We start from the raw sequence: 56897 nt of genomic DNA, 5'->3' as shown, positions 1-56897 counted from the left end.
TGCTTCTTCACGCCGACCTCGCCGTCGATCTTCAGAACGCCTTCGACGTTCTGCATCATCCAGGCGGCAACGGGACGGGTGAATGCGTACTGCGTGTCGGTGTCGACGTTCATCTTGATGACGCCGTTTTCGACAGCGGTGGCGATTTCCTCAGCGGTCGAACCGGATCCGCCGTGCATCACCAGGTCGAAGGGTCGGTCGCCAGCATCGAACTTCTTGCCCACAGCTTCCTGGATCTCTCCGAGGATCTCCGGGCGCAGCTTGACGAAACCAGGCTTGTACGCACCGTGGACGTTACCGAAGGTCAGCGCTGTGATGTAACGGCCCTTTTCGCCCAGACCCAGTGCCTCGACGGTCTTGATGCCGTCTTCAGGAGTGGTGTAGAGCTTTTCGTTGATCTCGCCCTTGATGCCGTCTTCTTCGCCGCCGACAACACCGATCTCAACTTCAAGAATGGTGTTGGACTTCTGCGACAGCTCCAGCAGTTCCTGAGCGATCTTCAGGTTCTCGTCCAACGGAACGGATGAGCCGTCCCACATGTGGGACTGGTAGAAGGGCAGACGTCCTGCCTTGACCTCTTCGGCTTCCAGTTCCATGAGCGGACGAATCCAGGAATCAATGTTCTGCTTGGCGCAGTGGTCAGTGTGCAGCGCGACGGTGACTGGGTAGTTCTTGGCAACCTCGCGTGCGTATGCAGCCATAGCGAGTGAGCCGGCAACGCGATCCTTGATCGTCGAGCCGGACCAGTATTCTGCGCCGCCCACAGAAACCTGGATGATGCCATCGGATTCTGCTTCCGCGAAGCCTCGCAGAGCTGCAGTCAGAGTTTGGGATGAGGTCACGTTGATCGCAGGGTAAGCAAACTTGCCCTTCTTGGCGCGATCGAACATTTCGTTGTAGACCTCAGGTGTTGCGATAGGCACAGGAGCCTCCTCTTTGAACGACAGTCGGTCAATCAGTATTATCTCATGTTTTGCTCGGCCGTGGAGGGGAGAAAGTCCCGTCCGACCATTGCACACTTATTGGCAGCAGGCCCAGCGCATGAGTGTTGACAATGGCCTCTAGCTCGTCGCCTTTGTTTGCACAACCCATGCCCACATAGCAATGGCAGCGGCATGACCCACATTCATCGACCGGGTCGACCCATACTGCGTGATGTGCAGGATCTGGGAACAAGCCCGCCGCATAGCTTCGCTCAGCCCGCCGCGTTCGGCACCAAAAACCAGGCATGCCCGCTCGGGAATCACGGCCCCTTCGAGCGGGCGCGAGCCCTCCACATTGTCGATGCCGATAAGCGTGATTCCCTGCTCGACGCACTGGCGAGCGAGTGCCTGACAGTCGTCAACATGCGCTACATCCAGGTAGCGATCAGTGACCATCGCGCCTCGACGATTCCACCGCTTACGCCCCACAATCCACACACGTCTGGCGCCAAGAGCGTTAGCGGTGCGCACAATCGAGCCGATATTGAAATCATGCTCGACGTTTTCAATCGCCACATGCAGCCCGGTGGAGCGCTGTGCCATGTCGGCACGGATGGCATCCATGGTCCAGTAACGGTACTGGTCTTCAACGTTTCGCGTATCGCCGTTCGCCAACAAGTCGGGGTCGAGTCGCTCGTCATCGGGCCATGCATTTGATCCCCCTGGCCACGGCCCTACCCCTGCAGGAGAGTTGGATGCTGTTGAACGATTCGTATCCTCCACGGCGACTAGGGTACACGGATAATGAGCACCTCGGTTTCACAGGTCGCCTTGACACTGCACTCCAGCTTGCCCCTCGCCTCGTCTTGCCACTTCTCGACCTGAATACCGCGCACCGCCATACACGCAGACACATGTCGCGACAGCATCTGCACCTTCTTGCCCCGCATCTGCCCACTAACGGTAGATCCTCGATACATTAGAGCCATGAACGAAAACCTCTACGACACGGTGCCGCTCTCGCAGATGCCACCGGCCACTGCCTGGCTGTCCGACATGGATGGCGTCCTGGTCAAGGAAAACCGCGCCCTTCCCGGCGCGCAGGAGTTCCTCGACGCATTGAAATCGCACAACATGCCATTCCTGGTGCTGACGAATAATTCGACGTTCACGAACCGCGACCTGTCCGCCCGACTGGCTCGTTCCGGCCTGGACGTTCCGGAAGACCGTATCTGGACGTCTGCCAACGCGACCGCTGCGTTCCTGTCGCAGCAGTCCCCGCAATCATCGGCTTACATTATTGGCGAGGCCGGCCTGACCACTGCTCTGCACAATGCGGGCTATATCATGACCGACACGGATCCTGAATTCGTGATTCTGGGCGAAACACGCTCCTACGACTTCAACGCGTTGACTCGCGCGATCCGTTTGATCGAAAAAGGCGCGAAGTTCATCGCCACCAACCCCGATGCGACCGGGCCTTCCGACGAGGGCACCCTTCCGGCAACCGGCTCCATTGCCGCGATGATCGAGCGTGCAACAAACCGCTCGCCCTACTACGTAGGTAAACCGAACCCCATTATGATCCGGGCCGCGCTCAATAAAATCGGCGCACACTCCGAGACCGCGGCGATGGTCGGTGACCGTATGGATACCGATATTCAGGCCGGTGTGGAGGCCGGACTGCGCACACACCTCGTGCTCACTGGCTCAACCGATGAACACGAAATTCAGAATTTCCCGTACCGCCCGTTTGGTGTTCACCAAGGCATTGGCGATCTGGTCGAATTGGTCGAAGCCGGGCGCGGCTAAGCTCCGGCCAATCCGCGCCAGGCTGGGATCAGCGTGCAGGCTACCCTCGTGAATCGACCTTCCGGTCAGCACTCACTGAGATCGAGGTAAAAGCTAGTCGAGGTCGAGGTCAGCCAGTCCCAGGGCACTGAAATACGGCAGTCCTTCTGCTTCGATACGCTCTTTGGCACCCGTGGCGCGATCCACAACAACGGCAACTGCCAGGACTTCTGCCCCGGCTTCACGCAGAGCATGGACAGCTTCGATCGGTGAGCCACCCGTGGTGGATGTATCTTCCAGGACGATCACTCGCCTGCCCTGAACGTCTGGGCCTTCGATGCGGCGCTTCATGCCGTGGTCCTTGGCTGCTTTGCGCACCACGAATGCGTCCAGGTTCAGGCCGCGAGAGGCGGCTGCGTGCATCATGGCGGTGGCCACCGGGTCGGCGCCCATCGTCAGACCGCCCACCGCGTCGTAGTCTTCGGGCCCGAAACCAGCTTCTTCCAGCATGTCCAGCATGACGTGGCCGATCAGGGGGCCTGCCTCGTGATGGAGGGTGGCTCGGCGCATATCGACGTAGAAATCAGATTCTTTGCCCGATGCCAGCGTGACGTGCTCGTGGATCACGGCGAGTTCACGTACCAGTTCGGCCAGGCGCGATTTATGGGAGTCATTAGTCATGGGGCAAGCCTACCGCGTGCAGTGCCGGCGCGGAGAGCTTGCCCCATGACATCACATTGGGCATTTCACCTGGGGAGTATTCGCGTGTAGTGGAGTACCCTGGCGCCTCGGTTGCCCGTTCCGTCTGGCGTTCCGCGGCGCCTGTGCCTCCTTTACTGTTTGACGCCACCTGCTGCCAGGCCGGCAACGATGCGGCGCTGGAAGATCAGTACCATGATGACCAGCGGTACGGTGACCACCACGCCGGCCGCCATCTGGGAGCCGAACGGTGTCTCAAACCCGGATACGCCACCGAACTGGGACACAATGACCGGAGCAGTCTTCATGTCCTGCTTGTTGACCATCGTCACGGCAATGAGGAACTCATTCCACGCATTGATAAAGACGATGATGGCAGTGGTGAAAATGCCAGGAGCGGCGATCGGAATGATGACTTTGCGGAAGGCCTGACCTGGCGTGCAGCCATCGACCATTGCGGCCTGTTCCAGTTCGCGCGGCATCTGCCTGAAGAAGCTGGTCAGGTTCCACACGGCCAGCGGCAGTGCGAATGACAGGTCGGGCACAATCATCGACTGATAGGTGTTGATCCATTCCCACTGTGTAAACAGCTTGAGCAACGGCACCACGATGGCGACCAACGGGAACATCGACGAGGCGATGACAATGGTCAGTACCAACGTCTTGCCCGGGAACTCCAGTCGCGCCAGAGCGTACGCGGTGAACGTCGCGACCAGCAGTGCCAGAATCGTCGTCACGCCGGCAACGATCAGCGAGTTCAACAGTGACTGCGTGAACAGGCGGTCTGGCTTGAAGACCTCAACGTAGTTTTCCATGCTCACTTCGCGCGGCCACAGCGTCGTGTCGAAAATGTCGCGCGTGGGACGCAGTGAGGACACGATCATCCAGTAGAACGGAGCCAGACAGAACACCACGATCGCGATGATGCCGATCCATGAGGACGTGTCGAGCAGAGCCGCCTTGACACCTTTGCTTTTCATCGTGTCACCTCCGCAGTCGATCCGGCCTGGGCAGGCGCGTCAGCTCCCCCGGTGGTGGACGAGGGTGGCCTTTGGACTTCTTTCGCTTCCTTCGAACGCTTGAAGAACGCGCTCAAACGCAGCTTCGAGCTCTTCTGCGACTGGCCGTCATCTTCAAACAGTTCTGCGCCGAGCAACTTGATGAAGGCGAAGGATATGAGGAAGACGTAGAGGAACAGGATCACTGCGTACGCAGCACCTGACCCGTATCTCAGGTTTGTTGCCTCATCCTGAACCAGCATGGACAGCGTTTCGACAGATCCTTTACGCGGTCCAATCAGAATGTAGGGCAGGTCGAACATGCGCAGAGCATCGAGAGCGCGGAACAGGACTGCGACAACGAGTGCTGGTTTGACCAGTGGAAGCGTGATGGACAGGAAACGACGCCATGCGTTTGCACCGTCAATCTTGGCTGCCTCGTAGACTTCCTCGGGAATGATCTGCAGACCGGCCAGGGTCAGCAGTCCGATGAACGGCGCCGTCTTCCACGTGTCGGCGATGATGATGGCGAATTTGGCGGGCCATTCAGATGTCGCCCACAGGATCTGCGTATTGAGCAGGGCGTTCGCAGCTCCGTGCGCATCGAAGATCCACTTCCACAGCACGGCCGAGATGGCAGTGGGAATGGCCCATGGCACGAGGATTGCCGCACGGACGAATCCGCGCGCCTTGATGGCCTGGTGCATGATGAGCGCCATGATCACGCCGAGGACGGTTTCGATACTGACTGTGACAAACGCGAAGAATGTCGTGTTCCAGAACGCGGTCCAGAATCGTGCGCCGGTGTCTCCGGCGAAAATGTTGATGTAATTGTCCAGTCCAACGAATGGCTCGGTATCGTTGACGAATCCTGTTTCAGGATCGATTCCCTTGGCGCCGAACAGCGACTGATACAGAGCCGAAATCGTGGGGAACAAAATGACGATTGAAATAACGATGATGGTGGGCGAAACAAGCAGTGCCGCCAGGCGACTTTGCTGTTTCTGCGACTCAGATTTTCCGCGACGTTGCGTCTTCTGAGCGGGTGCTTTCGCCATGAGTTCTTCCTCCTGGAAAGCGCGCTAAGGCTCCTGGTTGGGTGGCACAAGCCACCCAACCAGGAGCGGTGACAATGTTACTGCTGAGCAGATGTGAGCTCGGTGAGTTTAGCGCTCAGGTCCTTAACCGCCTGTTCGGACGTGGCCTGTCCCTGCAGTACGGGGAAGACGGCATCCTGGATCGCTGCCGACACGTCGCCGTAGTTCACAACCTGCGGGCGCGGTGCAGCGCTCTCGATGGAGCCCTTCAGCGCCGGCAGATACGGGTACTGGTCAATCAGTTCCTGATCGTCGTACAGCGCGGAGTAGATCGGGGCCAGTGTCTGCTCGGTGAGCAGGCGCTTCTCGATATCTTCTGAGGTGAACCACTTGATGAAGTCGTACGCGGTTGCCTTGTTCTTGCAGAAGCTGGAGATGGCGACGTTGTGGCCGCCCAGTGAGGACATGCCTCCTTCAGGCTGATCTGCGGTCAAACCAGGCAGCGGAGCAACTCCGAACTTGTCGCCCAGCTTTTCCTTGGTCAGGGAGTACTGGTATGGCCAGTTGCGGTAGTAGACCAGGCGGTCGCTCTCGAATGCTGCGCGGCCTTCTTCTTCCTTGTAAGTCAGGGCTTCTTCAGGAATGAAGTTATCCTTGAAGGCGTTTTCAAGCGTCTGCAGGCCCTTGAGGGCTTCAGGCGAGTCGACAACCACTTCGCCCTCGGGGCTGACAATCTGTCCGCCGGCGGAGTGAATGGCTTCGTCAACATTGACCGTCAGGCCTTCGTACTTGGCCATCTGTCCGCCATAGCACCCGATGTCTGAATGACCGTCGAGGCCGCGCACAGCTTCGCAGCCTTTCTTCATGTCATCCCACGTCTTGGGCGGATCGGTCACGCCGGCCTGCTCAAGCAGGTCCTTGCGGTAGTACAGAATGCCACCATCAGAAGCGTATGGAACGGCGTAAAGTTGGTCACGGTACAGGCCTGTCTGCCACACAGCCGGCAGAATCTTGTCCTTTTCGAAGTCTGCCTCGTTGAGCGGCTCAACCCAGCGGTGAGCAGCAAATTCGGCGACGTGGATGTTGTCCAGAGAAATAACGCAGTATGCATCTGATTGGGTCTGAGCGTTCTGAACCATCGAGTTGCGCTGCTGATCGGCTTCGGCCGACAGCTCGATCATCTCAACCTTTTCGTCCGGGTGGTCCTTGTTCCAATCCTCCAACATGGGAGCCATCAGACCGGAGTTGTCTTTACCCTGCACATAGGTGATGGGGCCGCGCCCCTCGAATTCACCGGTTGCGCCGCCACCAGAGGCACCTGAGTCCCCTGATGTCTGTCCGCCACCGCCACTGCTACATGCCGTCATCAGCACCATCGCAGCAGCGCCAGCTGCCAAGGCAATTCCTTTTCTGGTTGCCATTTGCGTTCACTCCTTCGTGTCAAAAAACCTGAATTTGGTGGTCTCTCAGATCGAGCCGCCTCTCAGGTGCCGATCAACGATCGACGTCGCTTTCACTCTACAACGTTTTCTCCACAAAATGTATGCGATTGCAGCGCGTTACATTTGTTTACATTTGGTAACAATTTTGGCAAACTTGCCCGCACAACGCCCCGCGATGCTAGCAGCCCCGTCACGCTACATGTGCGGCACGGCGCGCATCACCTTACGCATCAACCACCGCGGAGTCAGCCGAGAGACCACATTCGCGCTCTTATACAGCGCAGTCGGCGTCACCAGCACCCGCCCTCGACGAACGGCCTCAAGAGCTTGCGAGACCACCGTTTCCGCATCCGACCAGATCCATCCCGGTGTGTCGGACACATCAACATCAGCTGCCTTGTGGAAGTTTGTGCGCGTCATGCCCGGTGATACAGCGGTGACAGTCACCCCGGTTCCTTCCAGTTCGAACGCCAATCCTTCGCTGAAGGCTTTCACCCACGCTTTGTGCGCGCTATAGGTACCCATCCCGGTCTCTGCAGCGATGGAGGAGATGTTGCAGATGGCGCCTACTCCTCGTCGGCGCATGGCACGACCAGCGTGGTACGACAGCACCATGACGGCTCGCACCATCACATCCAGGGCCTGCTCTTCCGTCTCCAGTTCGTTGTCGAGGAACTCCTCCCCCAGACCCATCCCTGCGTTATTGACCAGCAGGCCCACCGGTGCACATCCAGATTCATCATCAGGCTGAACGTCGAGACGCTCGGCAACCCGCTGTACGTCCCCGGTTTGCGACAGGTCAGCTGCGATCACCTCGGTCGTGATGTTCGCGATCTGCTCCAGACGATTGGACAGGTCATCGAGTTTTTCCTGCGTGCGGGCAACCAGAACCAGATCATGTCCCGCCTCGGCAAGTTGCCAGCAGAATTCTTCTCCCAGACCTGATGTTGCTCCCGTGACTAAAGCTGTACCCATAACCTCATCGTAAGGTCGCCGGCGCATGCATGCTCGCTCAGTGACCAGCATGCGCCGACGGATCCATGCTCGCTCAACGCTTGGCCTGCGCCGGTAGGGTGGAGACATGAGGATTGGAACCTGGAACATTAACTCAGCCCGTACCCGCGTCGACCGCGTCATCGAGTGCTGCGCGCGGTGGAATCTGGACGTACTGGCAATGCAGGAGATCAAATGCAAGCCGGGTCAGTTCCCGATTGACGCGTTCACCGATGCCGGCTACCGCGTGGAGGTTCACGGACTCAACCAGTGGAATGGCGTGGCGATCGCTTCCAGGCTTCCCATTCTCAGCGTATCCCGCGACTTTCCGGGAGCGCCCACATGGGGAGATCCTGCGCGCGTCGAAGCGCGTGCCCTGCGAGTGCGGATCGACGATGGAACGCCTGAAGGACTGGATGTGTGGAGTCTGTATGTTCCGAACGGCCGCGAGATTGACCACCCGCACTACCAGTACAAACTCCAGTGGCTCGCCGCACTGCGCGCTGCCGTTTCACCTTACGTTGCAGGCGATTCCAGCGGGGTGTCCAAGGGCGATGCCCCGGGTGAGGACACACTGGCCGAGGGCGGCGCTGTCCCACCTGCAACGGCATCGGATGAGGGCGGCTCACCGAGCGCACTGCTGGTGGGCGACTGGAATGTGGCACCGCGCGATGAGGACGTGTGGGATATCGACTTCTTCGACGGCCGCACCCACGTCACACAGCCAGAGCGTTCCGCCTTTGAGGCTTTTGCAGCCGATGGATGGGTGGAAGCGACTCGTCCTCGCGTCACGAACTACACGTACTGGGACTACCAGCAGCTGCGTTTCCCTCGTAACGAAGGAATGCGCATTGACTTCATGTATGCGACGCCTGCACTTGACGCCCGCATCACGCAGGCGTGGATTGATCGCGATGAACGCAAAGGCAAGGGAGCCTCTGACCACGTGCCGGTCATCGTTGAGATCGCACATTAGGGTCCCTCTGCCCGAGGTGGCCGCACAACGCATACTCTCAATGCGTGGAGCGCAGACAAATGGGCCGGCAGCAGAGCATTATCGGAGGCTGTCGCCAACAGGGCACCGTTGCAAGGCGTCGCCAGCAGTGCCCTTATGCGAAGCGCTCAAGAATCTGATCATTGAGCAGGCACCAATTCTTCTTGTGCCAACTGCCAAACTTCTCTGTGCCGACGAATACAGCCGCCAGGTCTCGACCACGATCAACCCAGATGAACGAGCCAGACACTCCGAAGTGCCCAAACGTTGCGGGGTCGGCATGCTGAGATGTCCAATGCGGCGATTTGTGGCCGCGGATCTCCACGCCCAGCCCCCAGGGGCACGGGCGGTGCTTACGGTATCCAGGCACGAAGCCATCCAGATCAGGGAACTGCACTGACACGGATTGTTGATCAAGGTCCTCGCTGATCAGCGTGGGTGCGAGGAGCTCCTGAGCCAGAGCAACCAGATCCGCCGCGCTTCCCACCGCTGAGTAGGCAGGCGATCCGGGCACATCCGCTGTCGTCATTCCCAGCGGCTCCAGGACACTCAGCTCGATCCAGCGACTGAGTTCTTCACCTGTGGCCTCGCTTGTTGCCTCCCCTAAGATGTCGAAGCCTGCGTTGGAATAGATCCGCTCCGTTTCTGGGGGCACCTGCGCCTCGCGCGAGTCGGCTGCAATTCCGGAGGCGTGAGCCAGCAGGTGACGCACGGTAGATCCTGCCGGCCCCAGCGGATCATCAAGGTTCATCAGGTGCTGGTCAATTGCCACAAGGATGGCGCGTGAGGCGATGACTTTCGTGACCGATGCCAGAGGGTAGACCACTGACTCATCGCCTTGCACATACAGCGTGCGGTCGCTGCGCACCACTGCGAGCGCGTGTTCGAACGGGACGGGGTACAGATCCATGTCAGCCACTATGCCTCCAGGTTACGAACTGAGAGTCCCTGCCACTCGCAGGAAACGTGCATAAACGTCACCGACTTCTTCAGGGATCGCCTGGCCCACTTTCAGTGTTGTGTCCGAATCCAGTCCGAGGAGTCGGTGGGTCTGTGCCAGGAAGATAGCCACTGTTTGGAGCCCCGTCTCCTCATCGTCGGAGTAGCGGGCCTGCAGAGACAGGCCGAACCATATCTGCATAAGGGTTTTCGCCAGGAACGCCGGACTGAGATCGGTCTTGACAATGCCCTCAGATGCCAAGCGGGTCACCTCGTCGCGCAGGAAATCGTGGATCGCATAGATCCTCGCGACGAAGTGATCGTGAACAGGGTGCGTCGTTGATGCTGCTTCAACTGCAAGAATGCACTCCAGGTCAATAATCATCGAGACATCCGGGTTGTTCGCCAATCTCATCATGGCGATCGCAAAGTCGAACAGCGTTTCGGGAATGACGCGCGCCTGAACGGTCCGGCCATTTTCGGCGTCTTCCACGAAATCAACCAGCCCCGCTCGTTCCTCCATGCGGTTGATCACAGAACCCAGCAGCGCTTCTTTTGATGGGAAGTGGTAGATGACCGCAGGATGGGATATTCCCACTTCACGACCGATGTCACGCAATGATATGCCGGCGAAGCCACGGCGCGAGATGAGCGACATCGCCACGTTCAGGATAGATTCGCGGGTGGCCAGGCCAGTCGAGTATGAACCGCGATTCTTGCGCCCTGTCGTCACGATTGCCACCTCAACATGTCTTTGAACCGGTGCTTTGAATGCGCCACGGATAGATCCGTCCCCAGTCTATCTGCAACTCGGCATCAAACTGAGCCGCCCTCGCCAAACTAGACGAAGGCGGCACCAGTGATCACCCCACCAATTATTCACTTGCGATTTTACCTGTCAGGATCGGCGGGTGCAGGATTTCCCGACGCTTACTCGGCGCTGTCGTCCGGCGTGTATTCGCTTTGCTCGGCGCTGTGGTCCGGCGAATGATCGCCATACTCGTCGCCATCAGGCTCGGATGGCCTGACGCGCTGCATCGTCAGGGATCTGAGATCCTCGCTGACATCCACGCGCACTTCGTCACCGTCATGCACCTGGCCGGACAGAATCATCGTGGCCAGTCGGTCCCCCACCTCGCGCTGAACAGTGCGACGCAACGGACGAGCACCATAGGCCGGATCGTATCCTGCCCGAGTCAGCCATCCGCGTGCCGGTTCGGTCACCGTCAGCGCGATGCGCCGGTCAGCCAGTCGACGGGCAAGCGCCGCAACCTGAAGGTCCGCGATTTGCGCCAGCTCTTCACTGGTGAGCGGTTCAAACATGAGGACCTCATCAAGACGGTTGAGGAACTCAGGTTTAAATGCCATCCGCACCTGCTGCATGACCGCGTCATGGCGTTCCTGCTGTGACAGCGCGCTGTCGGCGAGGAACTGTGAGCCCAGGTTCGATGTCAGAATAAGGATCGTGTTGCGGAAGTCAACCGTGCGTCCCTGCCCGTCGGTCAGTCGCCCGTCGTCCAGGACCTGCAACAGGATGTTGAAGATCTCAGGATCGGCCTTCTCGACCTCGTCCAACAGAATGACGCAGTACGGGCGGCGGCGAACAGCCTCGGTGAGCTGACCGCCTTCCTCGTATCCGACATATCCGGGCGGAGATCCGACCAGGCGGGCAACCGAATGCTTCTCGGAATACTCGCTCATGTCGATTCGCACCATGGCGCGCTCATCGTCGAAGAGGAAGTCCGCCAGCGAGCGTGCCAGCTCGGTCTTACCGACACCAGTGGGTCCGAGGAACAGGAATGATCCATCGGGACGGTTCGGGTCAGATAGCCCGGCGCGCGAACGACGCACCGCATCGGCTACGGCGCGAACAGCCTTCTTCTGACCGATCAGTCGCTTGCCGATCACGTCTTCCATCTCAAGCAGTTTCTCGGTTTCCCCCTGGAGCAGGCGCCCCACAGGAATTCCGGTCCATGACTCGACGACTTCCGCGATGGTGGTGGCATCGACTTTCTCCGCGATCATCGGCTCAGGCGTGCTGCCGTCTGCCGCGTCACGTTCGGCCTCCGACTCGGCCTGCTCGATCTGGTGTTCGACAGCGGGGATCTCGCCGTTTTGCAAGCGACCGGCTTCCTCCCATTTGTTCTGGCGGATCGCCAGCTCCAGTTGAGTGCGCAGGTCATCGAGCGTGACACGCAGGTCACCGACCTTGTTGTGTCCGGCCTTTTCAGCCTCCCACCGGCTGGTCAGCGCGTTGAGTTCTTCCTGCCGGTCAGCCAGGTCCTTGCGCAGCTTCACCAGGCGTTCCTGCGTGGCAGCATCCCCCTGATCGGGGTCGGACTCGGCAAGGTAGGACTCCTCCATGCGCAGCCTGTCCACCTGGCGACGCAGCTGATCAATTTCCACGGGGCTGGAATCCAGTTCCATACGCAGCCTGGATGCGGCCTCGTCAATCAGGTCAATCGCCTTGTCGGGTAGTTGCCTCCCGGTAATGTAGCGGTCGGACAGTTGCGCAGCAGCGACGAGGGCACCGTCGGAAATCGTGACTTTGTGGTGTGCTTCGTACTTGGGTGCAATGCCGCGCAGAACGGCGATGGTGTCCTCCACTGACGGCTCCCCGATAAAGACCTGCTGGAAACGGCGTTCCAGCGCAGGGTCCTTTTCGATGTTTTCGCGGTACTCGTCCAGCGTGGTGGCACCCACCATCCGCAGCTCGCCGCGCGCCAGCATGGGTTTGAGCATGTTGCCCGCATCCATTGACCCTTCGGCTGCACCGGCGCCAACAACTGTGTGCAGCTCATCAATGAAGGTGATGATCTGCCCGTCCGAACGTGCAATTTCGTTGAGAACGGCTTTGAATCGCTCCTCGAAGTCGCCACGATACTTGGCACCTGCCACCATCGATGAGATGTCCAGTGACACGACTCGTTTGTCTTTGAGCGAGTCGGGCACGTCACCGGCAACAATTCGTTGCGCCAAGCCTTCGACCACAGCGGTCTTGCCGACACCGGGTTCACCGATCAGCACAGGGTTATTCTTCGTGCGTCGTGACAGGACCTGAATGATGCGGCGGATCTCGTTGTCACGGCCGATGACCGGGTCGAGTTTTCCTTCACGTGCCACCTGCGTCAGGTCGCGACCGTATTTCTCGAGTGCTTCAAATGAGCCTTCGGGGTTGGCCGACGTGATCGGGTCAGGGCGCAGCTGCGAAAGTGCACGGGTCAGCGCTTCTTCCGTCGCCCCCTGATCGGTCAGGATCTTTCCTGCATCCGTGCCCGAGGCTGCGAGCGCGATGAGCAGGTGTTCGGTTGACGTGTACTGGTCTCCGCCCTCTTTCGCCCTGCGCTGCGCGTCGGTGATGACGGTGAGCAGCGTGCGGGATGTGGCGGGCTGAGTGGTCGTGGCACCTTGTGTGGAGGGCAGTTTCACCAAAGCGCTGCGGGTGCGTGCGCCCACGACCTTCCGGTCTGCTCCAACGCTTGCCAGCAGGGACAGGGCGATACCCTCGTTTTGTTCGAGCAGTGCGCCCAGCAGATGCAGGGGCTCGACCTGCGGATTGGATGCGGCTGCCGCTGACTGCAGCGCCGATCCGATGGCTTCCTGAGCCTTCGTTGTGAACTCTTCGCTCACGTGTACCTCCTGAAGTGTTGCCCCTCAGCCACCTTCCGGACCGTTAGTTTTCGGTCGACGAGGGAGTCTGACGGGCTTCGTTGTCTGATCTACTCATTACAACGACACACACCTTGAGTCTATTCCACTCAACTTTGTGATTCAGGAGTTCAGTTGCCGACCTCACTGTGCACAGCCTGCAGGCGTTCTTCGCGCAGGCGCTGCACGCCGGGAACAGTCAGTTCAGACAGGTCTGTCATCGCTATTCCCATTGCCTGGCTCAGCAGGTAGTCAGCCAGCTGCGGGTTGCGCGCCAGGACGGGGCCGTGCATATAGGTGGCGATGATAGACCCCTGGTGGACACCGTCGCATGCTCCGTCGCCTGTATTGACGCCGTTGCCCGTTCCGCGGATGACGGTTCCCAGTGGCGTGGCATCCGGTCCGCATGTTGTGGCACCGCCATGATTTTCAAATCCTGTGAGCAGGTCGGTCAGCCCGTCGATTCGGGGCGTGGTGAGAATCTCACCGATAGTTCTGCTGCCCTGAGGTGCGGTGGTGACGTCCAGGAATCCCAAACCGGGCACGCGCACTGCGTTAGCATCCTCGTACCATTGGCCCAGCACCTGCAGGGAGGCGCAGATCGCCAGAATGGGGGCACCCCGCTCAACAGCGCGTTTCAGCCCGGTGCCGTCACTCATTTTTCGAGCGGCGAGAGCCTGGGCGGTGTCCTCTCCCCCACCCAGGGTGTACAGGTCAAGGTCTTCAGGCACGCGTGTGTCCAGGTCGACGCTGATGATGTCAGCATCAATTCCGCGCCTGCGTGCGCGTTCGCACAGCACCACCGCGTTGCCGGTATCGCCGTACGTGCCCAGTACTTCGGGGTAGAGCACACCGATCCGCAAGGTTGATTCACTCATCGCGTCCTCCCTCGGCCGTCGTCTGCGTGCTCTGCGTACCGGCGTGGCGTTCTTTTTCGCGCCGGTCAATTTCACGTTTCGTGTCACGAAATGACGTGTAGTTTGCCAGGAATTCGATGCGTCCTTCAGCACAGCGCGTCAATGCCTCGATCGTGTCGGGCACACATTCACAGTGGATACCTGCATATTCGAGGCGCACAGCCAGATCCGCCGCGCGTTCCCCCGACGCCACGACGCGTTCGGCGCACGGATACTGTTGGAGCACTGAAAAGTCCACGTCCCACAGCCATGACAGGTCTTCGCCATCAGGGATCTGCCCGTTCACCGCGATGACCAGTCCGTTCGCAGTGGCATCCACCATCGTCATGGCTTCCTGCCACCCGGCCGGGTTCTTCGCCAGCATCATACGCACGCGGCGACCATTGACCTCGTGAGTGGAATACCTCCCTGCTACTTCTCTGACCTCACCGATCGCCCGACTCGCGCCGTCAATGTCGACGCCCACTTGATGCGCAGCCACGATCGCGTGCGCCGCGTTGCCGAGGTTCGCTGCTCCAGGCAAATTCAGTTTCACGTCGGTGGCGTGGCCCTCGCGCGAACGAAGTGTCGCCTGGCCGGACGCCTCGACCTTTTCCAGCCACCAGTCAGGTTCGGGACGCCGATAGGGGTGGTCTGCCCCGACTACATGCCAATCATCGCCTTGACGCACGAGCCTGCCGCCGCGGGGAAATCCTGCTGAGTCCGCCCCCCACGTGGTACCGGCTGCCACCCAGATCACCGACTTCGCATCCCATGCGGCTGAAGCGATCAGGGGATCATCACAGTTCGCAACAATGGTTGCATCGGGGTGGGCATTGACTGCCTGACGCAGCCGCCGCTCCACTGTGCCGATTTCACCGACACGATCCAGCTGGTCGCGTGACAAGTTGAGCAGCACCATCACTGCAGGGTTGACCTGTCCGGCAACGATCGGCAGGTGCATTTCATCGACTTCCAGTGCAGCGAATTGTGCGCGAGGCGCCATCATGAACGCACTGACAATGCCGGGCGGCATGTTGTCGCCGTTCACGTTCGAGGCAACCTGCCCGCGTGTGGACAGCGCTGCGCGAATCATTCGCGTCGTCGTGGATTTACCGTTCGTGCCGGTGACTGTGACGCAACGGCACCCTCGGGACACTTCCGAAAGAACGTTTGGAGCCAGTGCGAGGGCGACTCTCCCACCGATCATTCCGCCTGAACCTCGTCCCAGAGCACGAGAGGCGGTGCGAGCCAGCGATCCAATTCCCGTTGCCACGCGGGAGCGAAGGGATCGCGACGAGTTCGACGATGGTCGGGTCGAATCATGAGGCACTGTCATGAGGTCACATTAGCGCGGCAAAGGCCCGCACCTCCACTTTCAGCTGGTGTGGTGCGGACCTTGAAAAAGCACATGCGCTTCCATGTCGATATGGTGGGGCATATCGCTGAGGTCTCGCCTCGTGGGGCGCATCGGTCGGGTCCTGCCCGTCCCGAGAGGCGTAGAGGTTGAGCCTAGCCGTCGCGACGCGCTTGCCAGTCATTCATCCAGAAACTCACCAGGTCCATCAGCTGAGTAGGCGCCCATCTGACCAGTGCTCCACCGTGGAACGTCAGTTCAGTCCCTGTTGATGCGCCTGTGTCCACCGGCGTGTCAGCACCTCGCCGGGCCGAACCCGGACGCTCGCCACGACGCAGTGAAGAGACTTCACCTGTCGGTGAGGCGGCAAAGACACGGTCGCGTCGCCGCCTGACTTCATCGAGCTGATGTTCGAGCGCGTCACGTTCGCCTTCAAGCTGTTCGAGTGCCCGCTCCAGGTCGAGGATTCTGCGAATTCCCGCCAGATTAATGCCCTCTTCCTGGGACATGACCTGGACGGCGCGCAGACGTTGGATGTCACGGTGCGTGTAGCGCCGCCCTCGTCCCTTGGTGCGGGCAGGCGTCACCAGGCCCAGGCGGTCATACTGCCGAAGCGTCTGCGGATGCATGCCTGCCAGTTCTGCCGCCACAGAAATCACGAACGTCGTTTGCGAGTGAGAAGGCAGCATGTCTTACGCCTCCGCCCGCTTTGCAAGGTCAGCGCGTGGATCCCAGTCACCCAGCGACGCGCTGAAGGCGTCGAGCGCCTCGCGCTGCTGTTTCGTGAGCTTCGTGGGGACAGCAACCTGCACCTCGACCATCAGGTCACCACGACGCTTCCCGTTGGGCGCTCCGCGGTGGCGCAGTCTCAATACGGCGCCTGACTGCGTGCCTGCGGGGATCTTCATGGCGACATGTGAGCCGTCAGGAAGAGGCACGCTGACTTTGGCGCCCAATGCTGCCTCCGACATCGTCACCGGCAGCTGCATCCGCAGGTCGTCACCGTCGCGCGAATAAACAGGGTGCCTGGCCACGTTGATCGTGACGATCAGGTCACCGTTCTTCCCGCCATTTGAGCCGGGACGCCCCTTGCCGCGCAGACGGATCTTCTGACCGTCCTTCACGCCGGCAGGGATGCGCACCGTCATCGAATGACCGTCAACGGTCATCCGCACGGTGGTGTCTTCCATGGACTGACGGAACGTCAGTGTAGTGGAGGCACGCAGGTCATTTCCACGTTGGGGTCGAGGACCACCAAAACCTGCTCCGGGCGCTCCCTGACCGAATGAGCCCGACCCGTAGGGGCCAGACTGTCCGCCGGCGCTGCCGCCGAACAGGTTCGAGAACATATCCTCAAAGCCTGCTCCGCCGCCGCCCTGGGTGCTGTAGCGCACTCGGGTCTGACCACCCGGCCCACCAGCACCGCCGCCGAACAGGTTGGAGAACAGGTCTTCAAAGCCTGCTCCGCCTGCCGCACCGCCGGGGCCTGCCTGGAATCGTGCCCCGCCACCTGCCATTGAGCGCAGCGCATCGTATTGTTTGCGCTGTTCAGGATCTGACAGGACGGCGTAGGCTTCACCGATTTCCTTGAAACGCTCTTCGGCTTTCGCATCTCCAGGATTCTGATCGGGGTGCCACTTTCGGGCAAGCTTGCGGTAGGCCTTCTTAATGGCTGCCGCGTCGGCGTCTTTCCCGACTCCCAGAGTCTTGTAGAAATCTTTTTCCAACCAATCTTGTCCGCTCATGTCACCTCATCTCCCGGTTGTCTGCCTGTGAGCAGTTCGTTTTCTCGTGGGCATCGGTTAATGCCCGTCCTTGTACGTGTCACTGTGGGTTGTGAACCATCACTTTCGTGGGGCGCAGAACCTTCTCACCCATGCGGTATCCGGGCTGCAGAACCTGGCCGATCACAGGGTGGTCGACATCCTCACTGGCTTGTGCCATCAGCGCCTCGTGCAGCGAGGGGTCGAAGTCGTCCCCTTCCACGCCGTAGCGTTCCATCGCGAACTGACTCTTGAGAACTTCTTCAAGTTTGTTAGCGATCGCTGCGAAAGGTCCGTCTTCGAGGTCGCCGTGCTGACGCGCTGCGTGAATATCATCGAGGACGGAAATCAGCGCTTCTGCCACTTCCTGCTGACCGCTCACGCGGTGGGCGGATGCAGCTTCCTTGGAACGGCGCACGTAGTTACCGTACTCCTGGTTCAGGTTGTACAGGTCGGCGCGTGCCCGAGCCAGGTCATCATCCAGCTCTCCGATTCGTGCCATTGCCTTGGCCAGCTCGGTATCTTCGACATCATCCTCAAATGCGGACATATCGTCGGTACTTGCTGGCGCAGCATTGGCGCCATCAGCCAATTCGCTGTTTGCATCGTCTGCGCAGACATCGGAGGTGCCGTCAGATTCATTGGACGTGGTGCCATCGCGAGGGGCGGTCGAAGCTGAATCGTCTGCATCTGAGTTTTCGCGTGCTGAGCCTGCTGGTTCACACGCATCACCTGTGTGCGACGCATCGGCCTCACGGGCGGCAGCGCCATGCTGTGAGGCGCTGCCGGTGCCGTTGCCCTCGGCGTGTGCATCTGACTGTTTGCCGGATGCACACGCGTTCTGGTCGGTGGGACCCGATGGCGACACGCGCGGATCAGACTCGGAGGGCCCGGTCTGGCTCTTGTCGTTCATCGGTGTCTCACTCACTTGTCGTCGTCCTCCTCATCAACGATTTCAGCGTCAATGACGTCGTCATCGCTCGATGATGCATCTGCCTGGCCGGCGCCGGCCTGCGGACCGTCTGCCTGAGCCTGGGCCTGGTCACCCTCGGCCTGCTGCGCGGCGTAGATTTCCTGACCGATCTTCAGTGATGATTCGTCGAGCTTGGTCATAGCCGACTTCACTGCTTCGATGTCGTCACCCTCGAGCGCCTTCTTGACCGCGTCGATATCCGTCTGGACCTCGTTGCGCGTACCTTCTGACACCTTGTCGCCGTCATCCTTGAGGAATTTCTCGGTCATGTAGACCTTCTGCTCGGCCGTGTTGCGTGTTTCAGCTTCCTCACGACGCTTCTTGTCATCGGCGGCGTGCGCTTCAGCTTCCTTCACCATGCGGTCGATCTCATCCTTAGGCAGGGCAGATCCACCGGTAATGGTCACCGACTGTTCCTTGCCTGTGCCACGATCCTTTGCGGAGACGTGCACGATGCCGTTGGCGTCGATGTCGAAGGTGACCTCGATCTGCGGCTTGCCGCGAGGTGCCGGGGCGATGCCGCCCAGTTCGAAGGTTCCCAGCAGCTTGTTGTCGCGGGCGAACTCGCGCTCACCCTGGTAGACCTGAACCAGCACGGATGTCTGGCCGTCTTCCGCTGTGGAGAACAGCTCCGAGGACTTCGTCGGGATCGCGGTGTTACGTTCGATCAGCTTGGTCATGAACCCGCCCTTGGTTTCAATGCCGAGGGACAGCGGGGTCACGTCGATGAGCAGAACGTCCTTACGGTCGCCCTGGATGACGCCGGCCTGCAGGGCTGCGCCGATTGCCACAACTTCGTCGGGGTTGACACCCTTGTTCGGTTCGCGACCGTCGGTCAGCTTGCGGACCTCTTCAGCCACTGCCGGCATACGGGTGGAGCCACCGACCAGCACAACGTGGTCAATGTCGGAGACCTGGATACCTGCGTCACGAATCACGTCGTGGAACGGCTGCTTCGTGCGGTCAAGCAGATCAGAGGTCATTTCCTCGAACTTGGCGCGCGAAAGCGATTCGTTCAGGTGGATAGGACCGTCAGCCGTCATCGACAGGTACTGCAGTGAAATGTTCGTGGTCGAGGCCGAGGACAGCTCCTTCTTAGCCTGCTCAGCAGCTTCCTTGAGACGCTGCAGCGCGACGGTGTCCTTCGACAGGTCAGCGCCTGACTTGGACTTGACTTGCTGGATGAGCCAGTCAACGATGCGCTGATCCCAGTCGTCACCACCGAGCTTGTTGTCACCGGCAGTTGCACGCACCTGAATGGTGGAGAATCCGTCATCATCCTTGCCGATTTCCAGCAGGGACACGTCGAACGTGCCACCGCCAAGGTCGAAGACCAGAATCAGTTCATCTTCCTTGCCTTTTTCCAAGCCATACGCCAGAGCTGCTGCGGTTGGCTCGTTGACGATGCGCTGAACGTTCAGTCCGGCGATCTGGCCGGCTTCCTTCGTGGCCTGACGCTGCGCATCAGAGAAGTATGCGGGGACGGTGATGACCGCATCGGTCACCGGTTCACCGAGGTATTCTTCCGCGTCATGCTTGAGTTTGCCGAGGATACGCGCGGAGATTTCCTGCGCGGTGTAATCCTTATCGTCGATGGACACTTTCCAGTCGGTGCCCATGTGGCGCTTGACTGACGAGATGGTGCGGTCAACGTTTGTGACGGCCTGCCGCTTGGCCAGTTCTCCGACGAGGACTTCGCCGGTGCTTGAAAATGCGACGACCGAGGGAGTGGTGCGCGCGCCTTCGGCGTTGGCAATAATGGTGGGCTCGCCACCTTCCAACACCGCAATAGCGGAGTTCGTTGTTCCCAGGTCAATGCCAATTGCTCGTGCCATTGAATCTATCCTTCCAAGTTGAGTCTGTTGCACTCAAGTTTAGAGGGAGGATGACGCCATGGCAAGTCCTACGACCTCAAACTTGAGTCTAATATGCTCAACTTCATCGCGGTGAGGCTTATTCCCTCGTCACATGTGAGCAAGCCGACACAGCCTCCGGACACATCACCTTGCGATCGGGCACCCTCGCAGGCACCGTGACACAATTCCCCTATGCAATGTGGGTATTTCGAGGCCGGGCTGTGCCATTCGTGCGCCCTGCTGCCCACACCGTACGAACGTCAGCTTGCAGACAAGGATGCGAAGGTTCGTCGCGCCCTCACTGAATTCGGCACGCCCGATCTGCAGTGGCTGGCACCTGCTGCATCGCATCAGAGGGATTTTCGCTCCAAGGTGAAGCTCGTGGCGGGAGGGACACCCTCGGACATGCGGCTGGGAATACTGGGGGCGGATTTGAACGTGCAGGACCTGCGAGACTGCCCGATCGTCGTGCCTGCAATCCGCGATCAGCTCCCCCGACTTGCCCGTTTGATCGAGCACATGCGCATCGAACCGTACAGCGTCAAACGGCGTCGAGGCGACCTTAAGTACGTCATTGTGACGGCAGGCGATGACAGACAACTAATGGTGCGCTTCGTGTTGCGCTCGCGCCGCCACATGTCGACTCTGCGCACTCATCTTGATGCAATCAGACAGGCGGTGCCGACCATTCGAGTGGTGACGGCCAACATTCATCCCACGCACGCAGCATTGGTCGAAGGGCCGGATGAGTACGTCCTCACCGACGAGGTAACACTGCCGATGACGGTTGGACGGACGCGACTGCAGGTTGGGCCGCGCTCCTTCACTCAGACCAACACGCGGGTGGCTTCAGCACTGTACATGCAGGTGGCGAGCTGGCTGACGGATGTAGATGCTCGCAGCGTGTGGGATCTGTATTGCGGCGTGGGCGGGTTTGCGTTAAATGCTGCAGCCGCGGGTGTCCAGGATGTGACGGGCGTGGAGATTTCCGGCGATGCTGTCGAGGCTGCGAAGAACGCTGCGCAGCACCTGGAGGTGGCAGCAAGGCGTGTGCGCACGCGTTTCATTGCGGCGGATGCGACCAAGTGGGCGCGAGAGCAGTCCGAACGCACGGTTCCAGATGCTATCGTGGTCAACCCTCCCCGACGCGGGCTGGGTGAGGAGCTTGCGACGTGGCTCAACGGGTGCGGAGCGCACCACATCGTGTACTCGTCATGTAATCCGGCAACACTGGTTGAGGATCTCGCGCACATGCCGTCGTATCAAGTGAGTCAGGGACGCATTTTTGACATGTTCGCGCACACCCGCCATGTCGAGTGTGCGGTTTTGCTTGAAACACAGTAAGGGCGAAGGTTTGCTCAATATACGATAAGGGAGCGGACCTGCTTGAAAGACGTTTGACTGCTCAAGTCTGCTCGATAGGAGCGCGGACGCCCCCTGAAATACACACAACCCCCACAAGGAGCGACACAACTTCCCCATCCACATGAGCCGACGCGCATTTATCATTTTGTTACCGACGGCCTGATTCGCGCTGGTTACACTGAAAACACCATTGAGATTAGCGGCTTTGCGAGAAAGTCATGTCATGCTCTTTCGGGCTCATACGTGAGGTCGTTCAACTCCTCGATCCCCGCGTCCACGAAACGAGGCGTCACGATGAAGGCGTTGTATCAGAAAAGTGAAATAACGTTCGCAATCATCATGATTGCTATCTACGTCGGCGGGACCCTCGTTGCACAGCAACTCACCGACCAGATCGGGATCACAGCGTTGATCCCGGCGATCTTCCATATCGCCCTTGTCGCAGTTCTTGCGTACTGGATTATCTCCAATGGCCTGGCGAAAAAGTACGGGCTTATCAAGCCGCCCTATCCAGCCGACAGAGCCTGGTTTTTCCTCCCCATTTTGATCGTTGCCACCAGCGGATTGATCACGGGTTTTGACTTCCGGTACACCGCTGTCGAAACCATCCTTTTCATTGTCTCGATGACGTGCATCGGTTTCCTGGAAGAAGTAATCTTCAGAGGTTTCCTCTTCCTGGCAATGGCGAAAAGCAATTTGATGGCAGCCATTATTGTGTCGTCATTGACGTTCGGGCTGGGACATATCGTCAACCTGCTCAACGGCGCCCCGCTGATGAATACACTCATGCAGATCGTTTTTGCAATCGTCGTCGGCTTCACCCTTGTATTGCTGTTCTACAACGGAAAGAGCTTAGTTCCATGTATCGTCTTCCACAGCCTGAATAATTCTCTGGCCATCATCGAAAAAACGAGCGCCGATGCGGCCTCGTCGCTGTCAATGAGCGAGACGGCCTTCAACGCAGCGCTCCTGTCGTTCTGCGTTGTGCTCTTGGTGGTGTACTGCACCTTCTGTCTGAAGAACCTGCGCGTGCGCGAGGATCAGCAGCTGCACGAGAGGCAGGATCTGGCCCACTGAAGGCGTTGCCTCTCAGAGCGCCGACAGACATGTGAACGTCACATACCCGACCGTCGCAAGCGCGAGCGTCACGCGCCCACGCATCGCACGCCTGAGCATCACGCACCCAAGCGTCACACGCTTGAGCACCACGCGCCCGAGCGTCACTGGCACGCACGGCGGGCGATCGTGTCACAATGCTAGGGAGATTGCGCAACCCACAGGAGGCCTCATGGCGATCGAACGCGTCGATGATTTTTCGCCCGAACTGACCGAAGCAATGAAGCTGCTCGTCCCTCAGCTGTCCCGCTCATCAGCGCCGATGGAGGAAGGCGCTATCCGCGACTTTATTTCTCAACCAGGTGTGTATCTGTTTATCTATCGCACCGATGAGGCAGCGGGCGATGTGGCTGCCGGTCAGATCGCCGGGATGCTGACACTGGCCACTTTCACAATTCCCACCGGTTTGCGTGCCTGGGTGGAAGATGTGGTCGTTGATGACAGTACGCGCGGCCAGGGTGCCGGCCAGAAGCTGGTTGAAGCAGCGGTTGACTTTGCCCAGGAGCTTGGCGCACGCACGATTGACCTGACATCGCGTCCCTCGCGCGAAGCAGCTAACCGCCTGTACAAGCGGTGCGGTTTCGAGCTGCGTGAGACGAACGTGTACCGCTTCTCCGCCGGCAAGTAGTTCGTCAGCGGTTCTTTGCCCGCAAGCAGGTTATCAGCGGCCGCACGTCTAGGCGTCCTCGTCTTCCTGTTTAATCATTTCACTTTGCCGCGCCCCCATCTCTGCGCGCAGATCCAGACCAATCTGCTTAACGCGGCGACGTTCATCTGCAGTGGCGACTGCACCGAATAGCTGAGCGCCGTGCTCCTGAGTGATGACAGCGGCTTCTTGCTGCGTGCACTTTCCCTCGGGCGTCAACGACACCAGCATTGATCGTCTGTCCGAGGACGACGGGGTGCGCTCAACAAGACCGAGCTTTTCCAGACGGGCGATCGCGCGTGTCATTCCTGAGCGGGTGAACACCGACAAGCGTTCGGAGGAAACAGTGGCTGCGCTCGACCACATGGCTCGCCGCACAGTCGAGATCGCCGGCAAGCTGAACTCCTGAGCCTCACTCGCGTGTTCGACGGCGGTTCGCGTCGCCTCGAGCACACTGTGACGCAGTTCCTTACTGGTCGTCGCCTGTTCGTTCGGCAGGATTGACGAGGGCGACTCCACCGGCGTTGTTCCATCGCCTACCATGGAGTCATGTCCAACGTGAAACCTGCCGGCACGGCGACGGCCAGTGCCTTTACCTGCGATTATCTGTCTTTTCTGAGCGATTCCCCGTCCTCGTACCACGCCGCTAACCTCATTGCTCAACGTTTGGAGGATGCGGGGTGCGTGCGCCAGCGCGAAACTGACGCGTGGGATACGGCACCGGGTGGACACGTGGTTGTCCGCGACGGTGCCGTTATTGCGTACGTGATCCCCGAGTCTGTCACTGACTCGTCTGCGTTCCGCATCGTCGGCGCGCATACTGACTCCCCTGCTCTCGTGCTCAAGCCGTCTGTGCAGGCCACCACCGCCGACGGGTGGGGGCAGCTGTGCGCAGAGATTTACGGCGGAATGCTGCTGAACTCGTGGCTGGATCGCGAACTCAAAATCGCTGGACGCATTCTCACGCAAGGCGGCGAGCAGCGCCTGGTCGCAACCGGCCCACTCGCACGCATCCCGCAGCTGGCCATCCACCTGGACCGTACAGTGAGTGACAAGGGCCTTGTGCTCGACAAGCAACAGCACATGAAGCCCGTATGGACTGTTGACGAGGACGACGCGTCGGTCCTTGATCTCGTGGCTCATACGGTCGATCTGGATGACGCCGATCAGATCGCATCCTTTGATCTAATCCTGACTCCCTCGCAGGGGCCTGCCGTCTTCGGATCGCACGGACAGTTTGTCGCTGCTGGCCGTCAGGATAATTTGTCATCGGTGCACAGCGGCCTCACCGCAATAGAGCGCCTACTGGCTGACGGCATCAGTGGCAACGATGTACTGATTTTCGCCTGCTTTGATCATGAGGAAGTAGGATCGTCAACCAGTTCGGGGGCGGCCGGGCCGTTCCTCGAAGACATTCTGCGTCGCACGGCGGCGAGCCTGGGTCGAGACTTTGACGGGACGGCTCGGATGATGGCCGCCTCATCGTGTATCTCTGCTGATGCCGGGCACAGCGTGCATCCCAACTATGCTGATCGGCACGACCCTGACAACCGCCCGGTGATGGGCCGCGGACCACTGTTGAAGTTGAACGCCAACCGCCGGTATTCCTCTGATGCTCCCGGGATCGCGTTGTGGAAACGCGCGGCTCAGGCAGCTGACGCCCCCTGGCAGAATTTCGTGTCCAACAACTCGATGCCATGCGGCACCACGATCGGCCCGATCACGGCGACGCGTCTGGGAATCTGCACGGTCGACGTCGGGATCGGTTTACTGTCGATGCACTCGGCTCGCGAAATGAGCCACGTCGCCGACCTTGAATCGCTCAGTGCAATTCTGGAGGCCTACTGGCGCGGAGCCTGAGGCACGAAAGCGCTCTGCGCAGCGCCCTGCGCTCTGGCTCCCAGCTGCCTTCCTCCAGCTTCCTCTCGCGCCCGGCTGTCTCCACTCCCCCTCTTGTCCCCAACTGCCGATTTGGACGACGCGTCGACTGATGTGCGCGCAGACAAAAGCTCCTGACCTGCACAAACAGTGGCAGGATTGCAACACCCCCGCCCTATAGTCGACCGAGATCGACAGTTGGGTCAATGAAAATGGACGTACACAACAGGTGCGGGCTACAGCTCACGCGCTGCAGCCCGCACCTGACACAAAGTTAGAGAACTGACAAGAACAAGACCTTACTTCGACTTTTGGCCGGTTGTGATCTGAACCGGAACGTTGTCAGCGATGGCCTTGGAATACGGGCACAGCTGGTGCGTGCGAGTCGCCACGCGCTTGACCGTCTCATCGTCGAGGCCAGGAATCTCAACATTGATCATGACTGACAGCGCAAAGGATTCACCTTCAGGCCCGATCCCCACGGAGCAGGTAACCAGCGAATCAGACGTGTCAACTCCGAGTTCTTTTCCAGCAAGTGCAAGCGCACTTTGAAAACATGCGCCGTAGCCTGCGGCGAACAACGCTTCTGGGTTCAGTCCCCCACCGGGGCCACCCATCTTTTCCGGGATACGCAGATCGGCCTGGAAGTCCAGCGTCGGAATCGTGACGGCTCCGTCGCGACCTCCCGTGCAATCGGCTTCAACTCTGTAGACGATTTTTTGAGGTGTATGTGCCATGAGCTCAATCTCACCACGTCCCCGATCTGTCGGCAAGTGCCGTTCCAGTCGGTGAAACAGTGCCACACGCTATCTACCCTGCTGGCCAAGCGTGCTCTCCACTAATCCCCAATCTCTCCACTAATCCCCCATAACCGGCACGCACGGTGAATCTGCACGCCTCGAGCGGAAGTGGTTGTGTCTCACACTGTCCTATCTACGAACGGTTAGAAGCTGCACACTTTGGGCCTATGGAGTACTACCGATTGAACACCGCCGACCCGTCTTCACCTGACAGTGCCCGCTTAATTGCAGTTCGGAAGCGCTCATTAGTGGGAGGCAGGTCATTGGCTGGGAAAAACGCCGCTTCTGTGTTCTCGCCGTCGGCAGGCCACGGCTCGCCCTGCTTCCATTCACACACGAATGAGCAGTCCAGATAACTCGACACATCACCATTCGGGTAGGTCACAGGCCCCACGACCTCCACCGACAAGAGGCGCTGCGCAACCGCTTCAACACCGGCTTCTTCACGAATTTCACGTTCAGCTGCAGCAGCCGGTTCCTCGCCTGGATCCACGATTCCCGTCACGGGCGCCCACTTGCCGTTGTCAGCACGCTTGACCATCAGCACTTCAACATCAGCCAGGTCAGCGTTCGCGCCGGTCACCCTCGCCAATAAGGAAGACGCAGCGGGACGCAATACGACTGCCGTGCACCCTGGTATCCACAGCGGTGCGTGTCCGATTTTGGAGCGTAATTCAAGGACAAAAGGAGGAGTTGCCATGCATCTACCCTAGTCGCTCGTGACGCAAGCTAACCCCGCTCTGCCTCGAACTGGCTGATCTGACCGATACGGCGGACGTGGCGCTCCTCGTTGGAGAAAGGCTCGTCGAGGAAGAGGTCGATCAGGTGAATCATTTCCTCCTCGGGGTGTTGACGGGCTCCGAGCGCGACAACATTCGCATCGTTGTGCTGGCGGGCCAGCAGCGCGGTCGATTCGTTCCAGACGAGGGCGGCTCGCACACCGTCGACCTTGTTGGCGGCGATCTGTTCACCGTTTCCGGACCCACCCAGCACGATGCCGAGGGCGTCTTTTCCTGCCTGCCGGTCCGCGACAACGGCCTGCGCGGCGTGAATGCAGAAAGCGGGGTAGTCGTCTTGCGGATCGTAGGACTGAGGGCCATGGTCGTGAACCTCGAATCCGCGCTCCCGCAGGTGTTCCTGAATCGCGTGTGACGCATCGAGCCCCGCGTGATCTGTAGCAATGTGGACGATACGAGGAGTGCTCATGTCGAGTCCTTTCATCATGGTGAAGCGGCGTTGCTGACGTGAGGTCTGTACAGTGACCTGTTCCAATCGTAGCCATCGCATCGGCCAGATCCCAATTGGTTCGCACCTGTGTGCGTCGTCCGCCACCCGTCCGGGGTGCGCGTTCGCACAGGATGCAGCCGTGCTGGTTGGTCACGCCGTCCGCCACCCGCTCAAGGTGCGGAAGGTAGAGCGGCTCTTCTCGTTCTAGGATCTGTCTATGAGCAACCACGATGCTGAATACGGTTTTCCGGCTGAGAGCGCTGATCCTGCGCACGCGGAAGTGCCGATCCCTGCGGGCGCACTCAGCGACCAGCCCTTCGTGCGGGTCGATACGTGGTTGTGGGCGACTCGGCAGGTGAAATCGCGTTCGGCTGCGACGGCTGCCGCCCGCGCCGGTCACGTGAAAGTCAACGGTGAGGCAGCGAAAGCCGCACAGAAAGTCAGAGTCGGCGACGAAGTGCGCCTGCGCGTCGAAGGATTCGATCGCGTGCTGGAGGTGCGTCACCTCCTGGCTAAACGGATGGGCGCCCCTATTGCGCGGCAGTGCTACGTTGATTTGTCGCTTCCTCGGCCCCGCCTCTCAATTCCGGTGGCTCGGCGCGAAAAGGGTACAGGTCGCCCCACCAAGAAAGAGCGTCGCGAACTTGATCGCCTGCGCGGACGCGACTCATCGATCCGCTGGCGTTAGCCACCCTCGCTCAGCTGAGCACGCCGCGCCGCGCTCAGCCCTCCTGCTCAAAGGCCTCATGCAGTGCCTTTTTCCACGACCGGTAGCGCTGGCGAATCGTGGCGCCTGACACGATCCGCTCGCCCGCAGCCCGCTGCTCAGAGGCCCACTCGCAGTAGTTCTGATAGGTCAGACGATCCGACACCTGCGAGCTGGAGGATTCCTCACCAGATTCTTCGCGCAGTTCGTCGTTAAATTTGCGCAACGCCTTCATGATGTCCTCATCACTGAAGCGTGTGGCTCCAACCCGCCTGCCTGAATACGTCGCAACTCCCAGACGGGACAGAGCTGTGTTCCACCTGCCGTCGCCAACACGCGTGGCGACAGTGCGGGCGGTCGGTGGCCACAGCGCCATTCCGGCGATCGATCCTACGTTCCAGGCTTCCAGCAGAGCCGAGCGGGCGCGGTCAAAATCAGCCACAGAGATCGACGCCTGAGAGGCCTCACCAGGCACCTTGTCATTCACCTGTGTGACCCACCACACAGTACGAACGATGTTTTGTGCGATCTTCTCTGCAAGTTCATCCGGGTGGTCGAGACCATGATGACGGATAACAGGCTCAACAATATCGTCAATTTCGTGCCAGGCATGAGGCGTGCCACCCTCGGTCAGAGGAACAGCTTCAGTCGGTTCACCATTATTCGCAACATATTCAGCCACTTTCCCGGCATGAACATAGGCGAGCACCAACCAAAAACCTGCAATAAGCTCATCAGGTGAAAAAGCAGGTGTTCTGTATGACGTAAACATAGGCACGTCGGAAGTTTACTCGATTAACCTGAAATGTCCATCGGTCACGCAACAGCGCAAAAACGCCATCGTGAGCATGATGACACAGCGTCTCTTACCATATGTGAGTGCGTGAAAACGTCACGCACTTCGATGGAATGGAAAACGCGTGCTTTTTCGTTTTGTTTGGCGCTATCTGCGTACACGCCTTCTTGAAGTGATCGGCATTATCGTGCTGCAGGTAATCGCAACCATAGCCGCACTGAATCTGCCGAGCCTCAACGCCCGCATCATCGATGAAGGCGTCGCACAAGGTGACACTGACCTGATCTGGAAACTCGGCGCAATCATGATGGGGATCACTCTCGTCCAGGTGGTCACCACTGCGTTCGCTGTCTACTTCGGCGCCCGTACGGCGATGGGTCTGGGCGCCTGGGCACGTCACCGGCTCTTCACTCATGTGCAGTCGTTCTCCGCTCAGAACATGCATGACTTCGGTGCCCCTTCCCTGATCACGCGTTCCACCAACGATGTGCAGCAAATCCAGATGGTCACCCTGATGACCTTCCTTATCATGGTGCAGGCACCCATTAACGGCATCGGTGGAGTCCTGATGGCTGTGCGCCAAAATCAACGCCTCTCACTATTGCTCCTGGTCGTCGTCCCCATCCTCGCGGTCGTTGTCGGCATCATCATGGCGTTCCTCGCACCGCAGTTCGCCCGCCTGCAAAAACGCATCGACACGATGAACACTGTCCTGCGCGAAGAACTCACCGGCATCCGCGTCATCCGCGCATTCGTGCGTCAACCGTTTATCCGCGAGCGCTACGACTCGGTCAACGCGTCTGTACGGTCGGTCTACCTGCGCATCGGTATCCTCTTTTCGATCATGTTCCCCTCGGTGACGCTGATCATTTCGATGTCATCGGTTGCAGTGGTGTGGTTTGGCGGATCCCTGATCGACAGCGGCAACATGCAGATCGGCGCGCTCTTCGCCTTCATCAATTACCTCGGCATGATCTTCATGGCCGTCATGATGGCCGCCATGATGTTTGTGATGGTGCCTCGCGCCGGCGTCGCCGCACACCGTGTCACCGAGGTTCTTGACGCAGCTCCCACAGTTGTCACGCCCGCGGAAGCCCAGTCCCCCTCGAACATGGCGACGCACATTGACGAGGGCGACGCTGCCGCATCCGAAGATTCTCACCACGACACCACCCTTGACCAGGGCCAATGGGTGTTCAGCCTTGACCACGTCAGCGTGCATTACGACGGGGCACTCTCACCAGTCCTGGATGACATCTCGATCACTCTGAAACCAGGAACGACAACTGCAATCATCGGCTCAACTGCTTCAGGCAAGACCACGCTGGTGAACCTGTTGCCGCGCCTGATGGATCCCACAGGCGGAACTGTCCGGGTCAATGGCATCGATGCGCGCGATATCGACCTGGCTCAGCTACGCCAGCGCATCGCGATGGTGCCGCAGCATGCGTACCTGTTTTCCGGCACCATTGCGCAGACAGTGTCCGGTTTGTTGGACGTGACACGAACCGACAACCTGACAGACGAGCAGCTTTCCAGGGTGGAGCGCGCACTCGAGGGCGCTCAGGCCACAGAGTTCGTCTCCAAGCTTGATGGCGGCGTGAATCATGAGGTCGATCCGGGTGGGTCGAACTTCTCCGGCGGTCAGCGTCAGCGCCTGTCGATTGCGCGTGCCCTGTACCGCGATGCCGACCTGTATATCTTTGACGATTCTTTTTCCGCGCTGGACTACGCCACAGATGCGCGCCTGCGGGCAGGTTTATCTGATCACACCGGCAACGCGGCGATCGTGGTGGTGGCGCAGCGCGTTGCATCGATTCGGCACGCCGACACGATCATCGTGCTGGAAGATGGTCACATCGCCGGTCGCGGCACGCATGAGGACCTGATGAAAAGCTGTACGACGTATCAGGAAATTGTTGCCTCACAGCTCAGCGAGGAGGAGGCAGCATGAGCACTGATTCTCAGCCACAGCGCCGGCGCCGCGGCGGGCAGTCCAACCGTCCTCGCGGCAACCGCGGGGTCGCACCTGGAGGCAAGTCGAAGAACTTCTCCGGCTCGTTGAAACGCCTGATCAAGTCACTGCGACCCGATGCATTCATTCTTTTCATCACGTTGCTGGCATCTGCAACGTCGGTGGTTCTGTCAGTGATTGCACCGAAGATCCTCGGCCGCGGCACAGACATTATCTTTAACGGCGTCATCGGGAAGATGATGGCGGACGCGCCCTCGAAAGAAGCGGCAATCGAGGCGATGCGCGCCTCGGGTCATGATCGTTTCGCTGACATGCTTTCTGCGATGGACGTCGTGCCCGGCCAGGGAATCGACATGAGCCAGTTGGGCAAAGTCCTGCTGACGGTGTGCGCAATCTACGCCGCCTCAGCGTTGGTGGGGCTGGTCGGTGAGATTCTGCTGCGCATTGCCGTTCAGAACGCCGGGTGGCGGATGCGCAATGAGATTCAGCGCAAGATCGAACGGCTGCCGCTGAGCTACCTCGATCAGCATTCGCGCGGTGATCTGATCTCTCGCGTCTCCAACGACGTCGACAACGTCACGCAGGTCATGAACCAGACGCTCTCCCAGTTCTTCCAGTCAGTCCTCACCGTCGTCGGCATTGTCGCCATGATGGTGTCGATGTCGTGGAAGCTCACGTTGTTGGCGATGGTGATCATTCCCTTCGGTGCAGCGATCGCCGTCTACCTGATGAAGAAGGCGCAGCCGCAGTTCGTTGAGCAGTGGAATGCGACCGGCGAGGTTTCCGGCGTCGTGGAGGAAGCGATGACGGGGCACGAGGTCGTTGCGCTGTACGGATTGGAAGAGCGTTTCACCGACGAATTCAACGACGCCAATACGCGGCTGTATCACTCATCGTTCAAGGCGCAGTTCATCTCCAACCTGATGATGCCGTTGATGGGGTTACTGTCCAACGGGTCGTACGTGGTGGTCGCCGTGGGTGGCGGGCTGATGGTCGCCAACGGTGGAATGACGTTGGGCCAGGTTCAGGCCTTCATCCAGTATTCGCGTCAGTTCTCGCAGCCTCTGGGCCAGTTGGCGTCGATGGCGAACTCCCTGCAGTCCGGTATCGCTTCGGCTGAACGCGTCTTTGAGTTCCTCGATGCACCTGAGATGGAGCCGGATAACGGGGCGTCGTCGTTCGCGCTGGCCCATGTGGAGGGCACTGACGAAACGCCAGAAGCTGCCAGCAGCCAGACATCCTGGGACGGTCAGGCAAGCACGGCAGAAAATGAGCACGTGCGCGGGCACATCGTCTTTGACCACGTGCGCTTCGGCTATTCGCCAGATAAGCCCGTTATCAAGGATCTGTCGGTGGAGGTACAGCCTGGCCAAACTGTCGCGATCATCGGGCCAACGGGTGCCGGAAAGACCACACTGGTGAACCTGCTCATGCGCTTCTACGAGCTGGACTCCGGTGCGATTCGGATCGACGGCGTGGATATTTCGACGATCAACAAGGATGTTCTGCGCTCCCATATGGGGATGGTGCTGCAGGATACATGGCTGTTCGAAGGCACGATTGAGAAGAATATCGCGTTTGGGCGTGAGGGCTCCACACCTGAGGACGTCAGGCAAGCCGCGAAGGAGACGGCGGCGCACCGCCTCATTACGCAACTTCCCAATGGGTATGACACGAAGGTTGCCGACCAGGACGACCAGATTTCGGCCGGTGAGCGCCAGCTTTTGACAATTGCCCGCGCATTCATCGCGCACCCGGACCTGATGATCCTCGATGAGGCAACATCCTCGGTTGATACGCGCACCGAGGCACTGGTACAAAAGGCGATGGATCAAATCAGCCAGGATCGCACCTCGTTTGTCATTGCGCACCGCCTGTCAACGATTCGCGATGCGGACCTCATTTTGGTGATGGAAGACGGCGACGTGGTGGAAACTGGCCGTCACGTGGAACTGTTGGAACGCGGCGGCGCGTATGCCCGCCTCTACCAGGCTCAGTTTGCGGGCCCAGCAGTGACGGACGAGGACGATATCGCATAGGCTCATGAATGGACGCTTGGGCACGTAAGCTGAAGTGGAGCACGTGCCCGAGCATGTTGACAGATCATGAGAGGAGCCAGCCATCATGGCGACCGCATCGGCAGACATTCCACAGATCCCCACGCTTTCCCTGGCCACAGGAGCCACGATTCCTCAGCTGGGTTTTGGAACCTACAAGATCACTGAGCATGTCGTCGAAGCAGTGTCCAACGCGCTTGCCCTGGGGTACCGCCATCTCGACACGGCACAGATGTACCACAATGAGGCCGAAGTCGGTCAGGCCTGGGCACAGTCAGGCGTTGCACGTGAAGAATTGTTCATCACGACCAAGCTGGACAACCCCAACCACGAGCCTGATGTGGCGCGCGCCGCGTTCGCACAGTCACTGAAGGATCTGCGCACCGATTATGTGGACCTGTTCCTGATCCACTGGCCACTGCCCACGCTCTACGGCGGCGACTTTGTCACCACGTGGAAGGTGCTCGAGGAGTTCTACGAAGACGGCCGAGCCCGCGCCATTGGCGTGTCCAACTTTGAGCCGCACCACCTGGAGGTACTGCTGGAGCAGTCCAGTGTCGTCCCGATGGTCAACCAGATCGAGTCACACCCCTACCTGCTCAACCAGGAGGTGCATGACTTCGATGACAAGCATTCGATCATCACTGAAGCGTGGTCGCCGCTGGCGCGTGGCCGGGCAGCATCTGATGACCGCCTCAGTGAAATCGCGCACGAGGTCAGTGAGCAGGCGGAGCGCGACGTGTCAGCTGCTCAGGTGGCTCTTCGCTGGGCTTTGCAGCGCGGCGATGTCATTTTCCCGAAGTCCGTGACACCGGAGCGACAGCGTGCCAACATGATGCTCTTTGATTTCGAGCTCACCGATCAGCAGATGGCTGCGGTGGCCGCCCTCGACGAAGGGGAAGAAGGCCGCACGGGTGCTCATCCTGACGTGATGGATCGTCTGTGAGCGCGCCACCTCCCTACGCGCCGGAAAAGTCACGTTCGCACACAGGCCTGTGGATCACGCTTGTGGTGATCGTCGTGCTCGCCGCCGCCCTGGTGGGTGCAGACCGCTACCTGGCACACCGCGTCGAAAGTGACCTCGCGTCTAGGGTTGCAAGCGCGCCCGGTGCCGTCACTGCCCCTCAGGGAACCACGGACGAGGGGGGCGCTGCTGACGGCGAGGATGGCGTTGACGTGTCAGTTGTCGATATCCCGTTCCTCACGCAGGTTCTGGGTGGGGCGATTTCGACGCTGGATGTGCATGTGCCCGGATGGGACGTGGATGTGTCCGGGAGCCAGTTACGGCTGAACGATATCGACATCAGCGTGCACAATGTCGGGACGTCCTCGCCCTACCACGCGCAGTCGGTTGAAGGCACCGGGCGGGTCAATCAGGATTCGTTGCAGCAGGTCCTCGATGACCAGCTGCCTCAGTACATCTCAATGCCCGCTACTGTCAGCGTCACCGATGAAGGCGTGAGCCTCGGCATGGAAATCCTGGGCCAGCAGGTCACGGCGATGGCAACACTGGCGATCGGTGACAACGGTCGATCCCTGGTGATCACGCCCACCACCATTCAGGCCGGAGCGCTCAATCTTCCGCTGGATGACCTGCTGACGGAATTCAATCTGGACGATCTGCGCGTTCCACTGGATCCGCTGCCATCCGGGCTCATGATTTCGTCACTGCAGACCTCGGACAGCGGCCAGATCACCGCAACGCTGACCGGCACAGACATCGACCTGGAGACACTCTTCCGATAATTGCGAAACCGCATAAGAAACCACCCGCCTGCCGGACTTATTTCAGATCCCAGCAAGCGGGTGGTTCTCTCTTCAGCTAGTCGTCGGATCGATGCGGATCCCGGCCAGGCAGCGCTTCAGTGCCGCGGCCTTCCGCCCTCAGCTCCTCGACTCCTCGCACAGAGGCCGACCTCAGTTTTCGTCGGAGTCGTGCGCGTCGGCTTCGATGGTCTGCGCTCCGTCATGAGCACTGTCCTCCACCGCAACAGCGATCTTGCGCGGTTTGGCAGCTTCTGCGACCGGAATGGTCAGCGTCAGAACACCGTCACGGTACGAAGCGGAAATTCCGTCCAGAGCCACTCCGTTGCCCAGTGTCAGCTGACGGGCAAACGCACCGGATGGGCGCTCGTGAGAGAGCCACTGAATGTCTTTCGCGGTCTCGGCTTTGCGCTCAGCACTGATGGTCAGCGTGCGCTCTTCCACGTCGATGTCGATCGTGGAGGGGTCAACGCCGGGCAGATCCATCTTCGCGATGAACTCATCGCCGCTGCGGTACAAATCCAGCGGCATGCCGGGGTTGGCCGGAGCCTCACGCATCACTGAGTTGAAAATACGGTCCATGTCACGCATGGGATCAAAACGAGTCACCATAACAATCTCCTTCACTTGTCCAAGGCGCTCGGCCCCCTCGTGACCGCACCTTGGTGGCTCCTCCCAGAGCCTCTGTTCGCTTGATGGTTCTAGTCTGCATCGACGAGGATGACTCCGCAAGCAAAGTTGAGTCTCTTTCACTCAAGGCTGAAAGTTGACACACCTAGACTCAACTTTCAAAAGCAGCTGCACGTGTCGATACCTCGCTGTGACGATCACCGAATTGCAGGCCAATGTCCCCCAACAGAAGTCCCTTCAACTCGCAGGTCTTCATTGTGAGACACCCTCGCAAACAGACGACGCGATCGGTATTGTCGAAGACATGTCCGGGTTAAAAGATCTTGATTCAGTTCTTGCAGCGCTTGACGCCACCCCACAGGGTGTCTACGTCTTTGCGTCAGTTCACTCCATTCCTGAGGGGCTCCAGCCTTTCGCAACAATCCAGGAAGAAGAAGGCATCACCGTTGTCGTCGCTGAAGACGATGCGCGCGAAGCTGGCCTGCCGATGGATGAACGCTATGCTCTGATCACGTTGGGCGTGCATTCCGCACTGGATTCAGTGGGCATGACCGCCACCATCACCCAGACACTCGCATCGCGATCCATCAGCTGCAACGTGATCGCCGGCTACTACCACGACCACCTTTTTGTTCACGTGGATCGAGCAACGGAAGCGGCATCCATCCTCGACAATCTGGCACGTCAGGCACGAGGCTGGCTGCCACCAGCCCAGGCCTAGTACCGCGCGGTGCCGCGCAGATACGGATCTGGCCACGCCATCTCGGAGCGAAGACGCACCGCCCATACGTGCGGCAGCATCGGATCAGTCAGAAGTGGGCGCCCCACTTCGATCATGTCGGCGCGACCGTCCACCAAAACCTGTTCAGCCTGTTCAGCTCCCGTAATAAGGCCCGCGGCTGACACCGGCACATCGGTAATTCCTGCATCATGCAGGCCTGTGCGGACAGCCTCCGCGGCGAACACCTGATATCCCACACCACCGTGGATACGGGCATCCGGCACGTTCCCACCCGTTGACATATTGATCATGTCCACGCCGCGAGCGCCTTCGTGAGCACTGAACTCAGTGCCGGGGCGTGCCAGTTCACGGGCAAGACGTACTGTTTCTTCCAGTGTCCAGCCGTCGCGACCGTCCTCGGGGTATTCCTTCGTCCAGTCAGTGCCCGACAGGCGCACACCCAGGACGACCTCGTCGCCAATGCGTGAACGGATTTCCTGTGCTATGCGGCGCAGGAAACGCGTGCGACCCTCGAAGTCACCGCCCCACTTGTCAGTGCGTGTGTTGGAAAATGGTGAGAGAAACTCGTGAATCAGGTAGCCGTGAGCGCCGTGGATCTGCACGCCGTCGAAACCTGCGCGCATGGCCCGCTCTGCCGCGTCACCAAACGCGCGGATCAGGCCGTCAATTTCCTCACCTGTTAACTCACGAGGCGTCCCCAACCGCTCATTGAACGCCACGGCCGACGGGGCAACGGTTTGCCACTCAAGTTCATGGTCGCGTTGATCCGAGATCGGAAGGTCACGCCCTGCCTGGCGTGCCCAGCGGCGAGAATGTTCCACCGCCCAATCCACCGGATCTGACGCCTTACGTCCGGCGTGGCCGAGTTGGATCAGGGCAGTCGAACCGCCAGCGTGGATCGCGTCAGCTACGCGCGCAAAGGCCGGGATTTGCTCGTCCGAATGCAGGCTCAGGCAGTACGGGGAGATACGCCCCTCGGGCACAACCCCGGTCGCCTCGACAATGACGGCTGCTGCACCGCCGAGCGCCCTCGCACCATAATGCACCACATGCCAGTCGGTCGGCTGCCCCATCGTGGGGCCTGACGGGAGGGCGGAGTATTGACACATCGGAGGCATCCACACGCGGTGTGCAATGCGGCGCGCTCCCACTTCAATCGGTTCAAACAAACGCACACGAGCCATGCGTCCACCCTACCGATGTTCGGCGTCCTCACGGTAGCCCGACAGCAGTGCACCGCCGAACTCGCTGAGCGCATACATGGAATCTGGATGGTACAGCCGCGAAGCGGCGTCTGCCTCGTTACCCCTGATGAGAGGGCGAACATACGCCGCAAGAGAACAGGAAATTGCTGTCGAGCCTGTGCCGGGCCCGTCAGATGAGGGCGAGTGCGACTACGCTAGGAGGTATGGCGAAGGAGCAAGAGACCCACGACCGGGCCATTGTGCGGCTAGCTGATGGCACCGTCAAACAGACGAACCTGCTGTCCGGCACTGAAGTGTGGACCGTTCCCGGCCGGGGACACCGCCCTTTATCCGTGCCAGTTGAGACGCCCGAGCAGCTCGACCCAGATCAGCACGGCAAATACTGCGCCTTCTGTGAGCAGCGCTATCTGGAGACTCCACCCGAAAAGGCTCGTCTGATTCGCGACGAGGACGGCAACTGGAAACAGCTCGAAGCACTGCCAGCCGATGAGCTGACGTCGACTGTCGCTGAGTTCCGCCGCATCCCAAACCTCTTCGAAATCGTGTCCTACAACTACTGGCACCTCAACCACGGTCACGTTCCATCTGAAGCTGAGCACCGTCGAATGGCTGAATACCTGGCTTCCTCGACTGGCTATGACCACGTGATGCGGGTTGTGCGCGCGCGGATGATGGCGGGCGGCATGTCCGAGGAGGACTTCGATGCTCTGTCCGATTCAGAAAAGCTCCAACAGGCGAACGGGTTTTTCTCCGGTGGTCACGACGTGATCGTTGCGCGCCGACACTATGTTGATGGCGCGACGGATAATACGCAGCTGGCGGGGTCTGGCACCCTCACCCCGGAGGAGCACTATCAGTACACGGCATTCACTACCCGCGCGATGGCTGACCTGTACGGGTTGGATCCTGCTGTCAAGTACGTGGCAGCGTTCCAGAACTGGCTTAAACCGGCCGGCGCGAGTTTCGATCACCTGCATAAACAGCTGGTCGCAATTGACTCTCACGCGGTTCAGACTGAGGCAGAGCTTTCCCGCCTGCGAGCGCAGCCGGATCTATACGACGACATTTTCTCGGTCGGTGTCACGCGACGCCTGCTGATTGCGCAGAATGAGCACGCCATTGCGCTGGCCGGTTTTGGTCACCGCTACCCCACCATTGCGATCTGGCCGCTGGGCGAGCCGGTCAACCCATGGCACGCCTCCGATGAGCAGGTTCGCGGAGTTTCTGACTTGCTGCATGCTGCGCACGTGGCCACCGGGGTCGACGTGCCATGTAACGAGGAGTGGTATCACCGACCGCCCGGGGTGTCGACGCCGATGCGGTGGAGGATTTTGCTCAAGTGGAGAATCTCCACATTGGCCGGGTTCGAGGGCGGCACTCGCATCTACCTCAACACGATCGACCCGTGGACTGTGCGCGAACGCGTTGTGAAGCGCCTGCTCGAAGAGCGCGGAAAGGGCACGATTGCACCGATGAAGATCGGTGATGAATGTTCGGCTGATCCGAGCCTGCTGCACGGCGAGGGGTGACACTCTGCCCGTGCGGGCCTGTTCGCGCGGCGCGGCCCGACCTTGGGCTTCGAGTGCGCGCAGACCTGCTCTGCCGTTCAACGCCTGACGCGCTATCCAACTCGACACCCCGTGTCCGCATCTGCACCGCGCAAACGGAGCAGTGGACACCTCAGCCTCAAACGCTGGGTGCCTCAGCTTCAAACGCTGCGCCGCTCGCGTCTCGCAATTTGAGCACATTCCCCCATTAATCTGAGAATTACCTGAAAACTCTTGATTATGGATTTGATGCCCGCTACTGTGTGGAGAACGTTATTCCGATCAGGGGTGATCCGGTAATCATTCCACCGAAGGAGATGAAACATCATGGCTTCACGTTCACAGATCGCACGAATCGGAGCTGTTTTGGCCATTGCAGGTGTTGCGGTCGCGGGCTGCTCAGGTGGCGGTGCGTCAGACGGTGGCGACATGTCAGTGCCGGGCCAGTCAGAGGTAACTACGGACACCACGACCCAGAGCTGACCCCGTCGCTCTGCGAGTGATCAGCGACTGAGTTATTCGTAACCCCGGTGCCTCTGCTGTTTTTCGAAGCAGCAGGGGCACCTTCTGTCACTATCACCCCATCTCTCGTATCTCCTCCACCCGCTCACGTCCCCTCCCCCACTCGCGATCCGCAAACTGACCGCACCACGCCATCTGCTCGCCTCGCGCCCCCGTTTCGGTTTTCCCGCGCAAGACACTCTCTCAGATCTGTCGGCTCGCTCGCCTCGCGCCCCCATTTTCAGCTCTCCGGCAGGCAGTGCTTCCTGGTATCTGCGTGCCTGCGCGCACGATGCCCTGGATTTACCCCTCGCGAGTGCACATTCCCCTAGATCTAACCTCCACGGGTGCACATTCCCCTAGATTCTCACTCCTTTTTGCACAATCCCCTAGATCTAACGCCCGCACATTTCACCGCGTTTGTGAACATGCAGGTCACAGGGCATTCTATTTTTCGAGGGTGGCCCCGCCCGCTGTTGATCTAGGGGCTTGTGCATCTCAGCGCCTTAGATCTAGGGGCTTGTGCACCACAGCGCTTTAGATCTAGGGGTTTGTGCACGATGGAGCCTAAGATTTAGGGGTTTGTGCAGCACACAGGCCATGATCCGATCACTGCTCGACCCCGTGACAGGACCACGACGCAACCGGCCAAGCAAGAATCAACCGACTGAGGCAAGAATCAACCGGCCGCGACAAGCGCCGACCGATTGACGACATGACGCATTTCGGGGCGGATCGGCACCATGGCCGCGCACCGCACCGATATTGCAATGCCGGGAAAGCCGCCAAGCGCTGAAAGCTACAGGGAACCGAAAGCCCCCGAGCTGGAGCCGTCAGGAATCGAAAGCACTCGACCACTTCGGTTGGAGGTTTGACGAGGCGGACCACTGCTCCTCACTCAATTCCAACGCGCTATCTACGGGAGCTGCCACCCAACTCAATACGCTGTCGCTTGCCAGAGCGGCCGCCTGGTCACCCGGCCATGCGGCCGGCCAGGCAACAGCGTCAAGCGCCATAATGCGCTGTGCCATTGCGCCTTGCACGAAGTCGATCCACGCCTGCGCCCCGGCAGTGGGCAGGGAGCTGGCAGTAGGCAGGGAGCTGGCAGTAGGAACAGTGCCCGCAGTAGCTTGAGCCCCAGCAGTAGGCTGGGAACCCCCAGTAGGCTGGGCACCTGCGGTGGGAACGGTGCCCGCAGTAGCTTGAGCCCCGGTCGGAGCTTGGTCACCCGGCCAGGGCGCGACGAACATGGAGCGCTTCACGCAAGTTCCACCGATCAGCGCACCATATGATTCAACGCCGGTGTTGAGCAGCAGCGGCGCATGCGCCAAGTCAGAGGCGGCGACCACGGAATAGTAGGACGGCGCTGCTGTCGACGAGGCTGCTTGGTTGCTTCGCGACGAGGCTGCTTGGTTGCTTCGCGACGCGCCCGGCTGGTTACCTTGGGATCCGGCCGCCTGGCCGCGCGCGCTTTGAGTTCCCGCCGAGCTATCTTCCGCCGCACTATCGCCCGTGGCGCTGTCGCCAGTTGCGCGCTGGCCACTCGCCCCCTGGGTGTCCGCACTCACAGGTGCCCCGTGGTCAAGCACGCTCCACGAGGCGGTCGCGCCACTCCCCATGTCGATTCTCACGCCGCGCTTCGCGGCGTCCTTCCACCAGGTCGGAGCTTTGTCACCCTTCACGCTCGCCGTTGCCAGCATGAACGCCCTACCGGCAGCAGAGGTCACCGGGTCGGGAACAGTAAACAGCGCGGCATGCGCGTCATCAATCAGCTCATCAAAGGAGGCGGCAGCTTTCCCGCGATTAGCTTCGATAAACAGTCGATCGACCGCGGCGCACACATCATCACGGCCATAGACCGTTGCATCTTTCAGTCCCAGATCGGCCAGGTCGGCCGGATCCAGTCCCATCAGCACGTCGGGAGCACCCTCGTCAATAGCGGACAACAGGCTGCCAGCTTCACCACTGCGGCTGATGGGGAGAATTTCGGCCTTGAAGCCGCTGCGTTCGGTGAATTCCTCAAGTAGACGCAGGGGCAGCGAAGCCTTGCTATCTGCTACCACGCCGATGCGCACGGTTCCTGTTCCGCGTGTAACGGCAGGGCCTTCGTCAGGTCCAGGGGCATCCTCGGGCCACGACTGGCGCAGCGAATCAGCGGACTGGCTGGTATCGCCTGCTGCGCCCGACATTGACGAGGGGGACGCGCCATCGGCCGACCCGACTGACTGGCTCGACGCGAACGGGTCGGTCACCGCGGTTGGATCGACTGAGGCGGTGCAAGCGCTCAGTGCAAGGGCGACACTCACGCACGCTGCCGCGCCTAGATACATGGGTCGGCGCGCGGATGGGTGTAGGCGCGCTGTGCTGAAGCGTCCTTGTGGCGCAGTGTTCATCGCGGCAGCCTCCCTTGTCGTTTCTGGTTCCATTGTCGCCTGTGCGCGGGCGGTTGCGGCGCATCCGGAGCGTATTTTGCGAACGCGATATTCTTTTTATCACGCGCCGCGCACGCAAATGGGGCATGATTACATCAGAGCCACGCCGCCACGCGTTGAGCTGGCGCTGCGTTGTTCGCCTTTTTGACAACACGTTGAGGAAACGGAGAACACTATGGATATCGGGTGGAAGATTGCAAGCGCCGGGTCAATGGCTCTGTCGGCAATGGTGGCGAACAAGCTGGTCGAAGGCGGTTGGAAGCTTGTCACCGGCAAGCCGATTCCACGCGAAGACGATGACAATGTCCAGATTGTGCAGCTTCTGGCGTTCGCAGCCCTGTCAGCGGTGTGCGTGTCGGTCATTCAGCGTTACGCCATCAAGGGTGCGAAGAAGTGGTACGGACCTGGTCAGATTGACGACTGATCACCACGACGATGTGTGGGCACGACGAATGGTGAATAATGCGTAGTCCCGCATGGTGATCGGAGTTTTCAGTGAATGAGTTTCATGAGGGGTCGCCGTGCGTTCACTACGGCACTCCGGTTGTCTCTGGTGTGGCGTGGGCGCCCTCGGCGTGGGCCAGGCGCCCGACGCTGCCCGCGCAGGACGAGGCGGAGCTGACGCCTGATCAGCGGCCAGGCGCAATCGACGCGTACATGACGGCAACTGACGTGGTGGCGCAGCGCCTGTTTGAGCGTGCCGAGCGCTCTGAAGGCAGCGCGGCCGAGGTTCTTGCCGTCACCGCGTCAATGGCGACCGACAAATCATGGCGCAAGGAGACGGTCAGGTACATCGAGGCAGGCGTTCCCGCTGTTCAGGCAGTGGTACGTGCTACCGCGAAACTGATTGATTCCTTTGAACGCTCCGGCGGCATTTTGGCCGAACGCACCACTGACCTGCGCGATGTGCGTGACCGCGTCATCGCTGAGCTGCGCGGGGAGCCCGAGCCAGGCATTCCGCGCACTGATCACCCGGTAGTGTTACTGGCTGATGATCTCTCTCCTGCTGATACCGCAGGGCTTGACCCCTCGATGTATTCCGCGATCGTCACAGAGTTCGGCGGCCCGACCTCGCACACGTCGATCATTGCTCGCCAGCTCGGCATCCCGTGCATCGTGGCGGCCCGCACCATTGGGCAAATTGCCGAGGGTGTCCATGTGCTTGTCGATGCGCATACCGGAACAATTACGACGGGCGCCCGCCACTGTGACGCTCACGACGCAGTTGCTCATGAAGCTGAACGCCTGGCGGCGATCCGTGCCTGGCACGGGCCGGGACGCACGCGCGACGATGTGCGTGTTGAACTGTTGGCAAATGTGCAGGACGATGTGACGACGAGGTTGGCGGCACACTCTGGCGATGCGGAAGGTATCGGCCTGTTCCGCACAGAGTTGTACTTCCTCAACACTCAGGTCGAACCCAGCGTGGACGATCAGGCTGTGCTGTACGGGAAGGTGATGCAGGAGTTCCCTGAATCAAAGGTTGTGGTGCGCACGTTGGATTCCGGCTCCGATAAGCCTGTCCCATTCGCCCCGCTGCTGGAGGAAGCAAACCCGGCTTTAGGTGTGCGCGGTATCCGCACCACTGGCCACAACCAGGAATTTCTGCCCCGCCAACTCGACGCGATTAGATTGGCAGCTTCTTCTGTTGGGCATGAGCATGTGCGCGTGATGGCACCGATGATTTCCACAGTTGCGGAAACCCAGTGGTTTGCCGGCCTTGTCCATGATCGCGGCCTGAAAGCCGGCATCATGGTGGAGGTTCCCTCCGTTGCCATCATGATTGACAAGTTTGCGCCACTGGTGGATTTCGTGTCGATCGGGACGAATGATCTGACGCAGTATGTGATGGCTGCTGACAGAATGTCGCCCCACCTGGCCGAGTACACCGACCCGTGGCAGCCGTCGGTGCTGCGCCTCATTGCCCACACTGCGAAGGTGTGCCGCGAGACCGGCACAGATGTATGCGTGTGTGGTGAGGCTGCTGCTGACCCCTTGCTTGCGTGTGTCCTGGTCGGCATGGGTGTGCAGTCTCTGTCGATGGCATGCCCGGCTATCCCACCGGTGGGTGCTCGTCTGGCGTCAGTGACACTCGAGCAGTGCCAGGCAGCTTCCGTAGCCATCCGTGAGGCAACCAGCCCAGGAGAGGCGCGTCATTTTGCCCGTACCCAACTCCCCCCGCTCGCATCAGCTCACTGAGCGCGCCCAGGAAATGAACTCGTCGGCCGAGTAGACGGGTTTGCCCCACTTTGCGGCGTTCCTGGCTTTGCCGGACATGCTGGTCACGTCCGCAGCGATCAGAACGTCGCATCGCGTCTTTGACACATTGGGCGCGACAGCCAGGCCGCAGGTGTGTGCGAGGTTTTTCATCTGCTCGCGCGACCACACCTCACCGTCACACATAGCCGTGCCGGTGAAGCACACACGCACGGGTATAGCCGCATCACCGCTGTGTTCCTCAATGAACTGCGCCCACGTGGTTTGCTCGCCCCGAGTGCGGTAGTTGATCGCCACTTCGTACCGCCGGCAAAAATCGTCAATGAGCTGCGCGGCGCTGTCACCAAGCGTAAGCCCAGCGACGCGTTCTTCGATCAGTGCGGCCACTTCCACCGGATCCCCGTAGGGCACGATTTGTCGCGGTGAGCGCGGCAGGAGCCATGCGGCTCGAGGCTCGTCGACCGGCGTGTATGCCGGTGCGCGTTCGGGCAGACTCGCATCTGCTGCATGTGCTGCGTCGCGCAGCTTTTCGGCTCGTGTGAGCGCGCTTGCTGCGCTTTGTGGCACCTGAACAGTGAGCACTGATTCGAGGGGTGCGACGATGCCGGTGCGTTTGAGCTCGTCATCCCAGATTCGCAGCATGTCGTCGTGTGCCGGTGCGACGAGGGTGTGGCCGGAAATGCGTTCTTCAACGGCTGGCCATATATCAGCCAGGCGCGGCGCTACCTGCAGGTCGGCTGCGTGAATGTCATAGGTCGCTGCGGCATCTCCGATGTCACGCGTCGGGTTGATCAGTGAGGTGAGTGGGGCACCCTCGTCAAATGTGAAGGCGATTTCGAGGGGGCGTATGAATCCGTCGCCGTGACCGCAGGTGAGCGCGCCGCAGTATGCGCGACGGCCAGTGGGCAGGCCGGTTGTGTCTGCCAGGAATGAGCGGATGCGGTGATCGATTTTCACGTCGCGCGGGTAGATGGGGCGTGTCAGCACGAGGCCGTCGAGGCTGCGGCACCGTGACAGCGCTACGTAGAGTTGGCCGGCGGCGAATGTGCCTCCCGACAGGTCGATGACGGCACGGTCGAGGGTTTGGCCCTGAGATTTGTGGATCGTGATGGCCCACGCCAGTTTGAACGGCATCTGCGTGAAGGAGCCGACGACGCTGTGGCGCAGGACTCCACCTTCGACGGTGGGGTGGGTGATCTCCCATGCGTGTGGTTCAACGCTGACTGTCGAGCCGTCGCGCAGTTCAACGAGCACTTCAATGTCGTCATCGACACTGCATTCGATCGAGTCAGTCGCGGCGGTGGGGTCGAAAGTGGGAACGCGGCCGGGCACCGTAGGGGCAGTATCGGGCACGGTACCTGCAGTGATGGGGTCGGACGCGGCCTGGTCGATCCCGTCGCTTCCTCCGATCCCTTCGATCCCGACGATGCGCCCGAGCGAGCCGTTCACCCACCTGTCAGCCGGGTCGTTGGTCAGCATCATGACCTGGGCGCCAACTTTGAATGACAGCACGGGGTCAGTCGGCGGCTCGAACTTGTCGAGGTTGCCTGATTGCGCTCCGTGGCACTGGATGAGCGGTGTCGGCAAATCATCAAGGTGTCGCCGGTTGCGCGCACCGACGATCCGGTTTGTCGTGGCGAGCGTGAGCCAAAACTCGTCCTCTGGTGGCGTGAAATCGTGGTTGACCTTGCTGTTCAGGACGCTGGTGATCGAGCGTGTCATGCGCCCCGACCTGATCGCGTTGAGCATCTGCGTCATCTGAGAATCACCGAGCTGGCGAAAAACCTTCGTCAGGTTGACGGTCGGGAACCGCTCGGCACTGTACGCGCTGGCAGAGAAGAAATACGGGGTGCCAAAAGCGGACGCGAAGTAGTCTTCTTCTCTCGTGTTGACCACGGGCGGCAGCTGGTAGAGGTCTCCGACCAGGACCAGTTGGACTCCTCCAAGAGGCTCCCCAGGGTGTGGCCCGTATTTTTCGAGGGCGAGGCACACCTTGTCGAACAGGTCGGCTCGCACCATCGACGCTTCATCGATAATCAAGGTGTCGATTGAGGCCAGCGTGCGCGAGAACCGCGAAGGCTTATACGTGCCGTTTCGCACGTCGTCGATCGTGGTATGCGGGGTGAATGAGAACAGGCGGTGCAGGGTGTAGCCGTCGACGTTGAGCGCTGCCACTCCGGTGGGGGCGGCGACCACGACTTTGCGCTCGGTTGATGCCATGAAGTAGCGGATCAGGGTGGATTTGCCCGTGCCGGCGTTGCCGGTCAGGAACAGGGATCTGCCGGCTTCCAGCATGTCGAGTGCCCGACGGAATTCGTCGGTGATCTCGATGGGTGGGGTGCTCACAGGGTCATGGTCTCACAGCCCACCGGCATCTGCGGACTGCGAGTGTACGGCAAGGTCGCGGCCATCAAACAGAGGCAGCAGCGCGGCGAGATCTGTTCGCTGGCCGGATGCCTGGATCAGGCCGGCGGCGTCCCCCTCGTCCCACGACAGGTCGCCGGTTGCGAGGCGCAGCCACGTGGGCATCGACATTTCGACGACGGCGGGTGGGGTACCTCGGCGGTGCGTGGTACCTTTCAGAATCTGGACGGCTCCGGCAGGAGGGACGCGCACTTCGACCGCGCGACCGGGGTGACGCTGTTCGAGCTCCTCCAGACAGAAACGCACTGCCGTCATCTGCTGACGGCGCGGGGTGTCATCGCCCTGTCCGCACCACGTGCGCAGCGCGTCCATGCCGGCATCGAAGTCGATTTTTCGTCGAGGCGTCATGGCGACCATTCTAGGCGCTGATATACACCTCGGGCCGTGTCATCAGGTATGCGTTGAAGTATGCGAGCTGTGAGCGCAGGTCTTCTTGTGCCATCGCTGCGCCGTAGGGCGATTCTCTGGCTCCGGCAATGATGGTGGGCTTGTTCCCCAGCGGTTTGATCCGTAGAGTCGCGACATCCAGTCGAGGGCGTTCCTGAGAGCTCCGGGAATGGATCGGTTGTACTCCGGGGTCACGATCAGTACGGCGTCTGCTCTCTCAACATAGGACTTTCTACCTAGACGGCGCTAAAATGAACCTGCACAGCGAGTTTCACAGTTGAGACGCAGGGGGCATGAAAGCAAGGAAGCATGAGTCTGCCGTGCACCGTCGCCTCGTCGCTGAGCTGAAAACAACCAGAAAGGTATCAACATGGACGGAACAATGCGCGCCCAGCGCTTCTACGCCGACAGCAAGACCATGAAGGTTGAAGACATCCCGATCCCCTCCCCCGGACCAGGCGAGGTCCTCATTAAAGTTGCCTACTGCGGCATCTGCCACTCTGACCTGTCACTGATCGACGGGAACTTTCCACCACAAGTTGACGTGGTGACGCAGGGCCATGAATGCTCGGGTGAAATCGCAGAGCTGGGCGAAGGTGTCACCGGGTGGGAAGTAGGCGACAAGGTTATTCCCGTGTCCGGCAGGTCGTGCGGCGAGTGCCGTGAATGTCGCCGCGGCAACGAAGGAGCCTGCCAGAACCTTGAACTGATGGCGTTCGCCTATGACGGCGCCTGGGCGCAGTACGCCATCACTCCTGCTGCTGGCCTCACGCGAGTTCCCGAGGGCGTCCCGATGGATCAGGCAGCGATTCTGGCTGACGCTGTTGCTACACCTTTTAGCGCGGTCAAGCGCACAGGTCGAGTGTCGATCGGCAATGCGGTTGCGGTGTGGGGCCTGGGCGGCGTGGGAACGCATATCGTTCAGCTCGCCAAGCTCGCCGGCGCTATCCCGGTCATCGGGATTGACATTAACGACGCGGTCTTGGAACGTGCGAAGGAGTTGGGTGCTGACTACACGTTCCGGTCAGATGACCCGGACTTGATGGAGAAAATTACGGAAGCGACGGGCGGTCGAAAAATCGATGTCGCGTTCGACGCCGTTGGTTTGCAGGCCACGTTCAAGCAGGCCATTGCCTCGTTGGATTTCAATGGGCGAGCTGTCCTCGTTGGCCTGTCAGGTCAGGAAATTGACGCTGGCCCCATCTTGTCTTTCGGTTTGCAGCGCAAGCAGGCGTTCGGCCACCTGGGCTACAAACCTGTCGACATTTACCTGTTGGCAGAGCTGTTGAAGGACGGGCGTCTTGACCTGTCGCAATCGATCTCTGCTGTGGTCCCGTTGTCCGAGATCGAACGCGGTATTGAAATGATGGAAACGAAGGAGGGCAACCCGATTCGAATCCTCGTCGATCCGTGGAAATAGTTCCCCAATGATCCCGCCACGGCGGCGCGCTGCGTGAAGGAACGCATCGCTGAGAAGTTAGGCCGTCACATCACGAACGCCAAAACGTAGCGAGTCGCTGGAACTGCTTAACCTCGGGTGGGCGTCAGTTCTACGAACTGACGCCCACATTTGGGATCAGTAAGCGCGACTCGTATGCGCTGAACGCCCTGCTCCTTCACAATAGATAGCGGGGGGATTCGAGATGGACGACGTGGATTTTCAGCAAGCAAAGGCGATGTACATAGCCGCTCGTAAGAAGGAGCGTGCACGTATCCGAAGCGCTCTGCAAGGTGCAGGATTCCAAGTCAAATCAGTGGGTAACGCCGGGCAAGGATTAAGATCCTACACAAGCGGCGGCCGCCTTTCGCCACCTTGTGACCTTTCAAATTGGATGTGGATCGAAGCACAGCGTGATGGCGTGTGCAAGACGCCGGTTCAGCGAATCATCGGAAACAGAACCGATAATCGTCGCCACTGGCAACATCATGAGAGATATTCTTTCATCTGCCGCCAATACCAACCAGCAATGCACGAACGTTCGCACCCGCAGTTATGCGCGAAATTGATCGTCGATACCTGTTCTTGTCGTGCCTACTCGCAGTCCTTTTCACTCGCCAATGCTCAGTCTCTCCATGCCCTTGAATCAAAAGACATTTCGTCCTAAAAACCTCAGCACGAAAGCAACTATAGCCCTATAGAACGGTTCGCACCTCGACAGTTTCACGTTGAAATGTCACTCAACAGCAAGCGTAGCGCTCGTTCAACGCTGTCCTATCGTCGATCGAGCCAATGGGGAGAGTAGCAGTGGGACCCCTAGAACACGTTCAATATCGAGCAGCTCCCTTAGTATCTCCAACTTCGAGATTACTCGCAAAATAACAGCGATGTGACGCCACTTAAATAGTAACAACATCAATCTCAGCGAAAGAATATTGGAACTGTACTCAACAGAACAAAACAAGAGTCGCCAAGACCCCGGTCCCTTTAAGAAGAAACTCTCTCTATACCGCGTATCTCGAACGTCCATTTTCACTAGACGAAAACAAATAGAGGAACCTGACGCACGTTATAAGATAATTGGAAAATCCGGATGGCTGCTCAACTTCAACTCAATCTTATTCTTGAAGTTGAGCAGCCAAAGGAACTTCCATTCAAACCGCCGCAAACACCAAACATCTACCGTGGGCGCCGTTGCTCTTTTTCAGGCAAGACCCAATCGTCGCCGCTTGGATCAGTTTGGTACCAAAAGGCAACGGTAGTGACATCATCACGACGCTCAAAAAGATAATCACCACGATCCCCGATTTGTTGGAGAGTAACTTTAAGCCTTCGAGAAAATCTCACAGGATCCAAAAGATGCCATCTATACATCCCATGTCCTGGTGGCAGATCTTTGGCATAAGGTGAAACTCGGCTGTTATCACGACTAATCTGCTGATGATACCCCAAGTACAGAGAACAATAAGCCACTGGTTTTGGATCTTCATACCCATCCCACTGGTCACGAAAACCCCAAGCGCCACCGACATAGTCTTCCAAGCCAGTTCCGACAATTGTGGCAAAATCTTGGTCATCATCAATATAAAACTTGAGCTCTCCTTCGCCGTACCAAAATCTCTCTAGTTGGCTCAGAAAAATGAAGCTACCAACGTAAGCTCCCGATCCCTGCGTGTCGAGAACGACATGATCTTGTCCGAGCTGGTTAGTGCCATTAGTGCGTCGCCATTGTGAGTGCAAATAACACAGATCATCGGGAAATGATTCCTCAAGCGAATAATCAACCTGATAGAAGAATCCTTCGACCACTTCAGAGTGGTCACTAACTATTTCAACTACAGCTCTTTCTCTAAATGGCATTTGGAGATAGCAGTTAAGCCCCCCAGTTGGCGCTGCGACCATAACTGAGGAAGAATAGTTAACCACCTCGCCGAATCCACATCCAAAGAAGTCTCCAATTGGAACGTCTATAGCTGGGTTTTCCGCCGAATCCCACGTTATTCTTATCCGGATATTTCTCAGAACGAATGGCTCAGACTTAGTTCTCGCTGGCATAGTGAACCACAGGTGACGAATCTGACCGGGTCCCTTAATATCCACAATCTTGACTGTTTCTCCTGGAGGAATAGATATGCAAGGCCTACCCTTCCTGCCAACTCCTAGCTTCGAGGAGGATCTTCCTCCGTTTCCAGGCGAACCGCACGGGTTTTCTGCCGTTATAGAACGTGAAAGGACGGGGAGATTCCTCGCATAATCAGGGAAATTCATATTAGTTTTCAAGTGACTAATCCTTTTCACTTAACTGCTCCAGCAGTGACGCCCCTCGTCAACGTTCTCTGGAAGAACGCGAAGAAAATGAGCGTGGGTAACAACGTGAGCAGAGATGCGGCCGCCATTTGGGTCACGTCAAGCGTGTTCTGTCCCTTTAGATTTGCCAGAGCAATTGGTAAAGTCTGAGAATCCGGTCCAACCAGCATGATCATCGGAATCAGGAATTCATTCCACGTCCAGACGAAGAAAAAAACCAGCAAAACAGAGAGCGAAGGACGCATAATCGGGTAAACAATGCTAATTAGGACCCTGAAACGACCAGCACCATCCACCTGGGCCGCCTCAAGCATTTCTCTCGGAAATGTAGACATTACGGAGGACAACAGATAAGTCCCCATCGCTGCCTGCAGAACAGAGAAAATAATAACAACCGACCAGATCGAGTTATGGAGGCCTATTGCTTGAACACCGTAAAATAGAGGATACAAGAGTGCCTCTTGTGGCAACATCGTTGCGATCAAGAGGACAAAAATAACTCCAGTACGCCCCTTGATTCGACCAATACCAAGTGCGTAAGCAGCCAGAAGTGACAAACACGTGCCGACTAGAGAAGTTACACCTGCTGTAACTATGGAATTAAACAGAAGTCTCGGAAAATTAACCGTTTCCAAGTAACGCTGAAACGCACTCACAGTCCACTGCTCTGGTAGAGCTACCGGGCCATTGATGGAATATTCAGCTGGACTCTTGAACGAGTTAATCACCACCAAATACAGGGGTGCAAGCATCAATACGGCTACAAGGGCGGCAATTACTAAGACGCCATATTTAGTCAAAATAAAAGAAAGCGGTTTCCTCGCCTTATAGGCATCGCGAGCATACTGAGATGTTTTTTGCATCGAACTCTCACTCCTCCTCAATTGCCTTCGACTGCCAATAGACAAGCCCACCAGCTATGACGCAGATCGTTACCGCCAAGACAGTCGCAGATGCCGCTCCATAGCCAACCTTCGATAGCTCAAAGAAGTTCCTGTACGAGAAGAAAGAAGGGACGTACGTCGAGAATTCAGGTCCTCCACGGGTCAGCACCATCACAGGCGCGAACAACTTTATCGCGCCGATAGTTGCTGTCAGAACAACAACGAAAATGTCGGCACGGATGTTCGGAATGGTAATATGCCTGAATCGCTTCCACCAGCCCGCTCCATCTAACTGAGCTGCCTCATACAGAGACGGATCAACTCTCTGCAAACCTGACATGAATATCACAACCGGATATCCGATCTGCAGCCATATCATCATCAACATGATTGAGTACAGCGCTAAGTCCGTGTTCCCCAGCCAGTCAGGCGCGAGTCCTGTACCTACACCACGGAGTATCTCATTTAGTGCTCCATCTCTAGTGTTTAAAATCCAACTCCATAAGACGCCCGCCACGGCGACAGGCAAAATCTGCGGAATGTAATATGTGGCCCTCAAAAATGACGCTATCGCACTATTAAAATGCCTGCCGATAAAGTCAAACAGGGTAGCCGCCAGGATCAAACCAATCACAGTCGGTATAATCGCTATCGCGAAAATCATGTATATAGTGTTCACAAAAGATGACCAAAATAGTTTATCATGCATTAGATCTACATAGTTTGACACTCCAACCCATTTCATCTCAGCCTTACCACCCTTCCAGCTATAGAAGCTCAAAAGTGTGTTCACGATGAGAGGAAGTAGGACCACTACACAAAAACCGATAGCCAATGGTGATAAATAGGCCCAATAACTACGTCGCTCTTTATCTCTCCACCTCATAGGTCGCTTCTTTCGATAGAGCATTAACTTATTTAAGTTCACTTGTTACTCTCGTAGTAGTCTTTCATTCCTGCGAGGAATTCTTCGCCACTCTGCGATCCAGACACAAGTCCCTGCAGCCCAGCCATCTGATAATCAAGAAGTCCGGGAACTGGATAGTCAGGGTAGAAAGACAGGCGATCTTCAGATTTTAACAACTGGAACGTCTCATTCATTTCTTTCATGCGTTCATCTTCAATAGTCGACGGATCCACCACGACCGGAATTCCACCAATTCTTGCAATCTCACCTTGAACCGATTCACTCAGAGTCTTTTCTATCCACGCTTTCGCGCATTCCTTGTTCTTAGCGTCGCTCGGAATCGCCCACAAATGTCCCGAGGTTCCCGCCGTTAACTTCGCTTCGGGAAATTCCAACAATCCCCATTCAAACGGAGCCTCTTCGTTGATTCGAGTAAAGGACCAAGTGCCACTTGCCATAAAAGGTATTTCGCCAGCAATAAAGGCTCGCTCCATATCATCACCTTTCAGTCCAGCAAGCTGATGACCCAAGTACCCCTTGCTAATCCACTCTTCGAGGTGCTTCGTCCCCTCTGCAAACGCACCGCCAGTAATGTCTGCGGGGCCGGCGAGCAGAATGAAGTTGTCGACTTCTTCTCGCGAAGCATCTTGCGAGATCAGCTGCCACCATGTCTGCAATACAGCATGCTCGCCCGCATTCGAGGAAATTGGCGTGACCCCAGCCTTTAGCAAATCATCGAACACTGTTTCTAGCTCGGCCATTGAGCTTGGCATTTCAGTGATGCCATGCTCAGCTAACAAGTCTTTATTGTAGTAAAATGTATAGTAACTTGCAGTCGACGGCACGCCATACCATTCACCAGCTCCCGCATTACCATTATCATCGTATTTTGCTAGGGCTGATACAGCCCCATTCAGCTCCTTATCCCAGCCATTCTCCTCCACAAGGTCCGTCAATGGATCAAGAAGTCCCTGGGATGCTAACTGGCCCGCATCCGCATTACCCGTGTTAACGAGCACAACATCAGGCACGCTTCCTCCCGAAAGCAGAACCTTCGCGTTCGAGCGGAAAGACTCAAAATTGGTCGACGACCACTCCACATCAAGTGAGGGATTCTCTTCTTGAAACTCTGTCAGCCCTTTTTGCCACCCCTTGTACTGCGCAGTAGCTGTTGTCTCATACTGTAGAATTGTACATTTCCCTTCCAGCTCCCCGGACGCTTTCGCCTCACCAGACGTTGCATTAGATGACTCACCACCTGCGCTTCCACAAGCAGAAAGCATGATGCTCAGAGCCATAATTCCAGTGCATGCAGTTTGAATTCTCGACATCATCGTCCCTTTCTAAGAATCAATATTACGGAAGCCCATCCGCAGAGGTAACGTTACCTCGCATCGTTGCTATACGCAAATCACGAAAGACTACGCGAAACCTCTGCCCAAGTAAAAGCAGCCTTATTTTTGCTGAGGCCTCTCGGGCTTTCGACCCTCCACCACTCCTCGAGACGAGCCTTCGAAAGCCTTTAATGCTGAGCAAATAGACCATGCTACGATTGAAGAACGATGATTACGATAAAGGATGTTGCCAAAGCCGCAGGGGTCAGTCCAATGACGGTGTCAAGGGTCGTAAATCGGACTGATAACGTTAACTCTACTATGCGGAAACGTGTACTTCGCGCGGTTGAGCAGCTCGGATACGTGCCGAACCTGTCAGCATCTAAGCTGAGGGGGAAAAAGAGCACCCATTGGACAATTGGGCTAATTCTAAGAGACGTCGCGAACCCATTTTCTGCAGAGCTTCATCGCTCAATCGAAAAATCTCTTCGCGACTCTGGATCTCTAACTCTTACGGCGAGTAATGATGACGATCGGGATTACGCCCGCGAGCTCGTCATGACAATGCGCGCACACCAAATCGATGGTTTGATTATCGCACCTCCACCAGGAAACCAATCGTATCTGGGTGCAGCGGCAGAAACCGGTTTACCGATCGTTATCGTCGACCGTCCATCCGACTTCGAGCAGATTCCCTGCGTTATCTCGGACAACTATGACGGAATGCGACAAGCCACGCGTCACTTGATTTCGTATGGACACCGACGTATAGCGTATTTAGGAGACGAAGCCTCGGTTCCGATGACCGCTCGTCGCGATGGATTCCTAGCAGGGCTTCAGGAGGCAACAATAGACACCACTGAGGCTATTATTCGCCTCGACCAATTTGACCAAATACAGGCGAGAGAGACAGCTGTATCGCTTTTGGAATCCAATAATCCACCCACCGCGTTCATTGGCTCCAGAAACCGAATTAATGTGGCCATTATTCAAGCGCTTCGAGCGACCAAGCGTAGCGAAGAAATAGCAATGGTTGGATTCGACGATATAGAACTTGCCGCAGAACTGGATCCAGGTATGACTGCAGTTGCGCAGAATCCAATTTTGATCGGACAAATTGCTACCGCCATCCTAATGGATATGCTTGAGAACAATCGGGTTCAGGATCAGTCGGTTGTGGTATCGACGCGGCTGATCAAGCGCGGCTCAGGAGAGATTTCACGTACACAACCACTTAACTGAAGCGGGATTCCTTTCACGCTGATACACAAGCAGCTATCTAATTTGAAAGCTACTATCCCTTGCCACAAGCTACGCGATTCTGCTTCAAACACATGCAATCACCTGGCATTCATTCGCTGACACGCACAGAAGCTAGTTTTCGCGAATTGGTCTACAATGCCACTAGGCATCCGCTTGCTCTCGTATGAGGCTTTATAATCCTGACAACGGTTTCAAACACTACTGTCTCGAAGCCAGTATCACGATCTCTTCCCAGCCATTTTGCGTATGGACTTTTGTAGGGTGCCAGAATTTTTACCGCTAAATTTTAGCCCTTTCACCATGGGCCTAATCTTGGCGGCGGCTGCATGTCTGGGCGTATATCCACCTAGTCCGAATGCGGGCTGAAAGATAAGCGACACACAGGTAGGTGACTACTCTAGGTTTCGCAAGTGTGGTTTCTTTTGATAGTCGCTGTCCAATCTGTTGCATAAGCTGCCTCGACCATAGAAAGGAGGTTTTGAGCGCAGCAGACTCTGTCTTCTCAACAGTGGCTCATCACGCGCATCGGGCGCACTTGACGCAGCATTGGTCACATGTGACCCCGCATGAGGGTGTGCCCGCTCCCCTGCCTCAGCCCGGGAGCAAACCTACAGTGTTACTTCACATCACTGCGCTTGCGGCGCGTTGTCAACGCAACATCTCCCAGCAAGAGCACTCCAGCAAGAACATCCGTGTTGCGCGTGTACACGTGGCTTCCGTGAGACCTAGGCACGTCGGTTTTGCACACGAAATTTATTAAAACTGGCGTGAGCTGCATGAAGATTCACGGAGGTGCTAACCTGCGGTGTGCCCGACCGACGCCACAGGGAAAAACCCGCCGTACTGCAATAAGATGACCCTGATGCAAGAAACACACTTGTCGGCCAGAACATGCCAGGAACTGCGATCTCACATCGACCAGCATCTAAAGCCCGGTGACCGTCTTCCCTCGGAAAAAGACCTCGCCACACTGCTGTCGGTGTCGCGTACCACTGTGCGCGCAGCCCTCGAACAGCTCTGGCTTGAAGGCAAGGTGGAACGCCGCTGGGGTGCCGGTACATTCGTGCGCAAATCCGCCGAGCTCCCCCAACATATTGACCAGGTCTTCGTCGACGTCCAGCCAATCGACACAGTGTTCGGCACATTCGTCCAGCGTGGCCACCAGGTTTCCTACCTGGAAACCGCATGCGAAAAAGTCACGCCACCCACGATTGTGCGCACGCTTCTGCCACCCACCTCTGACAAGGAATGCTGGCGCATCACGCGCGTCATCGGTGTGGATGGGGCTCCCGCAATGCTGGTCTACGATCACATTCCGCTCAGCATTGACGGTGTTGACCTGGATCCGAGCCCGCTGATCGAGTCAGTGACCACGCTGACCAAACTCACCGACGAATGGGGTATCCGCATCGAACGCAACGACGCGACTGTGGAAGCCATATGCGCTCCGCTGACAGTTGCCGAAACGCTCGGCATCAAATTGCGCACTCCCATCCTGCGATCCACTCAAACCGCCGAAGTGCGCGACGGCCTGGCCGTTGCCGTCACGCTGATCTATCAGAACCCGGCAGTGATGAGCGCACGCGTCGTGCGCGCGCAGCGATCCAACTGACGCCCGACGATTCGATCAATACACAGCGACGCCCTCGCCAATTCTCCAAAAAGAGTTATTGACGAGGGCGCCCGACCGCCGCGAACCGGCGACCTAGAAACGCGAACGCAGCGCGCTTTCCTGCATGTCGCGAAGCTCGGTGATGTCAGCCATCCAGCCGTTGCCGTTGCCTGAATCAGTCAGTACGTCACCGCCGGTGATCACCACCATGTCGCCACCGGTCGTGCCGATGCGCGCCGCCTGCACGCCCTCAGCCTCTGCAGCTGCGTACACCGCCGGCAAGGATTCTTCGGCCACGGCCACCATCGCTCGGCCCTGCGACTCAGACAGCAACATGACGAAGTCATCCACGCCTGCGATGCCAGCTGCCTGCGCGATGTCGAAACTGCCGCCGATGCCGAAACGAAGCGCCGAATCCACCAGCGACT

The 56897-nt window shown here is 58.6% G+C and carries 52 protein-coding genes and 1 pseudogene (2 of these 53 only partly in view); 20 read left to right on the top strand and 33 right to left on the bottom strand.

Going from position 1 to position 56897, the window contains the following annotated elements:
* From fbaA to AC1EJZ_RS02600, 3 genes are all read right to left on the bottom strand, one after another.
* Positions 1-923, bottom strand: the 5' portion of a protein-coding gene (gene fbaA / locus AC1EJZ_RS02610) for a class II fructose-bisphosphate aldolase (protein WP_058237279.1). It extends 103 nt beyond the left edge of the window; only the first 923 of its 1026 coding nucleotides appear in the window; the start codon lies at positions 921-923; the stop codon falls past the left edge of the window.
* A gap of 138 nt (positions 924-1061) precedes the next feature.
* On the bottom strand, positions 1062-1706 hold the full coding sequence (locus AC1EJZ_RS02605) for a TrmH family RNA methyltransferase (RefSeq protein ID WP_480293899.1): 645 nt from the start codon (positions 1704-1706) through the stop codon (positions 1062-1064).
* Between the two features lie 5 nt (positions 1707-1711).
* Positions 1712-1912, bottom strand: coding sequence for a hypothetical protein (locus AC1EJZ_RS02600; RefSeq protein WP_285014870.1), 201 nt, complete (start codon positions 1910-1912; stop codon positions 1712-1714).
* Between AC1EJZ_RS02600 and AC1EJZ_RS02595 the strand changes: the two genes are divergently transcribed.
* The gene (locus AC1EJZ_RS02595; RefSeq protein WP_058237281.1) at positions 1911-2735 is read left to right on the top strand and encodes an HAD-IIA family hydrolase; all 825 of its coding nucleotides are present in this window, start codon (positions 1911-1913) and stop codon (positions 2733-2735) included. The genes AC1EJZ_RS02600 and AC1EJZ_RS02595 overlap by 2 nt on opposite strands.
* A 93-nt stretch (positions 2736-2828) precedes the next feature.
* Here AC1EJZ_RS02595 and pyrE read toward each other — a convergent pair whose 3' ends face one another.
* From pyrE to AC1EJZ_RS02570, 5 genes are all read right to left on the bottom strand, one after another.
* Entirely contained in the window at positions 2829-3395 is a 567-nt protein-coding gene (gene pyrE / locus AC1EJZ_RS02590) for an orotate phosphoribosyltransferase (RefSeq protein WP_058237282.1), read from the bottom strand.
* A gap of 152 nt (positions 3396-3547) precedes the next feature.
* Entirely contained in the window at positions 3548-4393 is an 846-nt protein-coding gene (locus tag AC1EJZ_RS02585; protein ID WP_058237283.1) for a carbohydrate ABC transporter permease, read from the bottom strand.
* A complete protein-coding gene (locus AC1EJZ_RS02580; RefSeq protein WP_058237284.1) occupies positions 4390-5469 on the bottom strand; it encodes a carbohydrate ABC transporter permease in 1080 nt (359 codons plus the stop codon). The genes AC1EJZ_RS02585 and AC1EJZ_RS02580 overlap by 4 nt, the downstream gene beginning before the upstream one ends.
* A 77-nt stretch (positions 5470-5546) precedes the next feature.
* Entirely contained in the window at positions 5547-6869 is a 1323-nt protein-coding gene (locus AC1EJZ_RS02575) for an ABC transporter substrate-binding protein (RefSeq protein WP_058237285.1), read from the bottom strand.
* 216 nt (positions 6870-7085) lie between these two features.
* Positions 7086-7865, bottom strand: coding sequence for an SDR family NAD(P)-dependent oxidoreductase (locus tag AC1EJZ_RS02570; protein WP_058237286.1), 780 nt, complete (start codon positions 7863-7865; stop codon positions 7086-7088).
* A 106-nt stretch (positions 7866-7971) separates the two neighbouring features.
* Between AC1EJZ_RS02570 and AC1EJZ_RS02565 the strand changes: the two genes are divergently transcribed.
* Complete coding sequence (locus AC1EJZ_RS02565; protein ID WP_480293898.1) at positions 7972-8859, top strand: exodeoxyribonuclease III; 888 nt, start codon at positions 7972-7974, stop codon at positions 8857-8859.
* A gap of 133 nt (positions 8860-8992) precedes the next feature.
* On the opposite strand, the gene AC1EJZ_RS02560 is transcribed toward AC1EJZ_RS02565, so the two are convergent.
* From AC1EJZ_RS02560 to dnaK, 9 genes are all read right to left on the bottom strand, one after another.
* A complete protein-coding gene (locus AC1EJZ_RS02560; protein ID WP_480293951.1) occupies positions 8993-9787 on the bottom strand; it encodes a serine hydrolase domain-containing protein in 795 nt (264 codons plus the stop codon).
* Between the two features lie 21 nt (positions 9788-9808).
* Positions 9809-10549, bottom strand: a complete 741-nt coding sequence (locus AC1EJZ_RS02555; protein WP_074026269.1) for a TetR/AcrR family transcriptional regulator — start codon at positions 10547-10549, stop codon at positions 9809-9811.
* Between the two features lie 197 nt (positions 10550-10746).
* Complete coding sequence (gene clpB, locus AC1EJZ_RS02550) at positions 10747-13446, bottom strand: ATP-dependent chaperone ClpB (protein WP_480293897.1); 2700 nt, start codon at positions 13444-13446, stop codon at positions 10747-10749.
* Positions 13447-13595: 149 nt separating this feature from the next.
* The gene (locus tag AC1EJZ_RS02545; protein WP_480293896.1) at positions 13596-14342 is read right to left on the bottom strand and encodes a type 1 glutamine amidotransferase; all 747 of its coding nucleotides are present in this window, start codon (positions 14340-14342) and stop codon (positions 13596-13598) included.
* Positions 14335-15699 carry a Mur ligase family protein gene (locus AC1EJZ_RS02540; RefSeq protein ID WP_074026209.1) on the bottom strand — a complete coding sequence of 455 codons (1365 nt, stop codon included), beginning with the start codon at positions 15697-15699 and terminating at the stop codon, positions 14335-14337. Before AC1EJZ_RS02540 ends, AC1EJZ_RS02545 begins: the two co-directional genes overlap by 8 nt.
* A gap of 173 nt (positions 15700-15872) precedes the next feature.
* Positions 15873-16406, bottom strand: a complete 534-nt coding sequence (locus AC1EJZ_RS02535) for a heat shock protein transcriptional repressor HspR (protein ID WP_058237290.1) — start codon at positions 16404-16406, stop codon at positions 15873-15875.
* A gap of 3 nt (positions 16407-16409) precedes the next feature.
* Positions 16410-17462, bottom strand: a complete 1053-nt coding sequence (locus tag AC1EJZ_RS02530; RefSeq protein ID WP_480293895.1) for a DnaJ C-terminal domain-containing protein — start codon at positions 17460-17462, stop codon at positions 16410-16412.
* Between the two features lie 79 nt (positions 17463-17541).
* On the bottom strand, positions 17542-18408 hold the full coding sequence (locus tag AC1EJZ_RS02525; protein ID WP_480293894.1) for a nucleotide exchange factor GrpE: 867 nt from the start codon (positions 18406-18408) through the stop codon (positions 17542-17544).
* On the bottom strand, positions 18405-20288 hold the full coding sequence (dnaK, locus tag AC1EJZ_RS02520) for a molecular chaperone DnaK (protein WP_285014890.1): 1884 nt from the start codon (positions 20286-20288) through the stop codon (positions 18405-18407). The genes AC1EJZ_RS02525 and dnaK overlap by 4 nt, the downstream gene beginning before the upstream one ends.
* A gap of 213 nt (positions 20289-20501) precedes the next feature.
* Between dnaK and AC1EJZ_RS02515 the strand changes: the two genes are divergently transcribed.
* The 3 genes from AC1EJZ_RS02515 (at position 20502) to AC1EJZ_RS02505 (ending at position 23418) form a co-directional block, all read left to right on the top strand.
* Positions 20502-21653, top strand: a complete 1152-nt coding sequence (locus AC1EJZ_RS02515) for an RsmD family RNA methyltransferase (RefSeq protein ID WP_480293893.1) — start codon at positions 20502-20504, stop codon at positions 21651-21653.
* Between the two features lie 315 nt (positions 21654-21968).
* On the top strand, positions 21969-22751 hold the full coding sequence (locus tag AC1EJZ_RS02510; RefSeq protein WP_070727954.1) for a CPBP family intramembrane glutamic endopeptidase: 783 nt from the start codon (positions 21969-21971) through the stop codon (positions 22749-22751).
* A 211-nt stretch (positions 22752-22962) separates the two neighbouring features.
* Positions 22963-23418, top strand: coding sequence for a GNAT family N-acetyltransferase (locus tag AC1EJZ_RS02505; protein ID WP_070727957.1), 456 nt, complete (start codon positions 22963-22965; stop codon positions 23416-23418).
* A 48-nt stretch (positions 23419-23466) separates the two neighbouring features.
* Here the strand turns inward: AC1EJZ_RS02505 and AC1EJZ_RS02500 are convergent, their stop codons facing one another.
* Entirely contained in the window at positions 23467-23979 is a 513-nt protein-coding gene (locus AC1EJZ_RS02500; RefSeq protein ID WP_070727689.1) for a MarR family winged helix-turn-helix transcriptional regulator, read from the bottom strand.
* A 6-nt stretch (positions 23980-23985) separates the two neighbouring features.
* Here AC1EJZ_RS02500 and AC1EJZ_RS02495 point away from each other — a divergent pair, with 6 nt between their 5' ends.
* Positions 23986-25296, top strand: coding sequence for a M18 family aminopeptidase (locus AC1EJZ_RS02495; RefSeq protein ID WP_480289560.1), 1311 nt, complete (start codon positions 23986-23988; stop codon positions 25294-25296).
* 317 nt (positions 25297-25613) lie between these two features.
* Here AC1EJZ_RS02495 and AC1EJZ_RS02490 read toward each other — a convergent pair whose 3' ends face one another.
* The 3 genes from AC1EJZ_RS02490 to AC1EJZ_RS02480 form a co-directional block, all read right to left on the bottom strand.
* Entirely contained in the window at positions 25614-26051 is a 438-nt protein-coding gene (locus tag AC1EJZ_RS02490; protein ID WP_480293892.1) for an Ohr family peroxiredoxin, read from the bottom strand.
* A 238-nt stretch (positions 26052-26289) separates the two neighbouring features.
* On the bottom strand, positions 26290-26814 hold the full coding sequence (locus tag AC1EJZ_RS02485; protein ID WP_480293891.1) for an NUDIX hydrolase: 525 nt from the start codon (positions 26812-26814) through the stop codon (positions 26290-26292).
* 29 nt (positions 26815-26843) lie between these two features.
* The gene (locus AC1EJZ_RS02480; RefSeq protein ID WP_058237894.1) at positions 26844-27320 is read right to left on the bottom strand and encodes a ribose-5-phosphate isomerase; all 477 of its coding nucleotides are present in this window, start codon (positions 27318-27320) and stop codon (positions 26844-26846) included.
* A 238-nt stretch (positions 27321-27558) separates the two neighbouring features.
* Here AC1EJZ_RS02480 and AC1EJZ_RS02475 point away from each other — a divergent pair, with 238 nt between their 5' ends.
* Entirely contained in the window at positions 27559-28029 is a 471-nt protein-coding gene (locus AC1EJZ_RS02475) for an RNA-binding S4 domain-containing protein (protein ID WP_082628591.1), read from the top strand.
* A 34-nt stretch (positions 28030-28063) separates the two neighbouring features.
* On the opposite strand, the gene AC1EJZ_RS02470 is transcribed toward AC1EJZ_RS02475, so the two are convergent.
* Entirely contained in the window at positions 28064-28825 is a 762-nt protein-coding gene (locus AC1EJZ_RS02470) for a hypothetical protein (protein ID WP_480293890.1), read from the bottom strand.
* A 142-nt stretch (positions 28826-28967) separates the two neighbouring features.
* Between AC1EJZ_RS02470 and AC1EJZ_RS02465 the strand changes: the two genes are divergently transcribed.
* The 4 genes from AC1EJZ_RS02465 (at position 28968) to AC1EJZ_RS02450 (ending at position 34621) form a co-directional block, all read left to right on the top strand.
* Entirely contained in the window at positions 28968-30797 is a 1830-nt protein-coding gene (locus AC1EJZ_RS02465) for an ABC transporter ATP-binding protein (RefSeq protein ID WP_480293889.1), read from the top strand.
* A complete protein-coding gene (locus AC1EJZ_RS02460; RefSeq protein WP_480293888.1) occupies positions 30794-32857 on the top strand; it encodes an ABC transporter ATP-binding protein in 2064 nt (687 codons plus the stop codon). Before AC1EJZ_RS02465 ends, AC1EJZ_RS02460 begins: the two co-directional genes overlap by 4 nt.
* An 85-nt stretch (positions 32858-32942) precedes the next feature.
* Positions 32943-33821, top strand: a complete 879-nt coding sequence (locus AC1EJZ_RS02455; RefSeq protein WP_480293887.1) for an aldo/keto reductase — start codon at positions 32943-32945, stop codon at positions 33819-33821.
* Complete coding sequence (locus AC1EJZ_RS02450; RefSeq protein WP_480293886.1) at positions 33818-34621, top strand: LmeA family phospholipid-binding protein; 804 nt, start codon at positions 33818-33820, stop codon at positions 34619-34621. The genes AC1EJZ_RS02455 and AC1EJZ_RS02450 overlap by 4 nt, the downstream gene beginning before the upstream one ends.
* Positions 34622-34792: 171 nt before the next feature.
* On the opposite strand, the gene AC1EJZ_RS02445 is transcribed toward AC1EJZ_RS02450, so the two are convergent.
* Positions 34793-35251 (bottom strand): Hsp20/alpha crystallin family protein, encoded by a 459-nt coding sequence (locus AC1EJZ_RS02445; RefSeq protein WP_058237304.1) that lies wholly within the window; start codon positions 35249-35251, stop codon positions 34793-34795.
* Between the two features lie 322 nt (positions 35252-35573).
* Here AC1EJZ_RS02445 and AC1EJZ_RS02440 point away from each other — a divergent pair, with 322 nt between their 5' ends.
* Positions 35574-35990, top strand: coding sequence for an ACT domain-containing protein (locus AC1EJZ_RS02440; RefSeq protein ID WP_070727963.1), 417 nt, complete (start codon positions 35574-35576; stop codon positions 35988-35990).
* On the opposite strand, the gene AC1EJZ_RS02435 is transcribed toward AC1EJZ_RS02440, so the two are convergent.
* Positions 35987-37195, bottom strand: coding sequence for an oxidoreductase (locus AC1EJZ_RS02435; protein ID WP_480293885.1), 1209 nt, complete (start codon positions 37193-37195; stop codon positions 35987-35989). The two genes, AC1EJZ_RS02440 and AC1EJZ_RS02435, sit on opposite strands and share 4 nt — an antisense overlap.
* Before the next feature lie 224 nt (positions 37196-37419).
* Here AC1EJZ_RS02435 and AC1EJZ_RS02430 point away from each other — a divergent pair, with 224 nt between their 5' ends.
* Positions 37420-38745, top strand: coding sequence for a DUF4921 family protein (locus AC1EJZ_RS02430; RefSeq protein WP_070727727.1), 1326 nt, complete (start codon positions 37420-37422; stop codon positions 38743-38745).
* Between the two features lie 345 nt (positions 38746-39090).
* A complete protein-coding gene (locus tag AC1EJZ_RS02425) occupies positions 39091-39246 on the top strand; it encodes a hypothetical protein (RefSeq protein WP_480293884.1) in 156 nt (51 codons plus the stop codon).
* A gap of 851 nt (positions 39247-40097) precedes the next feature.
* On the opposite strand, the gene AC1EJZ_RS02420 is transcribed toward AC1EJZ_RS02425, so the two are convergent.
* Positions 40098-41657 (bottom strand): hypothetical protein, encoded by a 1560-nt coding sequence (locus AC1EJZ_RS02420; RefSeq protein ID WP_480293883.1) that lies wholly within the window; start codon positions 41655-41657, stop codon positions 40098-40100.
* Between the two features lie 214 nt (positions 41658-41871).
* Between AC1EJZ_RS02420 and AC1EJZ_RS02415 the strand changes: the two genes are divergently transcribed.
* Positions 41872-42120 (top strand): DUF4235 domain-containing protein, encoded by a 249-nt coding sequence (locus tag AC1EJZ_RS02415; RefSeq protein ID WP_070727732.1) that lies wholly within the window; start codon positions 41872-41874, stop codon positions 42118-42120.
* A gap of 71 nt (positions 42121-42191) precedes the next feature.
* Positions 42192-43895 (top strand): phosphoenolpyruvate--protein phosphotransferase, encoded by a 1704-nt coding sequence (locus AC1EJZ_RS02410; RefSeq protein WP_480293882.1) that lies wholly within the window; start codon positions 42192-42194, stop codon positions 43893-43895.
* Here AC1EJZ_RS02410 and AC1EJZ_RS02405 read toward each other — a convergent pair.
* From AC1EJZ_RS02405 to AC1EJZ_RS02395, 3 genes and pseudogenes are all read right to left on the bottom strand, one after another.
* The gene (locus AC1EJZ_RS02405; protein ID WP_480293881.1) at positions 43884-46259 is read right to left on the bottom strand and encodes an AAA family ATPase; all 2376 of its coding nucleotides are present in this window, start codon (positions 46257-46259) and stop codon (positions 43884-43886) included. The two genes, AC1EJZ_RS02410 and AC1EJZ_RS02405, sit on opposite strands and share 12 nt — an antisense overlap.
* Positions 46260-46271: 12 nt before the next feature.
* On the bottom strand, positions 46272-46685 hold the full coding sequence (locus AC1EJZ_RS02400; RefSeq protein WP_480293880.1) for a sterol carrier family protein: 414 nt from the start codon (positions 46683-46685) through the stop codon (positions 46272-46274).
* Positions 46686-46727: 42 nt separating this feature from the next.
* Positions 46728-46934 (bottom strand): annotated as a pseudogene (locus tag AC1EJZ_RS02395) (NADPH-dependent FMN reductase); the annotation flags it as partial.
* A 160-nt stretch (positions 46935-47094) separates the two neighbouring features.
* On the opposite strand from AC1EJZ_RS02395, the gene AC1EJZ_RS02390 reads away from it, so the two are divergent.
* Both AC1EJZ_RS02390 and AC1EJZ_RS02385 read left to right on the top strand, forming a co-directional pair.
* Positions 47095-48144, top strand: a complete 1050-nt coding sequence (locus AC1EJZ_RS02390; RefSeq protein WP_058237312.1) for a zinc-binding dehydrogenase — start codon at positions 47095-47097, stop codon at positions 48142-48144.
* Between the two features lie 223 nt (positions 48145-48367).
* On the top strand, positions 48368-48829 hold the full coding sequence (locus AC1EJZ_RS02385; protein ID WP_480293879.1) for a hypothetical protein: 462 nt from the start codon (positions 48368-48370) through the stop codon (positions 48827-48829).
* Positions 48830-49341: 512 nt separating this feature from the next.
* Here the strand turns inward: AC1EJZ_RS02385 and AC1EJZ_RS02380 are convergent.
* The 4 genes from AC1EJZ_RS02380 to AC1EJZ_RS02365 all read right to left on the bottom strand — a co-directional run bounded on the left by AC1EJZ_RS02380 (position 49342) and on the right by AC1EJZ_RS02365 (position 53558).
* A complete protein-coding gene (locus AC1EJZ_RS02380; RefSeq protein WP_157886392.1) occupies positions 49342-50262 on the bottom strand; it encodes a glycoside hydrolase family 172 protein in 921 nt (306 codons plus the stop codon).
* A 194-nt stretch (positions 50263-50456) separates the two neighbouring features.
* On the bottom strand, positions 50457-51332 hold the full coding sequence (locus AC1EJZ_RS02375) for a carbohydrate ABC transporter permease (protein WP_092648846.1): 876 nt from the start codon (positions 51330-51332) through the stop codon (positions 50457-50459).
* A 7-nt stretch (positions 51333-51339) separates the two neighbouring features.
* The gene (locus AC1EJZ_RS02370; RefSeq protein ID WP_257590312.1) at positions 51340-52146 is read right to left on the bottom strand and encodes a carbohydrate ABC transporter permease; all 807 of its coding nucleotides are present in this window, start codon (positions 52144-52146) and stop codon (positions 51340-51342) included.
* Positions 52147-52277: 131 nt separating this feature from the next.
* Positions 52278-53558 carry an ABC transporter substrate-binding protein gene (locus AC1EJZ_RS02365; RefSeq protein WP_480293878.1) on the bottom strand — a complete coding sequence of 427 codons (1281 nt, stop codon included), beginning with the start codon at positions 53556-53558 and terminating at the stop codon, positions 52278-52280.
* Between the two features lie 264 nt (positions 53559-53822).
* On the opposite strand from AC1EJZ_RS02365, the gene AC1EJZ_RS02360 reads away from it, so the two are divergent.
* Positions 53823-54836: a LacI family DNA-binding transcriptional regulator gene (locus tag AC1EJZ_RS02360; protein ID WP_480293877.1), complete on the top strand. Its 1014-nt coding sequence runs from the start codon at positions 53823-53825 to the stop codon at positions 54834-54836.
* Between the two features lie 883 nt (positions 54837-55719).
* Entirely contained in the window at positions 55720-56469 is a 750-nt protein-coding gene (locus AC1EJZ_RS02355) for a GntR family transcriptional regulator (protein ID WP_480293876.1), read from the top strand.
* 93 nt (positions 56470-56562) lie between these two features.
* Here the strand turns inward: AC1EJZ_RS02355 and purL are convergent, their stop codons facing one another.
* Positions 56563-56897, bottom strand: the end of a protein-coding gene (gene purL, locus AC1EJZ_RS02350; protein WP_058237315.1) for a phosphoribosylformylglycinamidine synthase subunit PurL. It continues 2065 nt past the right edge of the window; the window shows 335 of its 2400 coding nt (coding positions 2066-2400); the start codon falls outside the window, past its right edge; its stop codon occupies positions 56563-56565.

The sequence above is a fragment of the Pauljensenia sp. C0170B5 genome (assembly GCF_056590195.1).
Note: the sequence above shows the minus strand (reverse complement) of the source record. Positions and strands in the feature narration are given on the sequence as shown.

Excerpts from the sequence above, each read along its gene's own strand:
- AC1EJZ_RS02425 (WP_480293884.1), top strand. The coding sequence starts at position 39,091 with ATGGCTTCACGTTCACAGATCGCACGAATCGGAGCTGTTTTGGCCATT.
- AC1EJZ_RS02585 (WP_058237283.1), bottom strand. The coding sequence starts at position 4,393 with ATGAAAAGCAAAGGTGTCAAGGCGGCTCTGCTCGACACGTCCTCATGG.
- AC1EJZ_RS02545 (WP_480293896.1), bottom strand. The coding sequence starts at position 14,342 with ATGAGTGAATCAACCTTGCGGATCGGTGTGCTCTACCCCGAAGTACTG.
- AC1EJZ_RS02505 (WP_070727957.1), top strand. The coding sequence starts at position 22,963 with ATGGCGATCGAACGCGTCGATGATTTTTCGCCCGAACTGACCGAAGCA.
- AC1EJZ_RS02355 (WP_480293876.1), top strand. The coding sequence starts at position 55,720 with ATGCAAGAAACACACTTGTCGGCCAGAACATGCCAGGAACTGCGATCT.
- AC1EJZ_RS02495 (WP_480289560.1), top strand. The coding sequence starts at position 23,986 with ATGTCCAACGTGAAACCTGCCGGCACGGCGACGGCCAGTGCCTTTACC.
- AC1EJZ_RS02600 (WP_285014870.1), bottom strand. The coding sequence starts at position 1,912 with ATGGCTCTAATGTATCGAGGATCTACCGTTAGTGGGCAGATGCGGGGC.
- dnaK (WP_285014890.1), bottom strand. The coding sequence starts at position 20,288 with ATGGCACGAGCAATTGGCATTGACCTGGGAACAACGAACTCCGCTATT.
- AC1EJZ_RS02570 (WP_058237286.1), bottom strand. The coding sequence starts at position 7,865 with ATGGGTACAGCTTTAGTCACGGGAGCAACATCAGGTCTGGGAGAAGAA.
- AC1EJZ_RS02420 (WP_480293883.1), bottom strand. The coding sequence starts at position 41,657 with ATGAACACTGCGCCACAAGGACGCTTCAGCACAGCGCGCCTACACCCA.
- AC1EJZ_RS02435 (WP_480293885.1), bottom strand. The coding sequence starts at position 37,195 with ATGGCTCGTGTGCGTTTGTTTGAACCGATTGAAGTGGGAGCGCGCCGC.
- AC1EJZ_RS02460 (WP_480293888.1), top strand. The coding sequence starts at position 30,794 with ATGAGCACTGATTCTCAGCCACAGCGCCGGCGCCGCGGCGGGCAGTCC.
- AC1EJZ_RS02540 (WP_074026209.1), bottom strand. The coding sequence starts at position 15,699 with ATGACAGTGCCTCATGATTCGACCCGACCATCGTCGAACTCGTCGCGA.
- AC1EJZ_RS02535 (WP_058237290.1), bottom strand. The coding sequence starts at position 16,406 with ATGCTGCCTTCTCACTCGCAAACGACGTTCGTGATTTCTGTGGCGGCA.
- AC1EJZ_RS02565 (WP_480293898.1), top strand. The coding sequence starts at position 7,972 with ATGAGGATTGGAACCTGGAACATTAACTCAGCCCGTACCCGCGTCGAC.
- AC1EJZ_RS02445 (WP_058237304.1), bottom strand. The coding sequence starts at position 35,251 with ATGGTGACTCGTTTTGATCCCATGCGTGACATGGACCGTATTTTCAAC.
- AC1EJZ_RS02455 (WP_480293887.1), top strand. The coding sequence starts at position 32,943 with ATGGCGACCGCATCGGCAGACATTCCACAGATCCCCACGCTTTCCCTG.
- AC1EJZ_RS02485 (WP_480293891.1), bottom strand. The coding sequence starts at position 26,814 with ATGGCAACTCCTCCTTTTGTCCTTGAATTACGCTCCAAAATCGGACAC.
- AC1EJZ_RS02480 (WP_058237894.1), bottom strand. The coding sequence starts at position 27,320 with ATGAGCACTCCTCGTATCGTCCACATTGCTACAGATCACGCGGGGCTC.
- AC1EJZ_RS02375 (WP_092648846.1), bottom strand. The coding sequence starts at position 51,332 with ATGCAAAAAACATCTCAGTATGCTCGCGATGCCTATAAGGCGAGGAAA.
- pyrE (WP_058237282.1), bottom strand. The coding sequence starts at position 3,395 with ATGACTAATGACTCCCATAAATCGCGCCTGGCCGAACTGGTACGTGAA.
- AC1EJZ_RS02400 (WP_480293880.1), bottom strand. The coding sequence starts at position 46,685 with ATGACGCCTCGACGAAAAATCGACTTCGATGCCGGCATGGACGCGCTG.
- AC1EJZ_RS02360 (WP_480293877.1), top strand. The coding sequence starts at position 53,823 with ATGATTACGATAAAGGATGTTGCCAAAGCCGCAGGGGTCAGTCCAATG.
- AC1EJZ_RS02500 (WP_070727689.1), bottom strand. The coding sequence starts at position 23,979 with ATGGTAGGCGATGGAACAACGCCGGTGGAGTCGCCCTCGTCAATCCTG.
- AC1EJZ_RS02580 (WP_058237284.1), bottom strand. The coding sequence starts at position 5,469 with ATGGCGAAAGCACCCGCTCAGAAGACGCAACGTCGCGGAAAATCTGAG.
- AC1EJZ_RS02595 (WP_058237281.1), top strand. The coding sequence starts at position 1,911 with ATGAACGAAAACCTCTACGACACGGTGCCGCTCTCGCAGATGCCACCG.
- AC1EJZ_RS02440 (WP_070727963.1), top strand. The coding sequence starts at position 35,574 with ATGTCCGGGTTAAAAGATCTTGATTCAGTTCTTGCAGCGCTTGACGCC.
- AC1EJZ_RS02390 (WP_058237312.1), top strand. The coding sequence starts at position 47,095 with ATGGACGGAACAATGCGCGCCCAGCGCTTCTACGCCGACAGCAAGACC.
- AC1EJZ_RS02430 (WP_070727727.1), top strand. The coding sequence starts at position 37,420 with ATGGCGAAGGAGCAAGAGACCCACGACCGGGCCATTGTGCGGCTAGCT.
- AC1EJZ_RS02385 (WP_480293879.1), top strand. The coding sequence starts at position 48,368 with ATGGACGACGTGGATTTTCAGCAAGCAAAGGCGATGTACATAGCCGCT.
- AC1EJZ_RS02560 (WP_480293951.1), bottom strand. The coding sequence starts at position 9,787 with ATGGATCTGTACCCCGTCCCGTTCGAACACGCGCTCGCAGTGGTGCGC.
- AC1EJZ_RS02530 (WP_480293895.1), bottom strand. The coding sequence starts at position 17,462 with ATGAGCGGACAAGATTGGTTGGAAAAAGATTTCTACAAGACTCTGGGA.
- AC1EJZ_RS02365 (WP_480293878.1), bottom strand. The coding sequence starts at position 53,558 with ATGGCTCTGAGCATCATGCTTTCTGCTTGTGGAAGCGCAGGTGGTGAG.
- AC1EJZ_RS02475 (WP_082628591.1), top strand. The coding sequence starts at position 27,559 with ATGAGCAACCACGATGCTGAATACGGTTTTCCGGCTGAGAGCGCTGAT.
- AC1EJZ_RS02490 (WP_480293892.1), bottom strand. The coding sequence starts at position 26,051 with ATGGCACATACACCTCAAAAAATCGTCTACAGAGTTGAAGCCGATTGC.
- AC1EJZ_RS02575 (WP_058237285.1), bottom strand. The coding sequence starts at position 6,869 with ATGGCAACCAGAAAAGGAATTGCCTTGGCAGCTGGCGCTGCTGCGATG.
- AC1EJZ_RS02510 (WP_070727954.1), top strand. The coding sequence starts at position 21,969 with ATGAAGGCGTTGTATCAGAAAAGTGAAATAACGTTCGCAATCATCATG.
- AC1EJZ_RS02515 (WP_480293893.1), top strand. The coding sequence starts at position 20,502 with ATGCAATGTGGGTATTTCGAGGCCGGGCTGTGCCATTCGTGCGCCCTG.
- AC1EJZ_RS02415 (WP_070727732.1), top strand. The coding sequence starts at position 41,872 with ATGGATATCGGGTGGAAGATTGCAAGCGCCGGGTCAATGGCTCTGTCG.